Source organism: Streptomyces sp. NPDC006643 (assembly GCF_042870175.1).
In the GTDB taxonomy this organism is placed as follows: domain Bacteria; phylum Actinomycetota; class Actinomycetes; order Streptomycetales; family Streptomycetaceae; genus Streptomyces.
Map to the genome: position 1 here is coordinate 282788 of NZ_JBIAHA010000004.1, position 57671 is coordinate 340458.

Below are 57671 nucleotides of genomic sequence, written 5' to 3' on the forward strand. Positions count from 1 at the left end.
GCGGCGCTGACCAGCACATAGCGGCCCTTGTCGCCGCGCAGCAGCGCCTCGTGGAAGGCGAGGGAGGTGCTCTGGACCGTGCGGATCAGCAGCTTCTCCAGCAGTTCCCAGTCCGCGAGATCGGTGTCGGCGAAGGTCTTACCGCCACGCCAGCCGCCCACCAGGTGGACGAGGCCGTCCACCCGGCCCGCGTCCTGCTCGGCCCTGGCCGCCCACTCACGGGTGGCCGCGAGGTCGAGGAGGTCGACGGTGTCACCGGTGACGGTGGCGCCCGGGTGGGCGTGGCGTGTGGCGTCGACGGCCTCGTCCAGGCTCGCGGCGTCCGCGTCGGCGGCGACGACCGTCGCACCCGCCGAGGCGAGGCGCAGCAGGGTGGCGCGCCCCGCGGGACCGCCCGCTCCGGCGACCGCGACCACGGCCCCGTCCAGTGCGCCGCCCGCTCCGGTGCTTGTGCTCATGGTCGTCTTCTCCGTCATGCCGGTGTCCCCCGTGTCTGCGCTGTCGTACGAGCTCACGCGGCTCGCTGCTCGGTGCTCGTCGCCCGAATGCCCCGGGTCGACGCGATGACGGTCTTGAGCTTCTTGCCCAGGGCCTCGTAGAACATGCTGAGCGGAAACTCGTCCGGAAGCACGTCGTCCACCAGCTTGCGCGGGGGCAGATCCAGGTCGAGGGCGTCCGGGCCCTTGGCCCAGCGCGATCCCGGGTGCGGGGCCAGATAGGTGGAGACGAAGTCGTACGCGGCGAACCAGTGGACCAGTTTCGGGCGGTCGATGCCGGCCCGGTAGAGGCTCTCGATCTCGCCGAGCAGCTGCTGGGTGACCTGCGGGGCCCGGTCCCAGTCGATGCGCAGGGTGTTGTCGGTCCAGCGCACCACGTCGTGCTTGTGGAGGTACGCGAAGAGCAGCTGGCCGCCGAGGCCGTCGTAGTTGCGCTCACGGGCGCCGGTGACGGGGAAGCGGAACATCCGGTCGAAGAGCACCGCGTACTGGACGTCGCGGCCCTGCGTGACACCGTCGGCGTCCAGCCGCACGGCCTCCCGGAAGGCGGTGAGGTCGCAGCGCAGCTCCTCCAGGCCGTACATCCAGAACGGCTGCCGCTGCTTGATCATGAAGGGGTCGAACGGCAGGTCGCCATGGCTGTGGGTGCGGTCGTGGATCATGTCCCAGAGCACGAAGGCCTGCTGGCAGCGGTCCTGGTCGCCGACCATCTCGCGGATGTCGTCGGGGAGTTCGACGCCGAGGATGTCGACGGCGGCCTCGGTGACCCGGCGGAAACGGGCGGCCTCGCGGTCGCAGAAGATACCGCCCCAGCTGAAGCGCTCGGGGGCCTGCCGTACGGCGATCGTCTCGGGGAAGAGGACCGCGGAGTTGGTGTCGTAGCCGGAGGTGAAGTCCTCGAAGGTGATGCCGCAGAAGAGGGGGTTGTCGTAGCGGGTGCGCTCCAGCTCGGCGAGCCATTCGGGCCAGACCATGCGCAGGACGACCGCTTCGAGGTTGCGGTCCGGGTTGCCGTTCTGCGTGTACATGGGGAAGACGACCAGATGCTGGAGCCGGTCTTGGCGGTCGGCGGCGGGCTGGAACGCCAGCAGCGAGTCCAGGAAGTCGGGCACGCCGAAGGCGCCGTCGGCCCACTTGCGGAGGTCGGCGACGAGCGCCGCGTGGTAGGCGGCGTCGTGCGGCAGCAGGGGGGTCAGCTGCTCGACGGCGGCGATCACCCGGTCCAGCGTGACCTCGGCCGAGGCACGCACGGGCGCGCCGTCGGCGTCGAAATCTATGGAGCCGTCCTTGGACTGCCAGGGACGGATCTCCTCGACGGCGTTCTTGAGCTCGGTCCACGCGGGGTGTTCGACCACCCTCCGGTCGTCGGCCACACGCTCTCCGGGTCGGTCCTGCACAAGAATTTCCGTCATGTCACGTCCTCCACGGGAGAAGCAGGCGTCAAAGCACCGTATCGGTCTTCGATTCTCCCGTACAAGGGTGACCAAGACAAATTATCCTGCCTCGCTTTGGGTTTACGGGCGTTTTTCCTGCCGTACACGTCATGGACGACAGGCCCCGGCCTGTACGCGTACGACACGGGTCCAGACCCGGGTGGTGGCCGTTAGGCTGCCGCCGTGCCGCGTGGGGCACCAGCGCCGCGCGGGAGCCGCCGACGACGGAAGCGAGTCAGCCTTGACTTTCCTCACCATCGGTCATCGTGGAGTGATGGGTGTCGAACCCGAGAACACCCTGCGCTCCTTCCTGCACGCCGAGCGGGCCGGTATGGACGCCATCGAGCTCGACCTTCATCTGAGCAAGGACGGCGCCCTCGTCGTCATGCACGACGCCGAGCTGGACCGTACGACGGACGGGACGGGCCCCATCGCCGACCGGACCTTGGCCGAGCTGCGGGAGCTCGACGCGGGGCAGGGCGAGCGGGTGCCGGTCTTCGAGGAGGTCCTGGACGCGGTCGGCGCACCGCTCCAGGCGGAGATCAAGGATGTGGCGGCGGCGCGCGCGCTGGCCGAGGTCATGCACCGGCGGAAGCTGGTGGGACGGGTGGAGGTGTCCTCGTTCCACGACGAGGCGGTCGCGGAGATCTCCGCACTGGTACCCGGCGTACGGACGGTGCTGATCGCCAGCCGCTGGGGCGGCGACATCGTGGACCGGGCGGTCGCGGTCGGCGCCGACTCGCTCGCGCTGAACATCCGGCGGCTCACGCTGGAGGTCGTCGAGCGCGCGCACGCGGCGGGGCTCGGGGTCATCGGGTGGGTGGTGAACACCCCGGACCAGTTGCGGCTGGTCCGGGCTCTCGGCCTGGAGGGCGCGACCACCGACTTCCCGGAGATCCGCCGTACCGGCCGTTTCATCGCCTGAGCCGGCTCGGTCAACGGACCGGTCCCCGTCCCCGCACCGATCCGGACTGATCCGGGGCCGGTGCCGGTGCCGGTGCCGGTGAGAGGCCGCCCTAGCCGAGCGGCTTGACCAGCAGCTCGAACGCCAGGTCGTCGCGCTGTGGAATGCCGAAGCGCTCGTCGCCGTACGGGAAGGGCGTCAGCTTTCCCGTACGGCGGTAGCCACGGCGCTCGTACCAGGCGATCAGGTCCGCACGCTGGACGATCACGGTCATGTGCATCTCGCCGACACCCCAGTCCGCGCGGGCGAGGCGCTCCGCCTCCGCGATGACGCGCTTGCCGAGGCCGCCGCCCTGCGCCTCGGGGTCGACGGCGAACATGCCGAAGTACGCGGCGGGACCGCGGTGCTCCAGCTGGCAGCAGGCGACCAGCACGCCGTCCGTCTCGACCATCAGGAGCCGGCTGCCGTCGGCCTCGATCACATCGAGCACGCCCCGCTCGTCGGTGCGCTGTCCCTCCAGCAGATCGGCCTCGGAGGTCCACGACGCGCGGGCGCTCTCGCCCCGGTAGGCGGACTCTATGAGCGCGACGAGCTGCTTGACGTCGTCTGCGGTGGCGTCCCGGTAGGTGAGCTGACCGGGAGCCGGGCGCGGGGTGGTGTCCATGGTGCGCGTTCTCCGTTTTCTCCGCTGCGGGCGGGCGGCGCGCCCGAGCCTAACCCCATTTCCCGGGGGCGCGGTCCGGCGGGGTGGGCGGAGCCGGGCCCCGCGCGGCCCCCGCCCGGGACCGCGCCACACGTCATCCCCCCGGTCCGTCCGCACCCCCGGTGTCCGAGGCGGCCCGGGTGCCGAGCGCGCTCCCGCTGTGCTTCGGGGCGAAGCCCAGCAGCCGCGCGCAGGCCGAGGTGTCGAACAGCGAGGCGTGGCCGGTCAGTTCGGCGAAGTACGGCACGCCCGGGTGGTGTTCTTCGAGCAGTTGGGCCGTCGGCACGGGCGACGACGTGTCGTCCGCCGTCACGTTGAGAATGTGACAGCCCGTCAGTTCGGCGAGGAGCGCGTACCGGACGGCCCTGGCGGCGTCCCTCGTGTCGAGCCACCCCCACAGGTCCATCCGGTGGCCGCCCGGATCGTCGCGTACGGCGGCCAGTTGCGCCGCCAGCCGCTCACCGGTGCCGGTGAACGGGAACCGCATGCAGACGATGTCGGTGCCGTACCGCCGGTGTGTCGCGCGGGCCGTCTCCTCCAGCACGACCTTGGAGAGGCCGTACGGATCCTGGACGAGGGTGGGATGTTCCTCGTCCAGCGGTACGTAGCGCGGGGACTGCGGCTTCGGCGACCAGGCCAGTCCCACGGCCGCCAGGCTGGAGGCGGCGACGACCCGGCGTACGCCGGTACGGCCCGCCTCGTCCAGGACCCGGTGCGCGGTCAGGCAGTTGGTGGCGAACAGGGCGCTGTCGTCGTCGGAGTTGGGGTGCGGGATGGCGCCCAGATGCACGACGGCCTCCGCGCCCGCCATGGCGTCCCGCACCAGTGCGGGATCGGTCAGATCGCCGGTGTGGACGCGGTCCAGCCGCGGGTCCTCGACGGGGACCAGGTCGGTGGCGACGATCCGGTGGCCGTGGGCCAGCAGATCCTCGATGACATGGCCGCCGATGTGTCCGGCGGCTCCGGTGACCAGGACGCGCATCAGCCCTTCACCGCCCCGACCAGGCCGTTGACGAAGTAGCGCTGGAGACAGACGAAGAGCAGCACGACGGGGATGACCACGATGAGGGCTCCGGCCATCAGATTGTTGTAGTGCGGGACGTTCTCGGCCGCGAGGGTCTGGAGGCCGAGCGGGAGGGTGAAGGTCGACTGGTCGTTGAGTGAGACACGGGTGAGCAGATACTCGTTCCAGGTCGGGATCGCGGTGAGCAACGCGACCGTGATCAGGGCGGGTTGGGCCAGTGGCAGATAGATGTTGAGGAAGATCCGGAACTCGCCCGCGCCGTCGACCCGTGCGGAGTCACGCAGTTCGGCCGGGATCGCGCCGAACGCGCCGGTCATGAGCAGGATCGACAGCGGGGCACCGCCGTTGACGAACGGCAGCACCAGTCCCCAGTGCGTGCCGAGGATGCCCATCTCGTTCTCCAGCAGCACGATCGGCAGCATCACCGTCACACCGGGCACGAAGAGCAGTGCGACGAACAGCCGCGACAGGAAGGTGCGTCCGGGGAAGCGCAGGACTGCGAAGGCGTAGCCGGCCGCCGCGTAGATCACCAGTGTGAGGACCACCGTGTAGAGCGTCACCAGAAGGCTGTTGAGGAAGAAGTCGAAGAAGTGGAGCTTGTTCCAGGTGTCGATCAGGGTGTCGAAGGTGGGGTTCTTCGGGATCAGATGACCGCCGCTGACCACCTCCAGTTGGTCCTTGAACGCGGCGGAGATCATCCAGAGGAACGGATAGACGCTGATGAGTGCGTATCCGGCGAGCAGCAGACCGACGACGGTACGGGCGAGGATCCGGCGGGTGCGGGCCGCGCCGCTCTCGCCGGGCCGGCCGCCCGTGCCGCGTGCCTTGCCGGTTCGGTACGGGCCTTCGGCCGCGCGGGCGCGCGCGGCGGCCGGGTCGGCCGGGTCGGCCAGGGGGATCGACGTCATGTCTTGCTCCGCAGCGCTCGCAGATTGATCAGGGCCAGTACCAGGGCGGCGGCGAACAGCAGCCAGCCGAGCGCGCTCGCGAGGCCGAGGGTGGGCCGCAGCTGTTTGAGGAAGGCGAGGCTGTACGCCTCCAGGCCGAGCACGTTGGTGTGGTCGCCGGGGCCGCCGTTCGTCATCACCAGGAAGGTCTGGAAGCCCTGGAGCGAGTCCCGCAGGTTGAGCAGGACGACGATCGCCGTGATCGGGCGCAGCAGCGGCCAGACGACGGACAGGTTGGTGCGCCACCAGCCGGCGCCGTCGAGTTCGGCGGCCTCCAGCAGGCTGCGGTCGATGGTCTGAAGACCCGTCAGATAGAGCAGCATCGCCACCGGGACATGGCCCCACACGGTCACCACGATCATGGTGGGCAGGGCGGTGTCGGGGTTGCCGAGCCAGCCCTGCGGCTGCTGGAGCGAGCCGAGCCCGAGCTGTTCGAGCAGGAGGTTGATGGCGCCGTCCGGCTGGAGGATGTACTGCCAGGCGAAGAAGACGGCGATACCGCTGGTCACGTACGGCAGGAAGAAGACCGACCGGAGGACGGACTGCATCCGGCGGGCCTGGTTCAGCAGGATGGCCAGGGGAAACGACACCAGGACCGTCAGCAGCGGTACGGAGATCATGACCCAGAGCGTGTTCAGTCCCGCGCTGCGCACCCGGGGCGCGTAGATGGGGCTGCGCCAGAGCAGATCGGCGTAGTTGTCCAGGCCGACCCAGGTCCAGTGCGGCATGAAGCCGTTCCAGGACGCGAAGCTCAGCAGGAAGCCGTACCCGACGGTGTACAGCCCCATGACGGCGAACAGGACCACGGCGGGAGCCACGAAGAGATAGCCGGAGACGGCCTCGGTCCCGATCCCGCGGCGCGGTGGCCGCCCGCCCGACGCGCGGGCGGACTTGGCGGCGCTTCCCCCGGCCGGGGGCGTACGGCTCGCGCCGTCACCCCCGGCCGCCCCCTGTGCGGTGGTTCGAGGTGCTGTGGTCACTGCGTCGCCCAGTAGTTGCTGTTGAGCTTGCTGAGCTTGTCGCCGGTCCCGGTCGGGCTGTCCTTCCCCAGCGGGGTGAGATCGGCGAGGACCTCGCCGGCCCGGTCCTGGTCGTAGCCCGGCGGGCGGAAGTCGTTGAGGCTCGGGTCGTACGTGGTCTCGGGCGCGCCCTGGAAGCTCTCCATCATCGAGGTGAGGGCGGGGCCGAGGACCTTGGCGGAGTCGGCGCCCAGCTCGGTGGCAGGCAGGTCGGCGGACTCCTTGGCGAAGTTGGCCGCGACGTCGGTGCCGGAGAGGAACTCCATCCACTTCTTGGCGTTCTCGGGCTGCTCGCTGGTCGCCGTGAGGCTCAGACCGGTCAGCGCGATCGGGCCGAGCGCGCGGTCGGGGATGGCACCGTCCTTGGGCGCGGGCATCCCGAAGGCGAGGACGTCGTCGGCCTTCATGCCGTTCTGCTGGAGGAAGGCGAGGGTGAAGGTGCCGCCGACGGCGAAGGCCGACTTGCCCTGGGCGAACGCCTGGTCGGCCTCGTCGATGGTGAGGGTCTGGCTGCCCGGCATCCAGTACGGGGTGATCTCGTCGTACATCGAAAGGACCTTGGTGCCGTTGGCCGAGCTGAAGTCGCTCGCCTTGTCCTTGCCCCACAGGTCGCTGTACGCCTCCTTGCCCAACTGCGCGTAGGCCAGGGGCTGGAGGACCCAGGTGAGTCCGGTCGACTTGACCTTGAGGCCGAGGCTGACGCCGCCGGTCTTCGGGTCCTTGTGGTGGGTGGCCTCGAGCGCGGCCAGGAACTCCTCCCAGGTGGCGGGGGCCTTGGTGATTCCGGCGTCGGCCAGCTTCTGCTTGTTGGCGTAGACGATGCCGAAGGTGCCGGCGCTCAGGGGCACGCTGAAGCGCTGGCCCTGCTCGACACCCTTGAAGGTGGAGTCCTTGGCCTGCGATTCCTTGAACTTCTGCGGGGTGACGGTGCCCGAGCCCTTGATCGCCTCCTGGAAGCGCCCGCTCCAGGACTCCGGGATCTGGTCCTGGAGGTCGGCGGTGACTCCGGCCGCGCCGAGGACGAAGTCCTCGCCGTCGGAGTGCACTTCGAGGACGTCGGGCAGATTGCCGGTCTTGGCCGAGCTCTGCACCTTGGTGGTGTAGGCGTCGTCGGGCGTGTACGCCTCGATCGTGACCGTGATGCCGGTCTCCGCCTTGAACTCCTTCGCCGCCGCGCGCAGGGCGCCGACATGGGACTGCTTGAACGTCCACATCTCCAGCGAGTCGGAGTCGCTGCCGGAGTCGGACGATCCGCCGCAGGCGGAGAGGGTGGTCAGTGTGAGCGCGGTGGTCGCGGCCAGAGCCACGAGCCGGACATTCCGCGCGAATGGTATGCGCATGGCCCCTACCTAGGATTCAACCGTTCAGATAACCGAATGGCGTTGGAGTGACTGAACTTATGGTTGCGGTGATATAGCGTCAAGACGCACGTCGAGAATCGTGCTGACCGGTTCGCCGAGGGGCGCCGGTGCTGGGAGCGGAGGTTCCGTGGAATCGGTGGCAGCGGCAGCGCGAGGGCGTAAGCCCGAGGAGGTCAAGTCGGCGGCGCGGGTGCTGGAGGTGCTCGAACTGCTCGGCACCGAGGGCGCCCGGCTGTCGCTCGCCGAGATGGCGACCGCGATGGCGGTGCCGAAAAGCAGCCTGCACGCGATCCTGCGGACGATGGAGGCGCGGCGCTGGGTCGATCTGGACGCCTCGGGCACCCGCTACAGCCTCGGACTCAAGGCGCTGCTGACCGGTACGGCCTATCTGGAGGGCGACGACGTCGCGAGCCTCGCCGGACCGGTCCTGGACGCGCTCGCCGAGGAGACGGGCGAGTCGGTGCACCTGGGCAGGCTGGACGGGACGGACGTCGTCTACCTGGCCAAACGCGAGTCACGGCACGCGCTTCGGATGTACTCGGCGGTGGGCCGCCGGCTGCCGGCGCACGCGACGGCCCTCGGCAAGGCGATGCTGTCGCAGTACGACGCGGCGGAGGTGCAGCGCCGGCTGGACTGGCCGCTGGCCCGGCTCACCCCGGACACCGTGACCGACCCCGACGAGCTGATCCGCCAGCTCGCCGAGGCCCGGCTCCAGGGCTGGGCGATGGACGACGGCGAGAACTCCGTGGACATCCGGTGCGTGGCCGTGGCGCTCGGCACCGGGCACGGCGGCGGCGACGCCATCAGCTGTTCGGCCCCCAAGAGCCGGATGGACGACGCCCGGGTGCGGGAGATCGCCGGAGCCGTCACGGAGGCCGCGCACGCGCTGGGAACCCTCCTCAAACGGCTCGGTCAGCACTGAGGACTGTTCGACCCATATTTGGTAGAGTCATTGACAAATTAAGAGCGCTCTCTCTACGTTCGGATAGCAGTACATCATCCTGCTATCTGTACGCTGGAGTTCGAATGGCTCAGCCTGATGCCCGCTCCGACATCCTCGCCCCCGCTCCGTGGGTCGAGGAACGCGGTGCGAAGATCCGCATCACGGCCGTCTCCACCTTCCTCACCGCCCCGCACGGCTGCCCCCATCTCGTGGTCCGCGTCGAGACCAACGAACCGGGGCTCTACGGCCTCGGCTGCGCCAGCGACCCGCAGCGCACCCTCGCCGTACGGTCCGTGCTGGACGACTATCTCGCCCCGATGCTCGTCGGACGCGACCCCGACGACATCGACGACATCCACCGGCTGCTGCTCAACAGCGCCTACTGGCGGGGCGGTTCGGTCACCGGCAACGCGCTCGGCGGGATCGACGTCGCCCTGTGGGACCTCAAGGCCAAGCGCCTCGGCGCACCGCTCTACTCGCTGTTCGGCGGCCGGGTCCGTACCCACGCCGAGGCGTACACCCATGTCAGCGGCGCCGACGCCGACGAGATCAGCGACAAGGTCGTGGCGGCGCGCGAGCGCGGCTACCGCCATGTCCGTGTCCAGGCGTCCGTGCCGGGCTCCGACACCTACGGCACCGCGGCCACGTCCGCGACCGACGCCCACGCGCTGCGCACCCGCTCGGTGCCGTGGGACTCCGCCGCGTACGTACGCACCGTGCCGCGCGTCCTGACGGCCGTACGCGACCGGGTGGGCGACGAGGTCGAGTTGCTGCACGACGCGCACGAGCGGCTCGACCCCCGGCAGGCGCGGGACTTCCTGCGCCGGGTCGAGGACGCCGGACTGTACTTCGTGGAGGATCTGCTCGCCCCGGAGGACGCGCGCCACTTCGCGGCGCTGCGTGCCTCCTCCCCCGTACCGCTCGCCGTCGGTGAACTCTTCCACGACGTCGGCCAGTTCCTGCCGCTGCTCGACGGCCCCGCCATCGACTTCGCCCGGATCCGGGTCCCGACCCTCGGCGGTCTCACGCCGGCCCGCAAACTCGCCGCCTACTGCGAGTTGCGCGGCGTACGGCTCGCGCCGCACGGTCCCGCCGACGTCAGCCCCGTCGCCCAGGCCGCCACGCTCGCCATGAACATCAGCAGCCACGCCTTCGGTGTGCAGGAGGCCGCCGTCTTCAAGCCCGCCGTGCTCGACGTCTTCCCCGGTACGGTCGTCGCGCACGACGGCGCGCTGTCCCCGCACGAGACCCCCGGCCACGGTGTCGACTTCGACGAGGCCGCGGCGCGCAGACATCCGGTGCCGGAGCCGCTGGAACACGACCGCTGGGCCCTGCTGCGCAACACGGACGGGAGCGTGCAGCGGCCATGACACCACCCACGTCACTGGGCGCGGGCGTGCGGAGCGCGCGCGGGGCGGTGGACGACGGGCTCATCGGCGCCCCGGTCGCCGCCGCCGCGTTCATCACGGCCTCCGGGCTCGAACACCCCTATCCCGCCTCCGAGTTGAATCACCGGCCCGGCGCCGGGTCACTGCTCGACCTAGGCCCTGTCTGCCTCCGCGCGCTCGTCCATCTGCTCGGACCGGTCAGCCGGGTCACCGGAGCCACCTCCGGGCCGCGCGCCGAGCGGACCGCCGACGGCGCGCCGGGGGCCGAGGAGGGTTTCGAGACCGAGCCGGACACCCAGGTCACCGGAGTTCTGGAACACACCGACGGCCCGCTGACCACGCTCGTCATCCGCTCCGGCAGCCGCACGGCGGGGCTGCCGCGCATCGAGGTCCACGGCACCGAGGGCTCGCTCTCCCTGCCCGGCCTTGACGGCGGCGACGGGCCGGTGGCACTGCACCGGGCGGACGGCGAGTGGGAGCCGCTTCCGGAAACCGCGCTCGCTGAGGACCTGGTGGACCGGCCGCATCGGGCGGACCAGCCGCATCGGGCGCCGGACGAGCTCGCCCGCCATGCGCTGGACGTCATGCTGACGCTGTTCGACGCGGCGCGCGACGGTGTCTGGCTGCCGGTGCGCGGCGATCGCGCGAGGCCGGAGGCCGTACGCACGTAACCACGGCGCGGGGCCACGACCGCCCCCACCCCCCATGCGAACGGCAGGAAGGCGGCGGCCTTCCTGCCGTTCTTCACTCACCGATTCGTCAGGGCAATTAATGTCCAGGAGGAGAACTTTCCGGGCGGGAATTCGACTGACAATTCAATCGCAGAGCCCCTACCACCAGGAACTCAGAAGTAATCGGGACAGGCGTTGACTTGATAACACTCTTGGTTTTACATGGCGGTTACCGGCAGGACAGGAAGGGCCGCCCATGCATGACCGAAGGAAGTCCGGAGAGGCGCGAATAGCCCATTTCCTCGATCATCGGCTGCGCCCCGCGCTGTACACCGCGCGGCTCCCGATGGAGGTCGGAGCCTGGCACATTCCGGGCGAGCCGGTGCCCGTCGACGTGGCGCTGCGTGCCGGGTACACACCGTTCGTCGTCGGCGAGACATGGGGTGGCGGCCCCTGGTCGACGAGCTGGTTCCGCCTCACGGCCGATGTGCCCGAGCGCTGGGCCGGCCGCCGGGTTGAGGCGGTCGTCGATCTCGGCGGCGGCCGGGCCGAGGGGCTGGTCCACGACGAACACGGCACCCCGCTCCAGGGTCTGCTCCCGCACGACAAGGCCGTGCCCGTCGCGCCGCACGCGCGGGGCGGTGAGCCCGTACGGCTGCTCGTCGAGGCCGCGGCCAATCCGGCGATCGACGCGGCCACCGGCGCCGGGGCCCACTTCGGCGACCCGGTCACGGCCGGCGACGAACCCCTTCACCAGCTGCTCCGCGCGGATCTCGCCGTACGCGACGAGAACATCTGGCAGCTCATCCATGACATCGATGTCCTGTACAGCTTGATGCGCGCGCTGCCCCTCGAACTGCCGCGCCGCCACGAGATCCTGCGGGCGCTGGACCGGGCCGTCGACGCCGTCGACCCCCGTGACATCCCGGGGACGGCCGCCGGCGCGCGGGGCGTTCTCGCGCCGGTGCTGGCCCGCCGGGCGTATGAGTCCGCGCACACCGTCGCCGCCGTCGGGCACGCGCGCTCCGGATCCGCCCGGCTGCGGCCGATGCGCGAGAGCGTCCGCGCGAGTGCCCGCGCGTTCAGCAGCATGGCCGCGCTCACCGAGGAGTATCCGGAGCTGGTGTTCGCCGCGCCCGAGGCGCAGCGGCACGCCTGGATGAAGGACCAGCACCCGCATGTCTTCGAGCGAATACGCAAGGCGGTCGCGCGGGGCAACTGGGTGCCGGTGGGCGGCATGTGGGTGGAGCCCGACGCGCGGCTGCCCGGCGGGGAGTCGCTGGCACGGCAGTTCACGCTCGGACGGCGTTTCTACCGGGAAGAGCTGGGCGTGGACTCCGACGGCGTCTGGCTGCCCGGCCCCGGCGGTATGAGCGCCGCCCTGCCCCAACTCGCCGTGCTGGCCGGAGCGCGCTGGCTCCTCGGCCATACGCCCACCGCCGACGACGCCAACTCCTCTCCGCACCACACGTTCTGGTGGGAGGGCCCCGACGGCAGCCGGATCTTCACGCACTGCCCGCCCGCCGGTCCGCGCCAAGCGGCGCTCACGGGGCCCGAGTTGGCGGACACGGTCGCGGCGTACGCGGACAAGGGCGGCGGCAGCCGCTCGCTGACGCCGTTCGGCCATGAGCCGCCGGACGCCGCCGGTCCGGACCGGTACGGCGCGGATCACGGCGGCGAGAACGAGGACGGCGCGGACCAGGACGGCGCGGGACCAACCCGCGAGACGCTGGAACGCGCCCGCAGGCTGGCCGACCTGGAGGGTTCGCCCCGGGTCGAGATCCAGCACCCCGCGCACTTCTTCCGGGACGCGCTCGACGAGTACCCGCACGCCCCGGTATGGCGCGGTGAGCTGTACGCGCAGACGCACCACGGCTCGTACACCAGCCAGGCCCGTACGAAGCGCGGCAACCGGCGGAGTGAATCCCTGCTGCGGGAGGCCGAGTTGTGGTCGGCGACGGCGGCCGTACGGGACGGGGTGCCCTACCCGTACGAGGAACTGGACGCCCTGTGGAAGCGCGTCCTGCTGCACCAGAGCCGGGACATCCTGGCGGGCGGCGCCATCGCCTGGGTGCACGAGGAGGCCGAGCAGACGTACCGCGCGATCCACCGCAGGCTGGAGAGCCTGATCCGGCGGGCCGCGGGCGGACCGGACGGGGCGACGGTCCTCAACGCCGGGCCGCGCGCCCGCCGCGAAGTGGTCGTCCTCGACCAGGACCGGCTGACCGGAGCCGACGCGGTGGACGCGGGCCAGCCGCTGTCCGGCGGACGGCTCGCCGTCCTGGCCGAGGCTCCCGCGCTCGGCCGGGGCACGGCCGGACTGCCGCTCGACGGCACGGCGCCGGTGACGGTCGCCGCCGCCGATCCCGCACGCGGCGGCGGATATCTGCTGGACAACGGGCTGCTGCGGATCCACGTCGACTCGGCGGGGCTCGTGCGCTCCGCGCTCGACCTGACGGCGGACCGAGAGGCCATCGCCCCCGGCGGGGCGGGCAATCTGCTCCAACTGCACCGGGACGACCCGGCGTTGTGGAGCGCGACGGGCCTCGACGCGCCGCGCCGCGACACCCACCACGACGCCCACCGTGCCACGCATCGCGATCTCGACGTCGCGTCGTCGGTCGAAGTCACCGACAACGGGCCGCTGTTGGCGCGGATACGGGTGGAGCGCGGCACCGGCAGATCCACCATCACGCAGCGGCTGACACTGACGGCGGGCAGCCGCGCGCTGGGCATCGACACCGACGTCGACTGGCGCGAGCAGGACACGTTCCTCAAGTCGGCCTGGCCGCTCGACGTACACGCCGAGAACAGCCGCGGCGAGATCCAGTACGGCCACGCCGAGCGCCCCACGCACGAGAACACCAGCTGGGACGCGGCCCGTTACGAGCAGTGGGCACACCGCTGGATCCACGTCGGCGAGCACGGCTGGGGCGTGGCGCTCGCCTCGGACGCGACGTACGGCTACGACGTCTCGCGCCACACCCGCGCGGACTCCGGAACCACCACGCTCGTACGTCTCTCACTGCTCCGTGCCGCGCACAGCCCGGATCCGCACGCCGACCGCGGGCCCCAGCACTTCCGGCACACGCTGCGCCCCGGCGCCGATGTCGCCGACGCGATCTCGGAGGGGTACGCCCTGAACCTGCCGCTGCGCGCGGGGCCGGCGGCCGGGCCGGTGGAGCCGCTGGTGGGCGTGGACGGTCCGGACGTGGTCGTCGAGGCGGTGAAGCTCGCCGACGACCGGTCGGGCGATGTGGTGGTACGGCTGTACGAGTCGCGGGGCGGCCGGGCCCGTACGACACTGACCGCCGGCTTTCCCGTCACCGCCGTGCGCGAGACGGACCTTCTGGAGGACACGCTCGCCGTCCACGCGCACACCGGCCGGTCGGTCGCGCTGACGCTGCGGCCCTTCCAGATCCTGACGCTGCGGCTGGTCCGTGGTTCAGGCGCGAAAGGGGTCCCGGGTGTCTGACACCCGGCCGGGCGACGGATCGCTCTCCCCCGAACTCCGCGCCGTGCTGCGCCGCTGGGTCGACGAGGGCGGCGCGCTGGCCACCCGCGCGGGTGTCGTGCTGCTGGCGGCCGACGGGCTGCGGGACGCGGAGATCTCGCGCCGGCTCGGGGTGTCGCGGCAGACCGTGGGCAGTTGGCGGCAGCGCTGGACGAGCGCGGGCATCGGCGGGCTCGAACACCGGCCGCGCACCGGCAGACCGGCGACGGTCGACGAGGCCGAGGTCGTCACGCGCACGCTGCTCGCCCCCGGCGGCAGCGGCGCGTCGCGGGCGGTGGCAAGGGAGTTGGGCCTCTCGCACGCCACGGTCGCCGGTATCCGCCGCCGCTGGCGGCTGGTCCCCGACGAGCCGGTGTCCCCGTCGGTCCCGACCCGCCCGCCGCTGCCGGGGGCCGATGTGTGGGTGATGGGCCTGTACGTGGACGGCCTGCGCGGCGTCCTCCTGGCCGGCACCCGCCTGGTCCCGAGCCCCCCGGCGACGTCCGGCACGGTGATAGGCGCGGACGTCCTGGCGGGCCTCGACCGCTCCCTGGACGCGGCCCTGTCATCGACCCGCCGCCGAGCCCCGGACCCGACCGAGGCCCGGTCCCCCGGGCCGGGCGCGGGCACGGGCCGCCCTCCTGAGTCGGGCCCCCGGCCCGACGCGGGCACCGAGCACGGCGGGGCGGACGACGCGGACGACGCGGCCGGGCCCGTCGGCCCACACCGCAACCCGGCGCACCGGACCGGCACGAACGGCACCTTCGACGCCGCCCCCGGGCAGGAGTCGGCGGCGGATCCGGGCGTCGGAGCCGTATCCCTCGGCCCACACGACAACCCGGCGCACCGGACCGGCACGAACAGCGCCATCGACGCCGACCCCGAGCAGAGGCCGACGGCAGGCTCCGGCGTTGGCGCCGTACCACTCGGCCCACACGACAACCCGGCCCACGGAGCGGGCATAAGCACCACCGCCATCCCCGACGCACAAGCACGCACCGGCACCGGCGCTGACTCGACCGCCGACCCGGCGGGAGCCGCGCCCGGCGGACCCCGCCCGGCCGCCTCCGGCGCCGGCCTCGCGCAGGGCCCGGCAGCCGCCGGCCGCCCCGGTCCGGTGGGCGGCGCCGCCGCCGCAAGGAACCCGGCCGCCGACCCGGGCTCCCCCCGCCGCGCGGATGTCGTCGCGTCCGACCGGGCGTTGGCCGGGTATCTCGCGCAGGCCAGCCGGCGGCATCCCGATCTCGCCCTGCACGCCGTCACGTTGTGGGACGACGCGCCCGGCAGCGCCCCTGCACCGGCCGCCGAGAGCCCCCAACCACCCAGCTCCATCGGCACGGTGACGTGCCATCACATCCCCGCGCGCTCCACCTGGCGCACCTTCCTCCGGGCCATGATCGCCCTCGACAGCACCAGCCATCCGGAGTCGTCACGGCGCGTCTATCTCGATTTGGCCGCCGAGTTGGAGCGGTACGCGGCGGGGCGCCCCGACGACCCGCAGCACACCGTGCGCTGGCTGCGGGAGAACGTCGCGGGCCATCTCGGGGGCGAGAGCGCGAAGGACAGTTCCGGGCGCGGGCACTCCTGGAGCGGCGTCAACCAGATCGACCTGGGGTCGTTCAACGAGTGCGTCGTCATCGAGACCGTCCGGCTCTCCGGCACCATCACACGCGGCGAGATCGCCCATCGCACCGGGCTCACCCAGCAGTCGGTGTCCCGCATCGCCCGGTCGCTGCTCGACCGGGGCATCCTGATCGAGGACGCGCAGCTGCGCGCCACCTCGGGCAAGCCGCGTACGCCGGTACGACTGCGCGGCGCCGCCGCGCACGCGCTGGGGATCCATATCGATCCCGAACTGCTCACGGCCGTCGTGATCGATCTCGACGGCGCGATCGTCTGCACCCGTACGCGGTCCGTCAGCGCGGACACCGACCCGGCGGAGTTCGTGGAGCGGGTGGCCGCGCTGGGGCGCGAGACGCTGGCCGAGGCGGGCGGAGCCGTACGGCCCGAGGGGTTCCTCGGCATTGGCGTCGCGGTGCCGGGGCCGGTGGACATCGCGTCCGGGACCGTGCTGGGACCGCCCCTGATGTCGGCCTGGGGCGACCTTCCGCTGCTGTATCTCCTCAAGGACCACTTCCCGTGCCCGGTCATCATGGAGAAGGACTCCACCGCCGCGGCGGCCGGCGAGCGCTGGATCGGCCGTGACCGGCGGGCCAGGGACTTCGCGTATCTCTATCTCGGTACGGGCGTGGGCACCGGCCTCTATCTGAACGGCGACATCTACCGGGGCGTCAGCGCGAACGCGGGCGAGTTCGGGCAGCTCTGCGCCATCGCGCTGGGGCGGGTCGACAAGGACGGCCGGCCCGAGATCCTGCCCGAGTGCAATCCGCCGGTGTCGGTACCCGACCTTGCCGCGCGCGGCGGTCTGCGCCCGGCGGCCACGACGAGCGGGAGCACCGCCGCGTATCTGGCGGTGGGCCGGGCTGCGGCAGCGGGCGACCGGGCGGCGGCAGCGGCCGTACGCGAGGTGGCCCAGGCGGTCGGGCGGGGCGCGCTGGGGCTGATCGATCTGCTGGACATCGATCTGATCGTCCTCGGCGGGCCGTTCTTCACGGACGACGTCGCGGACTTCTATCTGGCCGAGATCGCCCGTACGGTCAACGAGTTCCCGACCGCCCGGCGGCTGCGCCGGGTCGAGGTGGAGCCGTCCGTGCTGAGCGCGGGGGCCGCCGCCGTCGGGGCCGCTTCCACGATCTTCCACGCGACGTTCACGCCGAGGCTGCGGGGCCGGGAGACACGGGCGCGGCATCTGCCCACCGGCTGATCCGCCCCCGGCCCGCCGTGCGGAACCCGGGCCGACGAACGCGCGGGCCGCCGGGAGATCCCGTACGGCCCGCGCGTCCTTCATGGCGGAACGAGTCACCTCGGCGGCGTCGGCCGCGTCGCGGTCAGCCCGATCTGCTTCTTCAGCATCCGCCCACCGTCACCGGTGAGCCGCAGGTAGTAGTCCGACGAGCAGGCCGTGCCGTCCTCGTCGAGCGCCCAGATGCCGGAGCCGGACGGCACCTGGGAGCCGTTCTCCGCGGTCTTGGCGATCTGGTTGCCCTCGTTGTACTCGTCGAACATGGAGATGTAGATCCCCGCGACGTTGAGCCGGCACATGTTGTAGAACTGCCGCCACATGAAGTCGCCGTGCGCGCGATGCCTGGACTGGAGGTCTCCCGGCATCACACAGGGCTGGTAGTCGATCCCGCTGGCGTCACAGTCCGCCTTGTCGGGGGTGTTGACGTCCCGGTAGAACTGGTCGGCCTGGGCGACGTTGCCCATCCGCCCGACCATCCACGGCGAGATCATGTTGAACGCGTGGTAGACGCCGGAGAAGCCGGGCCTGGAGTCGCTGTTGCCGTTGCGCCAGTGGGTGGGCACCCCGCCGATGACGTAACAGCCCTGGCCCTTGAACCAGTTGATGACGTCCAGGCACTCCGGGGGCGCGAACGGGCGCTTGTCGTCGGCGAAGCCGAAGCCCCAGATGCAGACGACCGGCTTGCCGTTCTGCCTGGCGTACATGCTCGAAGACGTGTACGCCTTCATCTTGTTCGTCCAGTCCGCCTTGATCTCGGACTGCATGGCGCGCCAGTCGGTGACGTCGTACATGATGTAGAACTTCCGGCCGTTGGCCTCGGCCGACCGGCGCACCTTGACCGCCATCGCGTCCCGCATCGGGCCCTCGCCGCCCACGGGGTTGAAGCGCTGGAGCGCGGCGGTGTCGCAGTTGTTCTCGCGCATCCACCGGAAGTGGGTGTCGACGGTCTGCTGGTCGTGCGAGGAGAACAGCGAGGCCGGCTGGCCATTGTTCAGATTCGGATACGCGGTGGGGAATGAACGCGTGTACTCGCGCATATCCGGCCACGACTTGATGGTGTTATTGGTGAGTGACGGCGGCTGGCCGGAGTCCTGGCTCCAGTGCCACCACCGGTCGATCGGGGAGCCGTCGCCCTTGGCGGCGAACCAGCCCTGATACCCGACGCTGATCTTGCCGACCACATCGCCGGGGGGACTCGCGGCCGGTGCCACCCCAGCCCTCGCTCGCGGGGCGGGGGCGGCGCCCGCCTGCTGGCTGCCGAGGACACCACCGGCGGCTGCTGTGCCGGCCAGCGCCGACGCGATCACGGCACGTCTTGAAATACTCACGGAGTATTTCCTCCCACTAGAAATCTGCCTGAAATACGCGGATCCACGGGGGTGGGGGGAATTTCAGGCGGCGGCAGCCCGCCCGCCTCCGTGGCGCACCATCGAAAAGTAACCGCCTCCGGACGGGCACCACAAGGCCCGCGCAGCAGCTTTGTCCAGACCAATCCGGAGAATGTGTCAGCCTATTTTCTTTACGTTTTCCGTTTCCAGCGGAATGCGAAAAGCACGCGGTTTCCACACCCCGTGATCGGGGGCCGCGTCCCCCCGGTGTGCTCCCCCCGTGTCTCCCTGCGCTCGTATGCGCCTCGAACGGCAGGGGCATTTCACCGTTGACACCGTTTGTGTGGACATCGTTGGAGCATGGCGAGGCGGAGGTGTGCGGTGCACGGACCGGCGACTGCCGGCTGGCTGGTCGTGGCGCTCTGCGCGGCGGCCGGGACCTACTGTCTGCTGCGGCTGCGCGGCGCCCCGGGCACGGGACGCGGCACGGCCGGCGGCGAGGCCCTGATGGGATTCGGGATGGCGGCGATGGCCGTGCCCGCCGCGGTGGTCACACCGCCGCGCTGGGTCTGGCTGTTGTACGCGGCGGTGTTCGGGGTCGCGGCGCTGCGCACCCTGGGCCCGGCCCGCAGGTCGTCGCACCATCTGCACCATCTCGTGGGCATGCTCGCCATGGTCTACATGTCGGTGGCGATGGCCCTGCTCCCGGGCGCCGCGCACGGCGCACACGGCACGGGGGACGCGGGCGGGACACCGCTGGCCACGGGTGTGCTGCTGATCTACTACGCGGGGTTCGTGCTCTGGACGGGCGCGCGGCTGCTCCCGTTGCAGACCGTGACGGCGCCGGAGGACGAAGGGGGCCCAGGACTCACGGGCACGGCGATCGTGGGCACGGGCATCCCCGCCGCGGGGGCAGCGGGTGCGGCGGGGACGGTGACGGAGGTGGCGCCGGTGGTGGCGCCGGACGTCGACGCCGGGGAGCCCCGGCCCGAGATGGCCCTGGCCTGCCGGCTTTCGATGGGCATCGCGATGCTGGCGATGCTGCTCACGCTCTGACGCACCGCATATAGGGACATATCCCGACCTACCGGAAACATCCGGCACGTCCGACGACCGTGTCCTGCGTCACTTGGCGCCCGCGGCCCACCCTCCGCACGGCCCGGCCCTCATAAACTGACGACCATGATGGTCTCCCTCGTGCTGCTGACGCTCGCCGCGCTGGCCGCCGTGGCCGCCCCGCGGCTGCTGGCCCGCGCCGAATGGCCCGAGCGCGAGCCCGTGGTGGCGCTCTGGGTGTGGCAGTGCGTGGTGGCCGCCGTACTGCTGTGCTTCGCCCTCGCCATGACGTTCAGCGCGGCGGCGGCCTGGGTGGCCGTCCGAGGACATGTCTTCGCCCCCGCACCGAGCGGGGTCGTCGAGGCGTACGCGCTCGGCGCGCACCGCCCGTGGTCGGCGGTGCTGGCCGTGATCCTGGCGGCCGGCGGTGTGTGGACGGGCGCGATGCTCACCCGTGAGATCCATCGGGCGCACACCCGCCGCAAGCAGCGCCGCCGTGAACTGCTCGTCCGTTCCCCGCTGTTGCCCGGCGAGGAGTCCGGCGGCGGCCCGCTGGTCGTCCTGGAGGGCGAGCGTCCGGGCGCCTGGTGGCTGCCGGGGGCCGCACCGCAACTCGTCATCACCACGGCCGCCCTGCGGCGGCTCAAGGGCCGCCAGCTCGATGCCGTACTGGCCCATGAGCAGGGCCACGCCCGCGCACGGCACGACTGGCTGCTGCACTGCTCGTCGGCGCTGGCCAACGGTTTCCCGCAGGTGCCGGTCTTCGCCGCGTTCCAGGGCGAGATGCACCGCCTGGTCGAGCTGGCCGCCGACGATGTCGCCTCGCGCCGCTTCGGCCGGCTGACGATCGCGCTCGCCCTGGTCGAACTGAACGAGGACCGGGGGGTGTTCGGGCCCTGCCCGACCCCCGACGGAGAGCTGCCGCGCCGGGTCGACCGGCTGCTGACGCCGCTCCCCCGGCTCACGGCCGGCCGCCGGCTGCGGCTGACGGCCGCGGCGGCGCTGGTGCCTGCCGTGCCGCTGGTGGTGGCCTTCATCCCGGCGCTACGTACGCTGGGTTAACTTTGCGGGGCTCTTCGACAGTTGTGGGCCCTTCGACGTTAAGGATCAGCGCATGCAATCCCCCGCGGTCCCCCCGCCGTCACCGCCGGCCACACCGTCGCCGTCGACGCCACCGGGAGCCGTGACACCGGCCCGCGTCGGTGTCGCGCTGGGTGTGGCCTCCCTGGTGCTGCTGGCGCTCGTCGCCGCCAAGTGGGGTCCGCTGCTCTCCTTGGACCGGAGCATCGCCGTCGATCTGCACCGGCAGGCGGTCGCCGACACGGGTCTCACCCACGCGAACCGGATTCTCACCGACTGGGTGTGGGATCCCTGGACGATGCGTCTGCTGACGGCGGTCGCCTTCTTCGTCCTCTGGTTCCGCCGCTCACGCCTCCTCGCCTGCTGGGTCGCCCTGACGAGCCTGGTGGGCGCCCTGATCTCGCAGGGTGTGAAGTCCGCCGTCGGGCGCCAGCGCCCCAGCTGGCCGGACCCGGTCGACTCGGCGCACTACGCGGCCTTCCCCTCGGGCCACGCGATGACCGCGACCGTCACCATCGGCATGCTCCTGTGGGTGCTGCGACGGTACGGGGTGAGCGGTGTGCTGTGGCGGGTCCTGCTGGTGGTGGGGATCGTCTCGGTGATCGGCGTCGGGTTCACCCGCCTCTGGCTGGGGGTGCACTGGAGTTCGGACGTGCTGGCCGGCTGGCTGTTCGGAACGTGTCTTGTGGCCCTGTCGATCGCCACGTACGAAGGACGGGCCTTGTCCCGGTGGCGGTGACCCGGCAAGGATCGGGGCCATGAAGATCAAGGGTGTGCTTTTCGACTTCTCAGGGACTCTGTTCCGTATCGAATCGGCCGGTTCCTGGCTCCGGGCCGTCCTCGACGAGTTGAGTGTGCCGGTGCCGCCCGAGGAGGTCCGGCGGTACGCGGTCCAATTGGCCGTCGCGGGCGCCCTGCCCGGCGGCCCGACGCCGCAGCAGCTCCCGCCGGACCTGGCCGGGCTGTGGGCCACGCGGGACGAGAGCGCGGAGCGGCACAGGGCCGCGTACACCGGCCTCGCCCGGCAGGTCGCGCTCCCCGATCCCCGGCTGTACGACGCGCTCTACGAACGTCATCGCACGCCGGACGCCTGGCGGCCGTACGCCGACACGGCCGAGGTGCTCGGCACTCTGAAGCGCGAGGGCATCGGTGTCGGAGTGATCAGCAACATCGGCTGGGATCTGCGTCCGGTCTTCCGCGCGCACGGCCTGGACGACTTCGTGGACGCCTATGTGCTGTCGTACGAGCACGGCATCCAGAAACCGGATCCACGGCTCTTCCGCGCGGCCTGCGAGGCCGTCGGACAGGATCCGCTCGATGTGCTGATGGTCGGCGACGACCGGACGGCGGACGGCGGCGCGGCCGAACTGGGCTGCGCCGTCCACTTCGTGGACCATCTGCCGGTGGAGGAACGCCCGGCGGGGCTGCGCCCGGTCCTCGCCCTCACCCGCTGAGGGAGCCCCCGCCCGGTCCTCGCGGCTGTGTCCCCCGGCGGATGCTTGCCTCCGGCGGACGTTGACCTCAAGCGAAGTTGACGTTGTTGGCTCGTGGTCGACGCGACAGCGGCCACGGACCAAGGACGGCGGACATGACTGACATCGGCATCTATCTCGGGACCGACGAGATCACGGAGAGCTCGCGCGACGCCGAGCGCCTGGGCTTCGAATCGGTCTGGTTCTGGGACCATCTCGCGGGGCGGTACGCGACACTCGCCCCGGAGGTGGTGCTGGCGACGGCGGCTGCCGTCACGGAGCGGGTGCGCGTCGGGTACGGCGTACTGCTCGCCGCCGTACGCCCGCTCCCGCTGCTCGCGAAGGAGCTGGCCTCGCTCCAGTACGTGTCGCGGGGGCGGCTGCTGGTGGGTGTCGGGGACGGCCGGGGCTCGTGGGAGCGCTGGCACGGCGGGCTGCGTGACGCGCCCGCGTGGGACGCGCTGGGCGTACGGCGCGAGGACGCCGAGGCCCGTACGGAGGAGGCGCTGCGGCTGCTGCCGCGGCTGGTCGGGGGTGAGCCGACCCGGGTCACCCCCGAGGGTGCCGGGATCACGCTCGCACCCGCCACGTCCCCGCCGCCGCTGCTGGTCGCCGGTGGTTCGGACGAAGCGGTGCTGCGACGGGCGGTCGCGTTCGGCGCGGGATGGTTCCCCGCGGTCGTCTCACCGGCCCAGATCGCCGACGGGGTACAGCGGTTGCGGCGGTACGCCGACGAGGCGGGCCGTCCGGTCCCGCCTGTCACCGTGGCCGTACCGATCCAACTCGACGTCCCCGCCGCGAAGGTGGCCGCCGCCCGGGAAGCCCTGGTCCGGATGGTCGTCGAGGGCTACGAGGTCGATCCGGCCCACGCCGCGGATGTCGGGATCGTGGGCACGCCCGAGGAGGCCGCGGAGCGGCTGGCCGCGTACGTCGAGGCCGGCGTCGACCGGATCGTGCTGAGCGGCGGTTCGGCGGCGGACTGGCGTACGGGCCATGAGCTGCTGGCGCGGACGGCCACGCTGCTGAACGGCTGAGCTGTCGGGAGCCGGTATGCCGATGCCGGGGCGAGGGGTGTCTTGTCGATCAGGCCGGATCGTGAGCGCGCGCCGCGCAGCGGCTGATGTCACGTTGGTGCGTGCGATCGCAAGGCGGAGGAGGGAGACAACGCGAAGCGTTGGCGACCGACGACAACGGAGGGGGGCACCTCCCGTGCCCCCCTCGGGCTACGGGGGAGAGTGCGCGTGCCAGGGACCGCGAGCCCGGAAAGATCGACAAGACACCCCCCAGGGCGGGTCCGGGAAGTAGCGTCGTCCGCCCGCGGGGCGGGGCCCGCGGCGGCTGGTGCGGTGCGTCGCAAGGCGGAGGATCGGCCTCGTACCGGGCGTACTCGGCCGACTCCGACACCGGGGGCACCTCCCGTGGCCCCCTGGGGCCCACGGGGGGGAGGTGCCGTGCCAGGCGTCGCGGGCCAGACGCGACTTTGCGGACACGCCCCAGGGCCCCGACCGTGGTGCGGATGGCCGAAGTTGGTCACTTGACCGGGCCATGCCACGCCGCCACGATGTGCGCGAACAACCAGGTCCTGTCCGGTGAACAGGATCTGGCCGCCCACTCACCCTGGCGCGGCTGAACCCCCCACACCGCTCCCCATCCAGGAGACAACATGCGACTTCGCATACGCGAGAACAGATCGAAGGCAGCCGCCCTCGCAGTCATGCTGGCGCTCGCCGTGGCCGTCCCGTTCACGGCGGAGGCCGCGCCCCCGTCCCCGCCACCCACCTCGAAGGCCGCGCCCGCGCCCGGCACCGCCGAGGAGCGGATCCGGCAGTACGAGATCCCCGGCGCGACCGACGCCGGTGCCCGTACCGCCCTCGCCGCCACCGGGGTTTCGGTGGACGAGGCGGACGCGGGCTCGACCGTCGTCAGCGCCACCGACTCCCAGGCGAAGCGGCTGCGCGCGCTCGGCCATCAGCTCGACGTGCTGCCCGGCCCACCGGCGAGGACGAACGGCAAGGCCGTCGAACCGTTCGACTTCCCCTCGGCCGACTCGCGCTATCACAACTACGCCGAGATGAACGCCGAGATCAACCAGCGGATCGCCGCCCACCCGAACCTGATCAGCAAGCGTGTCATCGGCAAGAGCTACGAGGGCCGGGACATCATCGCGGTCAAGATCAGCGACAACGTGGCGACGGACGAGGCCGAACCCGAAGTGCTTTTCACGCACCACCAGCACGCCCGGGAGCACCTGACCGTCGAGATGGCGCTGTATCTGATCCGTGAACTGGGTGACGACTACGGCACCGACTCACGGGTCACCAACGCCGTGAACAGCCGCGAGATCTGGATCGTCCCCGACGTCAACCCGGACGGCGGCGAGTACGACATCGCCACCGGCTCCTACCGCAGCTGGCGGCTGAACCGGCAGCCCAACTCCGGCTCTTCGAGGGTCGGTACGGACCTCAACCGCAACTGGGCCTTCCAGTGGGGCTGCTGCGGCGGCTCCTCCACCACCCCCGGCTCGGAGACGTACCGCGGCCCGCGCGCCGAGTCCGCGCCCGAGGTCAAGGTGGTCGCGGACTTCGCGCGCAGCCGGGTCGTCGGCGGCAAGCAGCAGCTCAAGGCGGCCATCGACTTCCACACGTACAGCGAGCTGGTGCTGTGGCCGTACGGCTACACGAACGCCGACACCGCTCCCGGCATGACGCTGGACGACCGGAACGCCTTCGCCGCCGTCGGCGGGAAGATGGCCGCGAGCAACGGCTACACCGCGGAGCAGGCGAGCGACCTCTACATCACGGACGGTTCGATCGACGACTGGCTGTGGGGCAACCAGAAGGTCTTCGCGTACACCTTCGAGATGTACCCCGGCAGCGCCGGCGGCGGGGGCTTCTACCCGCCCGACGAGGTCATCGAGCGCGAGACGAACCGCAACCGCGACGCGGTCCTCCAACTGCTGGAGAACGCCGACTGCATGTACCGGTCCATCGGCAAGGAGTCGCAGTACTGCGCGGCCTGAGCCGACGATCGCGTGACGAGTGACAGACGGCCGCGGCCCTCGGGTGGGTCGCGGCCGTCGCCGCGCGTGCGGGTGGGTCGCGGACGTCGTCGCCGCGCGTACGGGTCTCAGCCGAACCGGTCGTGATCCGCGAGGACTTCGGCGACCACCCGCCGGTTGACGGCTGCCAGCTCCTCGTCCCTGTCGATGTTCTCGGACAGGACCAGCAGCGACTTCCACAGCGCCCAGCCGCGGGCGCGCGCCCAGGCGCCGTCGTCCTGACCGACGGCCCGCCGGAACGCCGCCCGGCTGTCGCCCGCGAACATCCCCCACGCGATCACCAGATCACAGGCGGGGTCGCCGACCCCCGACGTCCCGAAGTCGATGACGGCGCTGAGCTTCCCGTCCGCGACCAGCAGATTGCCGGAGGCGATGTCGCCGTGGAACCACACCGGCTCCCCTCGCCACTCGGCGGCGAGCGCGGCTTCCCACACGTCGGCGGCCCGGTCGGTGTCCACCCGGCCCTTCAGGGCGGCCAGACAGCGGCGCGTCTCCTCGTCGTAATGAGCGGGCGGCGCCCCACGGTAGAAGCTGTGCTCGCCCGCGGCCGGCCCGTCGGTGGGGTCGCAGCGCTGGAGGGCCAGCAGGAACTCGGCCACGTCGACGGCGAATTGGGTCATGTCCCCGATGCGTTCGGGCCGCGCCGTCCCGCCGTGCAGCCAGCCTCGCACCGACCACGGAAAGGCGTATCCCTCCCCGGGGACCCCCTCACCGAGGACGGCCGGTACGGCGACGGGCAGCGCGGGCGCCAGCCGGGGCAGCCACCGGTTCTCCTTGGCGACGGCGGGCACATAGCCGGCGGCGGTGGGCAGCCGGACCGTCATGCTGTCGCCGAGCCGGTAGGTCCTGTTGTCCCATCCGTCGACCTCCACGGGCGTGACGGACAGCCCGCTCCACCGGGGGAACTGCGCGGCGATCAACCGCTTCACCAACGCGGCGTCGATACCGGCGCGGCCGTCGGGAGGAGTGCCGTCGGGAGGAGTGCCGTCGGAGGGGGTCGCGAGCGTGGGGACCATCCGACGATCATCGGCCTTGGCGACTCGGCCGGGCAACGCGTTTTCCCTGCGGGTCGCACCGACGCGGTCACTCCTCGGCTGCGGCGGCCTCAAGCCGCTCGGTCGGTCCGGCGAAGGCCAGATACAGCGAACGAGAACCGAGAAGCCAACGGCCCTCGACCTTCAGGAACGTGTCCTCGTAGTGGCCGACCTGCGTAGGCGCCCGCGGAGGCACGAAGCCACCGGTATGTCCGTCGACGCGGTACGTCGTGAAGTAACTCGTCGCGGTGGCCGTTGTCCCGGATGTGACGGTGACCAGGATGTTCGCGCATATCCGGCGGGAGAGCCGGTCGGCCGGCCGACCGGCGAAATACGACCGAAGCGCGTCACGGCCCTGCACCCGCCGGTCGCCTTCCGCCCACTCCCAGAACCCGGTGTCGGTGAACAGCTCGGCCACATCGCCCGGGTCGCCGAGGTCGAGCTTGTGCACGAACTCGACGATGAGACGTTCGCACGCCCGCTCGGCGAACAGCCGGTCTGCGGGGTCCAGTTCTTGGGGAGCCAGTCCTTCGGGAGCCATCCCCATGTCGTATCAGGACGATCAAGGCAGGGCGACCGCTTTTGACCCCGTTGGGCGCTCCGGACCGCGCACCTGACCGCGCTGGTCGTCCTGTACCGCGCTGGATACCGCTGATCGACGACCGTGCGGTTCGCCCATGGTCGCCGTCGTCCCCACTGCCATCGGCTCGACGGCTCTGACGCTGATCCGGGCCGACGTCCCCCGGTGGTGGACGTATCAGCCGCTGGTCCTCCGGGGACCGCTGACCGCAGCTGTCGCCCTCCCCCACCACCGTCGCCATCGCGCCGCGCGGCGCCGGGCTTCGACCGCTTCCGGGCCGAAGTTGGCAGACCGGCCGCGGGCCAGCGGATACGGTGCATAGGTGCAGATCAACGGGGAGGCGCAGGACGAGCCGGGGACCGCGCTGCTACTGGTGGCCGCCCCCGCGGGCAAGGGCAGACTCATCGACGCGGGCAGCGTGTTACCCGTGCTCGCCGCCGTGCCGCCGACCGCGCTCGCGGGCACCGCGACCGCCACGCTCATCGAACTGGCCGATCCTCTCGACCCGCAGGCCGTCCTCACCCGGATCCGGGGCGCCGCCGCCGCCGACGGCCCGCTCACCGTGGTGCTCGTCGGCCAGCTTCAGCTCGACCGCCGACAGCACGCCGTGCACCTGGCGCTCGCCCGCACCACGCCCTCGACCCTCCGGTACACCGCTCTCCCGTGGGCCTGGCTCGTCAACGAACTCCAGCAGCGCCGGCCGGACGCCACCACCCTCTACGTGGACCTGGTCGCCGACGCCGAGGTCTGGCAGCTGCTCGGCAGGGAACCGCTCGAACTTCCCAACGGCGCGCGTACGTACGGCGTCATCGGCCCGCCGCCCGGCCGGCGGCGGACCACCCACCCCGCGTACACCCACGCCCTGGCCCAGATCCTGCGCACCGGCCGGCGCTCCGCACCTGATCACCTGCACCACGAGGCGCTCCAACGCGCGGGCACCGTCGGGGACGCGCTGATCCTCGGCCCCGAGCTGCCCCCGGCCGCCGTGAGCACGCAGCTCCCGGCCACGCGTCCGACGCCCCCCGCCCAGGCGCCCCACCCGGCGCCGCAGGACCCGGCGCCTTCCTCGCCCCAGGATCCCCAGGGTCAGCCACCCGCCGCTCCGGCCGCGCCCGTACAGCCCCCTCCACCGCAGCGGCGGGCACAGCGCGACATCCCACCGGTCCATGTGCCCGACGTCGCCGCGCTGCCGGTCGAGGACGACCCGCACGAGCGGATCGCCGCGCTGTCCCAGGCCGGCCGCCACCGGGAGGCCGTCGCGCTGGCGCTCGCGGCCGAACAGCGCGCCGTGCAGAGCTTCGGCGCCGACACGTTCGCCGCCGTCCACTGGGTCGAGGTCCGCGCCCACCTCGCCTCGGTCGCCAACGACCCTGACCAGTCCTGTGCGTTGTGGCTCCATACGGCCCAGATCCGCCTCGACACGCTGCACCAGGCGCCCGACACCCACGATGTCGAGACCGCCGTCGACCGGGCCCACCACCAGTGGGACAGGATCCGCGACGCCGCCCACGCCCGCCGCCTGGCCCCGCAGCTCGTCGCCCAGCGCCGCCGGGTTCCCGGACGTCAACGCGCCGCCCTGGACGCCATTCAGAAGAAGCTGGAGCGGCTGAACAGCCTGCCCCCGAACTGAACCGGCCCCGGGGACGGACGCGTTGACCGCCGCCCCACGACGCGAGGCTCTTCTCCGCTCAGGGCGGGCTCCGCTCGCGCGCCGATCGGTGCCGCCGCCTTGGTCACTGCGGCCTCCGCACCCGCTTGCCGGCAGTGAGCCGTGAACCGGAGACCGCCTTGCGCCACCTCACCACCCACCCCCTGCCGGCCACCGGCCTGCGCTGGGTCGCCGACACCAGCTGGCATCTGCGCGGCGCGTGCCACGTCATGGACCCGGAGGAGGCGGACGAGTTGTTCTTCCCGCTCCCGCGTGACGTCTGCGCCATCGTCGAGGCCAAGTCGTTGTGCGCCCGGTGCGCGGTGCGGCTTGCGGCCGCGTGCGCGGAACGTGGCCGGGTCACGGCAGGCGCAGCGCTCGCAGGATGCTGTCGTGGGTGTGGCGGGTGCCGGCCGGGGCCGGGTTGGTGCGCGGGCGGGTTTCGTCGACCAGCACGCTCCAGGTGGGGCTGAGCAGTGGGGTGATGTCGTCGGGCTGGTAGTAGTCGTCGGGGTCGAAGTCTTCGGTCGGGGTGAGGTCGGCGCGGTCGTGGGTGGTGAAGAGCAGGGTGCCGCCCGGGGCGACTGCGTCGAGCAGGTGGTGGAGCGTTGTGTGGCCGGCCCGGTGGCGCAGCGGGAAGTACTGAAGGGACACCAGGTCGAAGGCGCCTGCCGGCGGCGGAGTCGTGTTCAGGTCTGCCTGTGTCCAGGTGATGCGTTCCTGGGCGTCGGCGGCTGAGCCGGCGGCGCGTTGTAGGGCGGTGGCGGAGATGTCGATCGCGGTGACCTGCCAGCCGCGGCGGGCGAGCCAGAGTGCGTCGGCGCCTTCACCGCATCCGACGTCGAGGGCGCGTCCCGGGGGCAGTTCGGCTACTTCGGAGACGAGTACGGGGTTGGGGTTGCCGCTGGAGACCTGGTCGCTGCTGCGGTACATGTCGTCCCAGTGCTGGGCGTCCATGGCGTGGGTTCCTGTCCGTGCGGGGTCGTGGTCGACGGTCGGGTGCTTCACACCACTGGCGTGCCGGTGGTCTCGGCGCCCGGCGTTTCGGTGTGTCGTCCGGGCCGGATGAGCAGGCCGCAGGTGAGTGCGCCCAGGATCAGGACGGCCACGGTCGCCCAGAAGGCGACGGTGTTGCCGTGCACGGTGGCGTGCGTGGCGGCGTCGGAGATATGGGGATGGGTGGCGAGGTAGCGGGTGGTGGCGCTGACGGCGATGGTGTTGAGGAGGGCGGTGCCGATGGCGGCTCCGATCTGCTGTCCGGCGTTGACCAGGGCGGAGGCGGCTCCGGCGTCGGCGGGGTCGACTCGGTCGGTGGCGAGATTCATGGCCGGCCCGAAGATCAGGCCGAAGCCGGCACCGGTGATGAGCAGGCCGGGAAGGATGCCCGCGGCGTAGGTGCTGTGCACGTCCAGCAGCGTGAACAGGGCGGTACCCGCGGCGGTGAGCAGGAAGCCGCCGACGACCAGCGGGCGCGGGCCGGTGCGGGGCAGCAGGACGGCGCCGGTCGCGATGGCCATCACCACCATGGCGATGACCATGGGCAGGAACGCCGCCCCGGTCATCATCGCGGTGAACCCGAGGACCTGCTGCAGGTGGTAGGCGAGGAAGAGGAAGGCACCGAACATGCCGACGCCGGCGATTGCGACCATCAGGTAAGCGCCGGCGCGGTTACGGTCGCGGACGACTCGCATCGGCAGCAGGGGTTGGGAGACGCGGGTCTGGATGACCACGAACAGGCCCAGCAGCAGGACACCGGTGCCGAGGCTGCCCAGGGTCACCGCGCTGGTCCATCCGTCGCGTTCGGCCGCCGAGCAGCCGTAGACCAGGGCCAGGACGCCGAGCAGCGATGTGATCATGCCGGGCAGGTCCATGCGGGGGCGAGGCGAGACCGCCTCCTGGGCGGGCACCACGGCGACGGCGGTCGCGAGCACCACGAGGCCGACGGCTACGTTGACCAGCAGGCACCAGCGCCAGTTGAGGTATTCGGTGAGAGCTCCGCCGAGCAGCAGTCCGATGGCGCTGCCGCTGCTGGAGACGGCGCCGAAGACTCCGAACGCCTTGCCGCGCACCTTCGCTTCGGTGAATGTAGTGGCCATCAACGAGAGCGTCGCCGGGGCCAGTAGGGCGCCGAAGAGTCCCTGAAGGGCGCGTGCGACCACGAGCGTACCGAAGCCGTCCGCGAGGCCGCCCAGGACGGAGGCGAGGGTGAAGCCGGCCGTGGCGAGCAGGAGCGTGCGCTTGCGGCCGAGCATGTCGCTCAGTCGGCCTCCGGCCAGCAGGGTGCCGCCGAAGACGAGGGCGTAGGCGGTGACCACCCATTGCCGGTCTGTGCTGCTGAAGCCCAGGTCGGCCTGGACGGTGGGCAGGGCGACGTTCATGACGGTGGAGTCGAGCACCAGGAGCAGCTGAGTCAGGCTCAGCACGGTGAGGATCCACCAGGGTCTCGACGGGCCTGAAAGCGCTGGGCGGGTCCGGGGCGCGGGGTCGGCGGAGACGGAAGGGTCGCTCATGTCAGTCCTACCCGGGAAGTTGGCTGTTGTACGGGGATGGCTCGCGGATCACAGGCCGTGGCGCCGGTCGCCCAGGACCTGTTCGCAGACGCGAGCCTCGGAGGCGGGCGAGAAGGGGTCGCGATGGGCCTGGACGGCACGGCGGGTGTCCTCGGCGATGAGGTCGGCGTTGATGGCTCCGGCGGCCAGGGAGCCGGAGGCCGCCGAACCCAGGACGTTGGCGTGCGGGTCGGCGAGATTGCCCGCGACCCATACGCCGGACACCGCAGTTCGCCCAGTGGCATCGGCGGCGATGTGCGCGCCGAGCCCGCTCGGGTGCGCCACGGGCTCCAGTTCGAGCCCGGCCAGGTAGTCAGCGCGCGGCGCCGGCTGCGGAGCGACGGCCACCGCCCGCAACGGCACCAGCTCGCCCGAGTGCAGACGGACCCCGCTCAGCTGGTCGTCGACGGCCTCAAGGCCGGCCACCTCGCCCTCGATCACGGTGATGCCGCGCGCGGCCAGCTGCTCCGCCTCCTGCGCATCGGGGCGGGGCGCGGTGTGCAGCAGCAGGGTCAGCCGGTCGGTCCACTGCCTGAACAGCAGCGCCTGCCGCACCCCCAGCGGGCTGGTCGCCAGGACCCCGATCGGCTGGTCGCGGATCTCCCAGCCGTGGCAGTACGGGCAGTGCACCACATCGCGCCCCCACCGCGAGGCCAGTCCCGGCACGTCGGGCAGCCCGTCCACGACGCCCGCCGTGGCCAGCACCCTGCGTGCCCGCACCGCAAGGCCGCCGTCGATGTCGATGTCGACCGAGAACTCGGCGCCCTCGCGCCGCACGCTCGTCACCCGGCCCGTCCGCACGGTGTTGCCGTAGCTCTCCACCTCGCGCCGCCCCGCCTGCAGCAGGTCACCGGGGGCCATGCCGTCGCGGGACAGGAAGCCGTACACGTGCTGGGCGGGCGCGTTGCGGGGACGGCCCTCGTCGATCACCAGGACCGACCTTCGGGCCCGCCCGAGCATGAGCGCCGCGCTCAGCCCGGCCGGGCCTGCGCCGACCACCACGCCGTCGTACCGGATGCTGCCGTTGAGCTGCGTGTTTGGGGTCATCGCGACCACCTCCGACCGTCACGGTGCACCCGCCTCACCAATCGGGCAAAGCTCTTTGCGGAAAGTGAAAACCACGTGCAGGGTGAGAGACGTGAACGACGACTTCGAGGCGGTACTGGCCGCCGTCGGCCCCCGGCTGCGCGAGCTGCGCCGCCGCCGCGGCGCCACCCTGACTGCCCTGTCGGAGACCACCGGCATCCCCATCAGCATCCTGTCCCGGCTCGAATCCGGGCAGCGCAAACCCGGCCTGGAACTCCTGCTGCCGCTCGCCCGCGCCTACCGGATGCCGGTCGAGGAACTGATCGGCGCCCCCACCGACCTGGACCCCCGGGTCTACCCCCAGCCCTTCACCCGCAACGGCATGACCGTCGTCCCGCTCTCGCGCACTCCCGGCGGGCTGCAGGCGTACAAACACATCCTCCCCGCCGGCCTGACCGACGGCCGCGAACCCGACCCCCGCTCCCACGAGGGCTACCACTGGCTCTACGTCCTACGCGGACATCTACGCGTCGTCCTCGGCGACAAGGACTTCATCCTCACCGACGGGGAGGTCGCCGAATTCGACACCCACCTCCCGCACTGGTTCGGCAACGCCGACGAACATCCCGTGGAGTTCCTCAGCATCCTCGGTCCACAAGGCGAACGCGTCCACATCAAAGCCAGCTACCGCCCCGACGAAACCCGTCCCAGCTGAGAGGCCCACCAGAACGAACAACGGAGCGCAGGACCCCCTCTTCGCCAACATCTCGCGTGCTCGTGTCAACAACGATCGTGACCAACACACCTAAGCCGCATCAAGAGCCGAAAAGTACCCACGCCGTCGGCCGAGACATAGCCCGGTCGTCACGGCCTCCGCCGCGGGGCGACGTACCGCCCACGGGCCGCATGCCACAGCGGCAGCGGCGGTTCGCACGGTCATGACGCAGCGATCACGCATCTCGTTGTTGCGCGTCGGCGAACCGGTCGCTCAACTGCTCCAGGCGTGCTTCTTCGAGGTCGAGAGCGTCCTGGGCGTCTGTGAGTGTGCGCGAACTGTACGTCCCCCGGGTGCGGGCGGCGAGCAAGGCGTCGCGTTCTGCGGCGATGACCGCAAGGCGCAGTCGGAGGTAGTCGGTGCGGGCCGCCACCAGAGTGGCGTGGTCCGGCTCGGTTTCCTGAGGACGAGGGCGCTTCCGCGGCCGGATAAGACTGTCCGCGCGTACCTGGTCGATGACTTCGGGCGCAGCCGTTCCGGTGTTGGCCATGTCGTCCAAGGACAGTGTCGCCGCCTGCGACATCTCGGTGATCAGCTGCCCGTACTCCGTACGCAGCCTCTTCGGGTCGTCGCCGGGAATGCGTACGGTGCGTATCACGGCAGGCAGCGAGAGGCCCTGCAGAAGCAGCGTCGTCACGGCCACGACGAACGCGATCAGGATCAACTGCGGCCGGTGCGGGGTGTCGTCGGGCAGTGTCTGGGCCGCGGCCACGGTGATCGCGCCGCGCATGCCCGACCAGGCCAGCACTACCCCGCCCTGCCAGCCGAGCGTCTCGTTGAGCCGGAATTCGATGTCGGCGCTCGTGCGGGAGACCCGCCGCTCGATCCGAGCCTTCCTGCTCGGAGTGAAGCGGTCGCCGAGATCGAACAGGGCCAGTCGTTCCTGCATGCGCTCCAGCAGAGGCTTGGCCGCGGCTGCCCGGCGCTCGTCCCGGCGCAGCATCGCCACCAGGGGTGCCACGAAGACCATGCGGGCGACAATGACCAGTCCGCTCAGCGCGAGGCCGTAGAGGAGGACTCGCCCCGCGCCGAGCCCGTCCTCGTGCCCGTGCACCTCGTCGACCAGCGTCTTCACGCCCAGCCCCATCAGAAGGAAGATCGCACTCTCCAGCAGGAAGGCGAGGGTGCGCCAGTTCATGGCCTCGCCGATCCGGTCCCGGGCCTTCAACAGCTTCGGGCTCAGATGCCCGGTCACCACTCCGGTTACGACGACCGCCAGCACGCCCGACGCGCCGAGTTCCTCGGCCGGCACGTACGCGACGAACGGCACCACGAAGGAGATCGCCGTGTTCAGCACAGTGTCGTCGAGCAGCGCCCGCACCCGCACGTTCACCAAGCCGACGACGACACCGACCACGACCGCGACCAGCACCGAGAAGGCGAACTTTCCGGCCACACCCCACAGCGACACGGCCCCGGCCGTCGCGGCAACGGCCGAGCGCAGCAGGACGAGCGCGGATGCGTCGTTGACGAGGCCCTCGCCCTCCAGCAACGTCAGCAGGCGCCTGGGCAGGCCGAGCTTGCGGCCCACCGATGTGGCGGCCACCGCGTCCGTGGGGCTGACGATCGCGCCCAGCGCGAACGCGGTCGGCCAGCCGATGTCCGGCAACAGCAGGTGGACGAGCCAGCCCGCTCCCAGCGTGGATACCACGACGAGCAGCACCGCGAGCCCGGTGATGGCCTTGATGTCGCGCCGGAAATCCTGGGCCGGCATGTTGACCGCCGAGGAGTACAGCAGCGGGGGCAGGACCCCGGCCAGCACCCACTCCGGATCGATCTCCACAGCCGGCACGCCCGGCACGAAACTCAGGGCGATACCCATCACGACCAGGCTCAGCGGGGCGGCGAGTCCCAGGCGCTGCGAGAACGCGGCAACCGCCACCATGCCGACCACGCCGACGATGGCGATCAGGGTCAATTCCATGACAGTCTCCCGGCCCCGCGCGCAGTGTTGCGCATGGGGGCATTGTGAACGTCTGTTCCGCGCGTGCTGGAGGAAGCATGTGGCGAGAGGAGGCCGGTTCGTCCGGTCGTGCGGCGTGCACCCGTCGGGTGCACGGGGCGGAACACTGTGCCTCAGAGCCGGGCAAGGCCGCCATCGACGGGAAGGTCGGAGCCGGTGGTGTAGGCCGAATCGGGGCCGGCGAGATACAGGGCGGCGCGAGCGGCTTCTTCGGTCGTGCCCAGGCGGCGCATGGGCACGGTGGCGGTGATGTGGGCATCCATGGCTTGCCGGGCCGCGGGATCGTCGTACATGTTCGATGGGGTGCGCAGAGAGCCGGGGCTGAGTGAGTTCACACGGATGCCGCGGGCCAGCAGCTGAGTGTCGGCGGCGAGGCTGCGGGCGAGACCTGTCAGCGCCGCTCTGGTCAGCACGTGCAGCGGGGCTCCGTGGCCACCGTGCCGGTGGGCGGCTGCGGTCAGGATGACGGATGCGTTGTCGTTGAGCATGTCCCTGGACATGGTCACGGTGAAGAAGGCGCTTCTGAGGTGCCCGTTGATGTACTGGTCGAAGGCGGCGTCGTCCACATCGTACGGATCGGGCGCGCGGGCGGTTCCCGCATCGACCAGCAGGACATCGATGAACCCGAAGCGGTCCTCCACCGCGTCGATCAAGCGATCGACGCCGGTGGACGTGGACAGGTCGCAGGCCACCAGATGCACAGGGCCGCCGAGCAGCTCGGCTGCGGCGTCGAGCGTGGCCTCGTCCTGCGCTGCCAGGACCAGTTGGGCACCGTGCTGGTGAAAGAGGCGGGCCGCGGCGAGTCCGATGCCGCTGCTGCCGATGGTGATGACTGTGACCTTGTTGTCGAGTTTGCGCTGCTCGTTCATCACGAGGTCCTGACGTCTCCGGGTGCGAGTCAAGGCCGGCTCGTGCGGCTGGAAGCCGGCGGAATGTGCGGCGGTCAACGAGAGCGGGCGCAGGTCACGGGAGCGTGGGTTCACCGAGTTCCGCGGTGACCTTGGTGAGCAGCGTGTGCAAAGACGCGCGCTCAGCATCGTCCAGTGGCGCGAGAATGCCTTGCTCCACCTCGGTCATGACCGGTTCGAGGCCGTCGATGAGATCTCTGGCGTGCGACGTCACGAAGACTCGCTTGCTGCGGTCGTCACCCTCTTCCATGCGACGTTCGATCAGGCCGCGTCTTTCCATGCCCTTCAACAGGGACGAGACACTGGCGGCGCTCGTGCGGCTCACTCGTGCGACGTCACGCTGGATCGAGCCGGGGTTCTGGATCAGGTAGCCGAGTACGAAGGCTTGCTCGGAACTGAGGTCGCGCTCCCGGAACCATTCCTCACCCCCCTTGCGCTGCACCCACACGATCCAGCGCATCATCTCGAAGGTGCTGTGCAACGCGCGGTTCGATACACCCTGCGCTTCATCCATAGTACCCATCCTAACAGTTAGGCACCTAACAGTCAAAATCGGTAACCTGGGCGCGTGGTGACCGGGGGCTGGTCAAGCGCGCTCAGCGGTACCCACCGGTTGCCCTCCGGTGGGTACCGCTTCTCGGGCCGTCTTTATGCCGTAGCGGTGAGGAACTGGGTCTGGATCTGCGCCGTGCTGCCGTCCAGGGGGACCTGGAAGTGGTCGACGGCGGTGACGTGGCCGGGGTCAAGAACGGTCCAGCCGGCGTTCCTCAGCAGGGCGAGCCAGGCGTCGCGGCTCAGGATGGTGCGCAGGGGGCTGGTCCCGCCGAACATGACCTGATCCGTTGTCGCGAGCACCTGCGCCGAGTCGAGGCCCTGCGGATGGGCTTCGGCGGTCAGGGCCAGCGTGCTGCCGGGGGCCGCTCGGCGGGCCAGTGACTCGGCAAGACGGTCGACGGCACTGTTCTCCAGGAACAGCACGATGTGCTCCAGCAGGAACAGGGAGCGCTCGCGGCGGTCATGCCCGGCCGCGACCAGCAGGTCAGCCGCATCGTCTGTCGCCAGATCGGCTTCGATGAGCGTGATCCTGCGGGTGTCGAGGCCGCATGCGTCCAGCCGGCGCTTCTTGTCGGCGATGACGTGAGGAAGATCGATCTCGTAGAAGTGCACGTCGGGCGAGCGGAAGCGCAGCGCCCGGTCGTCGTAGCCGGCGCCGACGTTGACGATCTGCCTGACACCGGATTCCAGGGCGCCCTCGACGAGTTGGTCGAAGTAGGGCGCGCGGGGCGCCAGGAGCTGAAGCAGCGGCTCGCTCATCTTGACGGGTTCGCCGTCCGGGCCTGCTGCCGTCATGCCTTCTGTCAACTTCCGCTGGCCGTGGTCGTCGCCCGACGGCGAGCGCGGGCGGCCGAATTCCGCTCGGCCGAGTGCTACGAACTCGCGGATCATGGTCAGAGTGGGGTTTTCCTGCTGCATGCCCTGATGGCCTTTCTCGTTACGTTCCCGATCCGTGGATCTCGGTGACCCTGTCGTGGGCGACGCCGGGCCCGCCGGTGGTCCGGGCCCTCGACCCTGGCCACCGGCGAGGTGACGCACCTTCGGTCACCGCAGTCAACGCCGGCGCCCTCAGCTGGAGGTGACGATGTGGACGGGCACCCGCACGCCCCACTCCTCGACGCCCTCGGCGAGAAGGTCCATGACCCGCTGGTGCCCCGCGTCCAGTTCGGGGTTGGTGTAATGGCGGTTCATCGACTCGTCGTCCCGGTAGAACTCGAAGGCCCACATGATGTCCGGGTCTTCGTCCGAGCGGCTGAGCGCCCAGTCGACGGGACCGTCCGGGTCGCCGTTGAAGTGCATCTCGTGGCACAGCGTGAACAGTTCGTCCCGCTTTCCAGGCCGGGCCTTGAGGCGCATGACCAATCCCGGCTGCTTCGCGTGCATGTCGATCTCCTGATCTCTGGTGTTTCGGATGGTTCGGGCAACTGCCCGTGGCTCAGCCGACGGCCAAGCCGTGACGGCGAGCCAGATGTGCCGCCATGGTGTGCGCCAGGCGATCGGTACCGGCGCCGTTGGGGTGCAGATGGTCACCCGAGTCGTACGCCTCATCGAGCCGCTGGGGGTTTTGCGCGTCCCGGAGTGCCGCGTCGAAGTCGACGCGATGTGGCGCCGCCGCACGGATCCAGTCGTTCACGACACGCCGGGTCCCCTCCCGGCTGTCGTCGTAGCCTTCCGCCCCGACGAACGGTGTGATCGTCGCGATCGCCACGCCGAGTCCCGCCTCCGCGGCCCGGTCGGACAGACCCTGGTACGCGTCGATCAGCTGCCGAGCCGAGGGTAGGTCCGCGAGGGGCGCGTCGGCGCCGGGAAGCCCCAGGTCGTTGGTCCCCAGCGCGATGACGACGTCGCTCACCCCTGTGACGGCGAGGACATCGTGCTCGAAGCGCGACACCCCGGACAGGCCGAACGAGGCGATGGGCGAGCCCGGATCGGCCCGCAGCCGATTCCCGGCGATGCCCGCGTTCAGCATGACCACATCGAGCCGCGGCACGAGCAACTCCTGGGCGCCCTCGGGCCATCCGCCGGCGGTGATCGAGTCACCCAGGCACACGGCCGTCACCGCGACCTCGGGCCCGAACACCTCCAAGCCGCAGACAAAGGGCACCGGCAGGGGAAGACGGCTGCCGTCAGGGGCCCCTACGGTGGGAACCTCGACCACAGGGAAGTCGGGCGAGCCGGCGTGGTCGCCCGGCTCCGAGACCTCCACGGGCATCCGCGAGTAGTTGCCCGTCGCGTGCACCGTCGGTGTCGGGAGGTACAGATCAACCGTCACCTCGCCGCCTCGCTCGACCGTCACCTCGAGCGGGTCGGTCCAGCGCTCCTGCCCAGCCGACACCGTGACATCTGTCCGCCCCGCGAACCGGGCGGATACCACCTGGCCTCCTACCGAGACGGAAAGCGTTCCCACGCACAGGGGCCCATCACCGAAGCGATTGCTCAGTTTCACCCGTGCGCGTCCACCGGCGACCGCCGACACCACACGCACGCGCAGCGTCTCATCCGTGCCGGCCCTGCCGAGGTCGCGAAAGTCCGCGACCGCTTGCATCCAGCCTGTCTGCCACTGACTCACGATGCCTCCTTTCCTGCGATCCGCCGGGCTCGGTGGAGAATCCCCGATCCCCAATAGTTAGAAGTCAAACATATAGATTTCTAACTATCAAGTCGGGACGCTTGTCGGTGCCGTCCAGTCGAAGGGGCGGCGCAGGGATCGTCTTGGTCGATGAACACCGGCAGCGCCCCCAAGCTGCTGCGAAAGTGCGGATTGCCCGCGATCTTGAGAGCCGTTCAAGATCCCGGCACAGGGCGCGTGTGTGTTCCTCGCTCAGTCCTGAGGTCGGCCGGAGAAGCGTGATGGCGCGGCTGCCGCCCATCCAGCCGGGCGGGAAGCGGATCCCGACGAGATAACCGCAGTGGTGTCGCTCGTACGGTCCGCCCAGGGCCGACTCGATCGCGGAGTGCCAGGCGCCGAAGACCTGTTCGGCGGTGCTGCCGGGCCGCAGCGCCGTACGCAGGACGCTCATCGCCGTACGGGAGGCGTCGGCCGCCTCCATCGCCCGTTCGACCAGAACGGGCTCGCCGCCCAGCGGCACCACCAGTCCGGTCACGGCGAAGTGGCCCTGGTGATCCAGACCGCACAAGTAGTGGATGTCCTCCGGCGCGGTGACCAGCAGGACGTCCAGACCGTGCCGCTCCATGACGCCACGGGTGACGGACAACCGCTGCTCGCACTGAGGGCCGGGATACCCGTGGGCTGACCGTATCCGCCATGCCTCCGGTCCTGTGCCGAGGGACGCCGGCGCGGTTTCGATCGCGCGGCGGGCCTTCAGCAGATCAGGCGGACACGCGGTACGGCACCCCCTTCACGCAGACGCGGCGGCCTCTTTCACACAGACGCGACCGCCGATCGGCGCTCAGCCGGCCCTCTCGTCGTCAGTGGCTGGTGACGGCGGGGCCAGCACGCTCTGCACGGCGGGCCCGACAAGGGCGATCAAGGTCTCGCGTTCCGCCTCGGTGAGCGTCGGGACACCGACGACGCCGCGTCCCACGACCAGCCCGACGAGCATCGAGGACACGATGCCCGCCCGGAGCGGCGCGTTGTCGACGGCTCGCGAGGTGACAGCGTCGGCAAGCAGCCGTTGCTGGAGAAACTCGCGCAGTTGCTCGTTCGCCCGATCGTTGGTGATGGCGCCCCGGAGCATCGCCATGAGCGGCTCGGAGCTTCGCGCGTCCTCTTCCCACACATCGAGGAAGGCTCGGACGACACGTTCACCGAGCCCGTGGTCCGCCCCCGCGAATGCCGCGCTGAATCGCTCCAGGGCATCCGCAGGAACGGACATGACGGCGGCGAACAGCTCTTCCTTCGACCGGAAGAACTGCATCACCAGCGACGCGTCGACGCCGGCGTCGGCCGCGACCCTTCGAATCGTCGTCGCGGTGAAGCCGTCGGCTGCGAACCGGGCGCGTGCCGCGGTGAGTATCGCCTGCCGGGTCGTGTTGGTCCCTGGCCGACGTCCGCGGCGCGCGGGGACGGCGGGATTCTTGTGCGCGGTCATGCTCCGAAGTTACCCCCTCCCAACGATCTCAACGCCTGTTGATTTCTGGCGATCTCAGACGTACGCTCGCGTTGTCCGCCGAGACCGTCCGGTGGACGGCGAGATGTGAGGAGCTCACCATGAGTGACGACCAGAAAGTGTTCATGCCCTCTCACCCTCTGGAGCCGGGCGACAGATACGGCATCCTGAGCACCTTCGAGCCGGGTACACGAACGCTGAAGGCGGGCTCCCGGATCGCCGCGCCGTTCAAGCCGCTGCCGGTCGACATCGTGCTCGACAAGGACGTTCCGGTCACTCTGCGCGACGGGACCACGATCCACGTGGACATCTTCCGCCCCGCGGACGCGACGACGGTTCCCGTCATCGTGGCCTGGAGCCCGTACGGCAAGGGCCAGGGAACCTCCGCCAGCGTGATCGGCATCTTCGGCATGGTCGGGCTGGACAACGGGATCGTGTCCGGGCTCGAGAAGTTCGAGGGGCCCGACCCCGCGTACTGGTGCGCACACGGCTACGCCATCTGCAATCCGGACATCCGGGGCGTGGGCCACTCCGAGGGCGACAGCGTCCTGTGGGACCGGCAGGAGGGACGCGACTGCTACGACCTCGTCGAGTGGCTGGGTGTCCAGAACTGGTGCACGGGCAAGGTCGCGATGAGCGGGACGTCCTATCTCGCGGTCGCTCAGTGGTTCACCGCGGCCGAGCAGCCTCCCCACCTGGCGGCGATCAACCCGTGGGAAGGCGTGAGCGACGTCTACCGTGACCTGGTGCTGCGCGGCGGCATGCCTGACACCGGCTTCGCCCGGCAGCTCCAGGACAACTCCTACTGGGGCAATGGCCAGAAGGAGGACATCCTTACCGAGGCCGAGCGGTACCCGCTGGTGAACGACCTGTGGGAGAACAAGATCCCGCAGTTCGACAAGATCACCGTGCCTGCCTACGTCGTGGCCAGCTACTCCAACACACTGCACACCGCGGGCACCTTCCGCGCCTGGCGACGGATGGCCTCCGAGCAGAAGTGGCTGCGCATCCACAACAGCCAGGAGTGGCCCGACTACTACGACGAGACGAACCGGGAGGACCTGCGCCGGTTCTTCGACCGCTTCCTCAAGGAGGAGGACAACGGATGGGAGCGGACCCCACGGGTGCGCTACTCCCTTCTCGACCTTCAAGGCGGCGATCAGGTGGACATCCCCGCCGACCGGTTCCCGCCGGCGGAGGTCACCTCGACGAAGTACTACCTCGACGGCCGTTCGCGGACCCTGACCACGGCAGTGCCACCCGTCGAGGCGACGGCCGGCTACGTCGTGAGGTCCAATCCCGACACGGTGTCGTTCGTGACACGCTTCGACCAGGAGACCGTGCTGGTCGGATATCCGAAGGCACATCTGTGGGTGGAGGCCGACGGTGCGGACGACATGGACCTCTTCCTGCTGGTGCAGAAACTCGACGCCCACGGCACGCCTCTCCAGCAGTTCACCGTGCCCAACCAGGGCGCCCTGGTTCACGACGTCACCGAACGCGGCGCCTCGATCCTGCGCTACAAAGGCACGGACGGACGGCTGCGCGTCTCGATGCGCCACCTGGACGAGGAGCTGTCGACCCAGGATGTCCCCGCTCACAGCTTCGACCGGGCCGAGAAGCTCTCCCCCGGCGAGGTCGTCGACGTCGAGATCGACCTGCTCCCGGTCGGGCTCGCCTTCCACCAGGGCGAACAGCTCCGCCTCGTCATCAGTGGCCGGTCTCTCCTGGGCACGATGATGCCCGGAATCCGGGAGTACACCCCCGCCAACCGCGGACGGCACATCATCCACACCGGCGGCGAGCACGCCTCGTACCTGCAGCTTCCCGTCAAGCCGGCGTAGGGCGCGCCGTCCGCACCCGGCGACTACCGGCCCGGCCGGCGGAAGGGGCTCACCCCTGATGAATGACGGCAGACCGTATGCCCTATCGGACGGCCGCCGATGCCAGTGCTCTGCGGACGCGGACGGGTTCGTAGGTGGGTGAGGACATCGAGAGCACCACGAGGGCTGTACGGCCGAGGTGGGCCGCCAGCAGTTTGGCCGCGCCGCCCGCGTCACCCGCCTGCACGGCCTCGGCAATCGTGTGGTGCTGCTCGCTCGTGTCCGCCTGCCACTCCAGCGGCTTCCACGAGACGAAGGCGAGGCGGTAACGCGTGGCGTGGTCCGACAGCAGGGCCATCTCCCGTTCCATCCGCGGACCGGAGGGGTGGACCAGAGCACGGTGAAACTGCTCGTGCGGGCACCGCCACTTCTCGAAGTCCCCCGTACGTGCCGTGTCGTCCATCTCCTTGAGCAGCCGGCCGATGCGGAGCAGGTGGTCCTCGGTCATTCGCGGTACGGCAATCTCGATCGCCAGCGCTTCCAGGCTGATGCGCATGGCGTACAGCTCGTCGAGATCCTCGTCGCTGAATTCAGCCACCCGTGCCCGGTGCTGGGACTCCTGCCGGATGAAGCCCTCACGCTGGAGAATGCGGAGCGCTTCGCGCAGCGGGCCGCGGCTCACCCCGAGCTGCCGCGCCAGCTCAACCTGCGAGAGCACGTCGCCGGCGCGCAGTTCCCCTCGCATGATCGCGCCTCGCAAGGCGTGATGAGCCCTGCTCATTTCATCGGGATGGGCGACTTTCTCCACCACCTCGGCTGACTCCACTGTCGTCGCACACCGGCCTTCCGCGCGTTTCCCCACCAGCATCCTGGCGGTGCCTCCGTACGCACAGCCCGGACGAGCTGCACGTAACACCGTAGCCGACACCTCTGGCCAGTCTGCCGACACTTTGCGGGGCGGTCGAACTCTGCACGGGCAGCACTCCCGGCCCGAAGCCCGCCACCACCTGCGCTCAGCAGCCGTGCGCAGCAGGAGCCGACATGAAATGTTGACACTCTGCGGGGTCGGATGGACTCGATCATGGGCCGCGGCAGATCTTCCGGCCCGCTTGAGGCGGTGGGAGGGCTCCTCCTCCGCAGCTCCGCGGTCCTGGTGGCATGCCGGTCACGACGCGGCACGACGACGGGGAAGCCACGTACCCGGTTTCCCCGCCGTCGTGCCGCCGATCGGTCGCCCGCAGCGTTGAACACCTGGTTCTCGGCAAGGGCGACCGCTCGATCCTCCGCCGTTACACCCGCTCCTGGTACGTGGCCGCCATGCCGGCGAATCGCTGGTCGTTACTCACAACGGAGTTGCGGACGGCGCCCAGCCTTTCCACCTCGACCTCGACGGTGTCTCCCGGCTGGAGCAGCCGCGGAGGTTTTCTGCCGTAGCCGACGCCGGCCGGAGTGCCGGTCGCGAGGAGGTCGCCGGGGCGCAGGGTCATGGTGTGGGAGATCAGGGACAGCGTCTGGCCTACCGAGTAGATCATCTGGTCGGTGCGTGCGTCCTGGACGGTCTCGCCGTTGACGCGGGTGCGCAGCCGTAGGCCCCGGCTCAGGTCGCCGACCTCCGCGGCCGGCACCAGGGGGCCCAGAGGGCCTGAGCGGTCCCCGTTCTTGCCAAGGGTCCACTGGGAGGTGAGCTTCTGCGCCCTGCGCGAGGTCAGGTCGTTGAAGGCGGAGTAGCCGATCACAGCGGCCAGGGCCTCCTCCGGGGAAGCGTCGACGAGCTGGGAGCCCACCCAGGCGACAACCTCGCCCTCCCAGTCCAGTCCCTCCTCGTTGGAAGGGACGGGGACCTCCGCCCCGTCCACGGTCAGTGACCGCGGCCACCGCGCGAACAGCGTGGGGTGGGCCGGCAGTTCTTGGTCACGGTAACTGCCCTCGGCCACGTGCTGCTGGTAGTTGAGCCCGATGCACAGCACGCGCGCGTCGGGGAGAACCGGGGGGACCTGCTCGACCGCGGCGACGGCGAGCGTCGGTCCGCACGGGGGTCGGGAAAGCCAGCCTGTCGGGTCGGCCCAGAAGGTGGCGAGCGACTCGATGACGGTGACGTGGTCACCCTGTTCGGCCAGGACGGCGACCTCCACGTCAGAACCGGCGTCCGGTCGCCTGATGCCCACTATTCTCACTTGCTTTTCCCTTCCTGGGTTTCGGGGCCCGGGCCCCGAAGCGTGTCCTGATCACCGAACTGCGGGGATCCGCCCACAACGGCCTTGTTTTCAGCCGGTGTTGTCCGCACCGGGCGGAGTGTGGCTGTGCGTGAGGTGGTGTTGCATCAGCAGGTCCGAGGCGAAGTCGTTGGACGGGTCGCGCCACACGCTGTGCACGTGGTTGGCGTCGTCCTCCGCGTTGTCGAACTCGACGAGGGTGGCCGGGCCCTGGATACGGAAGTAGTGCGGCTGGTCGATGCTCGTGCCGCCCGCCCAGGCGAAGTGCAGGTCCTTCACGCCGCCGGCGGCCTCGATGCGGTCCATCTCGTAGCCGACCAGACCCGGCCTCGCCCGCTCCACGAACCGGGCGAGCAGGTCGTCGAAGTGGCGGCGTTGTGCCTCGGAGAGGTCGTCGGCGCGGATGCCGCGCGGGTGAGCACGGAAGTAGGCCAGGGCCCTGCGGTCCTCGTCGGTGATCATCGCGTCGCGGCGACCGACTCCGTGGTAGGCGGGATACTCGACATCACCGACGGTCGCGACCGTGCGCGTGACAAAGTCCGCCGGTGGCCTGGTGTGGATGACCGCCACTCTCCGCTGGGCGGCGGTGAGGCTGTCCAGCAGGGCGAAGGCGGTGTCCTCCTCCTCACCAAGGATCCGGAAGGGCCCGAAGCGGGCGGGCTCTGCGCCGAGCAGAAACGGTGTGGCGCTGACCAGGTCGCCCTCGACAACGGTGATGTTGAGAGACAGATGGTGACCGATCAGCCGCCAGCCCCAGGTGGCGTCCGGCTGCGGCTGTCCGAAGAAGGAGAGGAAGTAGCCCCGGGCATCGCGCAGGGAGGCCGCCACATGGCCGAACACGGGCAGATTCAGCTCGCGGAGCACATGCTCGTTGGCCATGACCTGGACCACGCGGGCATAGGCCGGGATCGACATCGACTCGGCGATCAGCCGGTGCGCCAACACCTCTTGATGGCGTTCGAGTTCGCCGAGCGGCAGGCCGTGCCTGCCGGACTCGGGAAGGAAGTTCCAGTGGGTCCGGCCGGGATCCGTGTGGGGCAGCAGGACTCGCTCACGCTGACCCGCGCTCAGCGCGTCGAACAGCCCCATCGCCGCGAAAGTGACCGCCGTCGCGTCGAAGGAGCCGCCCGGCAGCGCGCGGTGCTCGTGCGGGAGTTCACCGCCGGGATGCGGATGCGGTGTCGCCGTCATGGTCTTCCCTGCCTTTCTGTGTTCGTCGGCCCCGGGATGTCGGCCGAGGCCCTGGCCGTGGGCGCCGGCCCACCCCCGGCGCCGTGGTTCAGCGGTGGGCCGTCTCGTAGCGGTACGGACCGAGGGACAGGAACAGAGTGGCGCAGACCAGGCACAGGACGGCCAAGGTGAGCATCGCCGGGGTGTAGGAGCCGTAGGTGTCGCGGACGACGCCCACCGCGGATGCGGCGATTGCCCCGCCGATCTGGAACACGGAGAACGTGATGCCGTAGACCTTGCCGTAGGACAGCCGTCCGAAGTGCCGCGGGACGAGGTAGCTGAGGACATCGAATTCGGCGCCGATCAGCATCCCGGCCAGCGCTGCAGCGAGGATGCCGGTCAGCACACTCGGTCCCGCCGCGAACAGCAGGAGGGCGACGATGCCACCGGCCAGGTTGACGCCCATGACCAGGGATGCCGCGAAATGGTCGAGCAGCCAGCCGGTGGCGATCCTGGCCACGATGAGCGCCACTCCCAGGGCGACAGGCACCAGATTGGCGACGTTCTCCGGAACGCCGGCGTCGAGCAACAGCGGGATCTGGTAGACCGTCACCGAGGAACCGACCATCCCGAGCAGCAGGAACGCGGCCAGGATCAGCCAGAACGGCCGTCTGGCCGCCGCGACGGTCAGCAAGTCGCCGTCGGTCGTGACACCCGTCTTGCGCGGGGTCGGCTCGGCGAGGAGGAAGTAGGCGACCGGGAAAGCGATGAGCGCGATCGCCCCCAGCCCGACGAACGCCACCCGCCAGCCGAACGCCCCGATCAGACCGGCGGTGAGGACGGGGACGACGACCGTGCCGACACCGATGCCGGAGTTGGCGACCCCCAGTGCGAATCCGAGCCGGTGCTCGAACCAGCCCGCCGTGAGCCGGAGGTACGACACCGGCCACAGACCGAGGCCGCACAGCGGGACGAGCGCCCAGGCCAGATAGAACACCGACAGTCTGTCGGGCAGGAAGTACATCGCCATCAACGAGAGTCCGAAGACGGGGGAACTGCACAGGATCAGGCGGCGGCCACCGTACCGGTCGACCAGGTACCCCTGCACGGGCGAGATGATCACGATGGTGATGCTCAGGAGGGAGGCCGCCATGCCGATGGCGGGGACTCCCCAGCCGAACTCCCGGTCCAGAGGTGTGATGAACGCCCCGAACGCCATGACCGTGAGCACGCTGGGGCCGACGGTGAGCCCCAGCGCGGACGCCACCGCCGTACGCCAGCCCGCCGCCGCTGGGGCGGGGGCGTCCTCGACCGTGTCGGGGAGCAGGTCAAACCTGTCCGTGGTCACGCGGGCTCTCCTCTTCGGAAGGTCGGATGGGGATATGGGCGGTGCCGCGCTTCGGCCGGCGGGCCTGTCACCGGTTGTCGGGGCCCGGCCGCAGCGCCTGGTGCAGGCGGGAGACGAAGCGGGGAATGTCGGTGTGCCGACCGGCCGTGAAGACGTAGAAGTCCGGCCGGGCGAGAAACGCCTCACAGTCGTACTCGCTGAACCAGCGCTCGTAGACGCCGTCGAGGTCCTTGACGGCGCCCCGGCCGGACACGTCGGCGGCCACGCCGCCGATCCGCCGGAACCAGGACCTCTCCGGCTCGCTCAGCGCGTCGGTAGGGTCTCCGCGTCGGCTGATCAGCTGCCACCCGCCGCCGACGATGTCGTCGAACAGGCCCTCCTGACCGGCTGTTCGTACCCGCCCCTGCGGGGCAAGCCGTCCGTCGGCGTCCTGGCGGAAGGCCGTCAGCGACGGCGCGCCCAGCCGGGGGTGGGGAGGCGTGCGGGTGGCGGCCTCGGGATCGCCGGCCCGCCTGCGCATCTCGGCGTCGCGGGCAGCCGCCTTGTCCGTGTCGAGTTCGCAGATGACACGGCCGGCAGCCACGGCCTCGTCGATGATCTCCCGGACGTGTCCGGCGCGTTCGGGACCGTAGGTGTCGAGCAAGGCCGGCGCGGCCAGTGCCCGGTGCACCATGCCGAGGCGCCAGCTGAGCGCCCGAGCGTCACGCAGCCCCGCGCAGAGCCCTTGCCCGAGGAAGGGCGGCATGAGGTGGGCCGCGTCGCCGGCGAGGAAGACGTTGCCCTCGCGCCAACTCCGCGCCCACCGGCCCCGGAAGGTGTAGACGGCGTGCCTCTCCAGCCGGGCGGTCCGCGGTGTCACACCCCAGGGGGCCATGAGCCGCCACGCCGTGCTCTCCCGGCCCAGCTCCTCGGCGGTGATGTCTTCGCGGCGCATGAACTCGAACCGGCGTCGTCCGGGGCCGCTGTTGACGGCGGTGGCGGGCTGCCGCGGATCGCAGTACTGGGTGACGAAGGCGCTCCACTTCTCCTCGACCAGAGGCTGGTAGTCGACCACCAGCCAGTCGGCCTCGAATCCGGAGTCGCCGACATCGATGGCGAGGTGCGCGCGCACGGCGCTGCGGGCGCCGTCCGCGCCGATCAGCCACCGCGAACGGACCTCGACGGCCTCGGACGGCCGTTCGGTGGGGGCCAGGTACGCGGTGACTCCCCCGTCGTCCTGGTCCAGGGAGTGGAAGGTCCACCCGCGGTGCACGCTCACCCCGGGGGTGGCGGCGGCCAGCCGCTCCAGGACGGCCTCCAGGTCGGGCTGGTAGAAGCCGTTGGTATTGGCCCACCCCGACTCGGCGATCCGGTTCCAGTCGATGGCCTGTAGAAGTTCGCCTTCGCCGTTGCGGAACTCATACCCGCCGCGTTCGCCCCGGGAGGGCTCGAACAGGTCGGCGTGGTCGTCCATGAGCCCGGCGGCCTGGAGGATACGCAGGGCCTCGTGGTCGATCGTGCAGGCCCTCGGCAGCGGATAGGGCCGGGGCCGGCGCTCCACGACGGCCACCCGTAGGCCGGAGCGGCCGAGGAAGACGGCGGTGAGCAGGCCGACGGGTCCGCCGCCGACGACAGTGCAGTCGACCGCGGACCGGGGGGCATCGACGGACGCGGGCGGTGCTGGGGTGCTCATGCTTCCGGCTCCTGGGTTCCTACGTGGTCCGTGACCGCCGCCGGGCCGGCGGAGGGCCGGGGGCGACCGGTGTCGGCGGGCAGGATCACGCACTTGACGTGCGGCGAGGTCGCCTGCGTGCGCCAGGCCGACGGAAGGTCCTCAAGGGGGAAAGTCCGCACGTCCACCCTCAGTTCGTCGCGGGACAGGGCGGCCCACAACCAGGCAAGAGCCTCCCGCTTGGCGTGCAGCGGAGTGTGCAGGCCGGCGAACCCGGACAGCGTGAGTTGCTTGCCGCGCAGCAGTCCGGCCGGTATCCGCGCGGTCGCTCCGGCCGGGTTCCCCACGTTGACGACCCGTGCGCGGGGTGCGCACACCCGCAGGGCCGCTTCCAGCGGCGCCCCGTACACAGCGTCGAGGACGACGTCCACCGGGCCCGCGGCGGCCAGCAGCCGCGCCGCCAGCTCTTCGGTGTCCTCGTCGGCGCGCAGGTCTACGACGGCGTCCGCGCCGAGGCCGAGCAGGCGCCGAAGCGCCTGGCGTTCGCGTGCGACGCCGACCACCCGGCCCGCTCCCCAGCGGTGCGCCACCTGCACGGCGAGCTGACCGACCGCACCCGTCGCCCCCAGCACCAGGACGGTCTGCCCGGGGCGCAGGGCGGCGTCCTCGACCAGCGGCATGAACGCCGCCGTGCCGGAATTGCCGACGGCGGCCGCCGACACCGGATCGACGCCCTCGGGCAGCGGCAGCAGATCCTGGTCGGCGACGAGGACCTGGGCGGCGAAGCTGCCGGGGGCGGCCGGCGAGGCGTGACACTGGGCGTAGACCAAGGAGCCGGTCGCGTGGTGGTCGGAGTCGAGCACCACTCCCACACACTCGCTGCCAGGGACGTACGGGGCCTCATGACGGGCCGAGTGAAACGTCCCCGACGCAATGACGAGGTCGAGGGGGTTGAGCGGCGCCGCGACCACGGCCAAGAGAGTGTTCCCGGGTGTGCGCGGCGGCAGTGCGAGCGGGCCCAGCCGCGGTTCGGCGCCGGGGGCGTCGACGATCGCGGCCAGGACCTCGTGGGTCGCATCGGACGGCCGGTGGAGCTCGGGGCCGGGCCGGGTCGGGTGGTGCTGGGGAACGTCGTCCTGGGCGTGCATGGTCACCTCCTTCACGTTGGTTCCGCTACGAGCGTCGTTCGAGGACGCTGGTCGACGCCGGTCCGAGGTCCACGCCGCACAGCGACCGGCCGAGGTTCTCCATCCAGGTGTCGACGTTGTGGGCGGCGTGCAGGCTGCCGGCGCGGCAGTTGCGGGCGATCAGCTGGAGCGGCTGCCGCTTGGCCATCGCCGAGGCACCGCACGCGCGAAAGAGCGTCTCGATCGCCGAGGCGCACGCGTCCCACACGTATGCGACATCGGTGTGCATCTGAACGGTCTGGTCCTCGGACAGGTCCACGCCCTGCCTGTCGTACCGGTCCAGCTCTGCTACGGCGGCGTCGGCCACTCGGCCGGCCGCCCGGATCCGGCTGTGGACGCGTCCGACGGTGAGGTGCGTGATCGGGGCGTCGAGCTGGTTCGTGTACGGCGAGTAGGGGATGCTGCGCTTCCCGAGGCCGCCGAGGAACACCTCCATGGCGTGATCGGCCATCCCGAGGGCGACCCCGGTGCCCGTCACCAGGGAGCGGGGCAGGCCGCCGCGTCGCGGTCCGGTGCCCTGCTCGGTCAGCTCGGCGACCCGCGCGGCCAGCCGCTGGGGCGTGCTGAAGCGCTCGTCGGGGACGAAGAGTTCGCCGTCCGTCGCGACGGTCTGGCTGCCGGTGGCGGCCAGACCCATCGCGTCCCAGTCGTCCCGCTCGACGAGCTGGTCCTTGGGCACCAGGACCATGCCGACCTTCGCGTCGTCGGTCTCGTCGTAGAAGACGGCGAGGAACCCGTGGGAAGCGTGGATGCTGCCGGTGGCGAACGGCCACGCGCCCTTGACCAGCCAGCCGCCGTCGGCGCGGCGTGCGGTTCCGGTCATACGGCGGCTGGTGCCGCCGACGGCGAAGGTGCGGTTGCCGGCCCGTACGGGCTCGTACACCGGACGGACCACGTCGTCGGCGAAGGCGGCACCCCACAGGTTGCCGCCCGCGGCAGCCCACACCATCCAGCCGCTCGCCCCGCAGCCCGCTCCGAGCGCGCGGTAGATGTCATGCAGCTCCCGCGTGGTGAAGTCCGCGCCGCCGAACCTCTTCGGCGTGGTCAGGCTGAAGACACCGGCCTCGTCCAGGCGTTCGATGGTCTCCTGGGGGATGCGGCGCTGCCGTTCCGCCTCGGCCTGGTGCTCGCGCAGCCAGGGACGCAGCTTCTCCAGACGGATGACCATCTCCTCGGGCGCCGACGCCGCTGTGGTGCCCATCGCCGTGCTCCTCATGGCTCTCTCCTCGTGCTCGCGCTCTTCTTTCACGGTCGGAATCTCGCGAGGTTCAACCGCTCTTCCGCGGGGCGGAGGGCGCGAAGCGGTCCAAGGTGGTGATGCCGTCGAACTTGTGCGGTTCGCTTCCGGCCATCAGCCGCCCGTAGTTCTCGGAGAGGGCTTCGAGGTTGAGCGCGCCGTGCAGGGTGATGACGCGCGCGTCGCGCCAGGCCCGCTGAATGGGCTCGCTATCCATGATCGCGGTCGAGCCGGAGTTCCGCTGGAGCAACTCGATCGCCTCTGCGCACCATTTGGCGGCATAGGCTGTTTCGACCAGGACCCGGGCGCTGAACAGCTGCATGCAGTCCGGCTCTGCCGGCGTGCCGACGGCGGCGAGCACGCCAAGCCGGTCGGTCTCCTCGGCGTTGGCCCGCGTCATCAGCTTCGCCGACCGGATCTTGGAGTGGACCTCGGCGAGCATCAGGTGGGTCAGGGGCGCGTCCAACTGATCCTTGTACGTGGTGCCGCGGATGGGGCGGCCGGCGGAGCGCTGGAGAAAACGCTCCAGCGCGCCCTCGGCGATACCGATCGACATCCCGGCCATCAGGCTGAACGCCCAGCCGAGCGACGGCGCCTTCCACAGCGAGCCGTTGAGCCCGTTGTCGATCTCCGCGCCGACGATGCGGCGGAAGTCGACACCGCGGTGGTCCGGCACGAAGAGTTCGTCCTCCACGAGCCGCAGGGAGACACTGCCGGTGGCGCGCATCCCGGCGACCTTCCAGTCGTCGAGGAACCGCAGCTGCTCGCGCGGCACCTGGACGCCCACGAGATACGTCCCGTCGCCGTCGTCGGCGATGCAGCCGAGGTTGGTGTACGGGGCCCAGAGCGCGTCGCTGCCGAAGGTCCAGGGCCCGCCGGAGATGATCCAGCCTCCCTCGCACCGCCTGGCCCGCCCCCGTGAGGCCGGGAAGTGGCTCGAACCGGCCACCCGCGGCCCGACCCACGGACGGCCGTAAACCTCTTCGACGACGCGGGGGCCCGAACCAGCCGGGATCCAGTTCGTCGAGGCGCCGACCCACACGGTCCAGCCGCTTGAGCCGTCCCACTTCGAGACCTCGGAGACCACGTCCAGCTGCTGACGCACGCTCAGTTCGTGACCGCCGAATTCGGCGGGGCTGCCGATGGCGAAGGCGCCGGTGGCGTCCAGGTCGGCAATGGTTTCGTCCGAGTGGCGGCCCGCGCGTTCCGCCTCCAGCGCGCGCTCGCGCAAGGTGGGTCCGAGTTCCCGGACCTTGTGAAGAATCGTCGTCAAGATCGCCGACGTGTCCTGGGTCGCAGCCATTCTGGTCATCTCCTGGTGTCGTGCAGGTGGATCCGCAGCTGCCGTGGCACGGTCGGCGGTCATGGCCGAGGCACGATCGGCAGTTGGATGTAACTCGGGTGTGCGGGGCCGGTGTGGATCCCGTTCGTCGCACCGGCGTGGTAGGTCTCGTCGTAGGCGCGGACGGGCAGGCCGTCGGGGGCGTAGGGCTGCGCGTCGATCCGCAGACGGCAGCCCGCGCGGATCAGCGCGCTGCTGGGGTTGAGGCCGACCTCGATCGGGACCACCGCGCCGCTCACCAGCGGCTGATGGTCCGTCTCGGCGTGCGTGTGGACGGGCCAGTACTCCGTCGACCTCGATGCGTCGAGGGCGCGGTGCGACACCTTCAGCCAGCCGTGCCCCACCGGATGGATGTGGTGCGGGTCGATCGGGTGGACCAGGGACTCGTAGCGGATCTCCCGGTCCTGCTCGTCCAGTACTCGCAAGGACACGAACAGATCCATGTCGCTGCTCGTCGACGACACCCACAGGCCGACCTTCATGTAGCCGACGAGCACCAGGTCTTCGGTCAGCGGGTCGCTGACGAACGAGACACCGGTCGACCAGCGCGGTGTGCCGCCGACCGGCCCGGCCGGCGAGCCGGTGTCACGCCCCAGGTCGAGATGGGCGCTGTAATGAGCGTCGCTCTCCACGGACGGGGCGTCCTCGCTGATACGCAGAAAGTCCTCACGCCGTCCGTCTCCGGCCCAGTCGGAGGGGCGGGCGTCCAGGTACCAGCGCCGGTACTCGGTCCGCGCGGGCGGCCACTGGTGATCCTCCAGGAGATAGTGGGCACCGTCGCCGGTCCTGACCTGGATGCGGACCGGCGCCTCGTCCATGACCCCGTTGTCGGCGCCCTTGAGCCAGTGGTCGAAGAAGCGCACGTGCTCCGCGATCGTGGATTCCTTGTAGCAGTGCGGGAACCACGCGTCGACGAAATCGAAGCGTTTCCCCTTCGCGCCGGTCGAGCGGAGATATGTCTCGCTGCTGCCGAGCTGGTGGATGGTGGCGCCGGTCTGTGGGCCGACGATCCACACCGGTGCCGTCGCCTTCTCGATCTCGGGGACCATGAAGATCGATCCCTGCGGGCCGTAGGCCGCCGGGTCGTTGAATGGCGTGGCCAGCACGCGGGCCATCCAGTCGGTTTCCGGGCGCACGTCACCGCAGAAGTTGTTGCCGGACCAGCTCTTCCACCACCAGTTCCAGAAACCCGCTCCGAAGAGGCCGCCGCCGTACAGGGCCTCGTTGTAGATGTCGGAGTCCGTGCCGAGGGCGATCATCGCCTTGAGATGGGGCGGTCGCAGACTCGCGACGTTGTGCTGCGTCATGGCCAGGTAGGACATGCCCCACAGGCCGACGTTGCCGTTGGACCAGGGCTGGGTTCCGGCCCACTCGATCGCGTCGTGGTAGTCGTACGCCTCCTGAGTGCTCAGGGGCGCCTGCACGCCCGGACTGCTTCCGACACCACGGCCGTCGACCCGGACGCACACATAGCCGTGGGGAACCCAGACCGCCGAGTCCACGCTCTCGTGGTTCTCGTACTGAAGGCCGTCCGGGTTGCCGGAGAAGAACCGGTCCTCCAGTTCTTCCTTCTCCCGTGCGTCCTGCTCGTCGCAGATGCACTCGTGGTGGAACGCCTTGCCGTAGAACCCCTTGTTCATGACGACCGGATGCCGGCCGTCGTCGGCCGGGCGGAAAACGTCGGCGTTGACATAGGACCCGTCGCGCAGCGGGATCCTGACGTCCGTCTCCTTGATGATTCCGCGGATGTCCCGCCGCAAGGTGTTGCGGGCGGCTGCGGCGCCGCGCAACGTGCGGGGACGGTTCGCCGTGAACGCGCCCGGTGTCACGTCGAGTTTCGCCAGGAGGGCGGTGACCTGCGGGTCCTCGGCGAAGCGGTCGATGGCCGAGGGGCCGCCCGCGGGCTGGTCGAAGGAGAGGACCATCGGTTCGATGACGTCGTGCACGACGGGGGCGATCGTGATGCCCGTCCCGACGTCGCCTTCCCGGTCCAGCGACTGCACCAGGCGGGCGAGGTTGGTGACGATCGGGTCGTGCAGCCGCTCGATCTTCCCGTCCACACGGGGAACGAGCTGTGCCAGATTGACGCGTGGCGCGCCGGGGACCGCTCCGAGAACCAGCCCCCCCACCCGGAAGGTGACCGCCTCACCTGGCCTGTACCGGAACTCGCCGCGCCCGTTGGTGACGCCGGACGTCGTGGGTGTCCGGTACACGAGGCCCGCGACCGGGCCGGCGAAGACACCGGTGGCGGCGGCGCCCGTCGGCAGGTCCGTCTCGGGGATACTCATCGAATCTCACTCCCGTACGTCGTCGTCAGGATCTGGGTGGTGACTCGGCCGACCGGTCCGGCCGTTTCCTGGTGCGCCAACGGGCACACCGAGACTGGTGGCGTGCGGCGCGCGGGCGGTCAGACGCCGGCGAGGCGCCGGAAGCGGCTGGCGTGGAAGACGAGCGGTGAGGCGTCCGGAGCGGCACTGAGACCGTGCACGTGCAGCAGCACGATGTCGTGGTCCCCGCAGGTGACTTCCTCGCGGATCGTGCAGTCCAGCCACAGCGTGGCGTTGTGGACGAAGACCGCACCGTCGTCGGAGGCGAACCAGTCCACTCCGGCGAACCTGTCCCCCTCCTTGCTCGCCAGCCGTGCGCAGACCTCTCCCTGCTCCTCGGCAAGGACGCTCAGTCCAAGTCGAGGCATTTCCCGCAGTTTCGGCCAGGTCCGGGAGGTGTGTTGGATGCACACCGACACCAGGGGCGGCTCCATCGACACGGACGTGAAGGAGCTGGCGGCCAGTCCCGTGGGCTCTTCGTCGCCGGCCGCACACACCGCGGTGACTCCGGATGGAAAGCATCCGAAGGCCCGTCGCAGCTGATCCGCGGCCGTCACCGGCTCGATACCTCTCAACGCAACCTCCCTGTCGGTCCCCGCCCGGCATGTCCGGCCGGCGTGGACGAATGCGCCCGGCCAGTCCCGGACGTCGTGCGCGTGACGTTGTTCGATCTCGGTCTGCGAATGGTCAGGACGGCACCTCCACCGGGCCGGCCCGCAGCCAGTCCCGCACCGCCTCGCCGTCGGCGCCGAGCCCTGGGGGCGCGCGGTGATCGACACGGGTCGTCTCCGTCTCGGCCCCCGCGGGGTCGACGGAGAAGGTCCGCAGAGCCGACCCCGGCAGTGTGATCGTCCCCAGTCCCTGGTGCTCGACATCGACCAGGAGGCGCTGCGATCGGGTCTGCTCCCAGGTGTAGACCTCATCCAGGCCCCGGACCCGGCCGGCGGGAATGTGGGCCCCGGCGAGCCGTCGCAGCAGTTCGTCCGGCCCGTGCTGGGCGAAGACGTCTTCGAGCAGCTTGGTGAGAGTGTCCTGGTGAGCCAGTCGGTCGGCGTTCGTCGCGTAGCGCGGATCGTCGGCCGCGAGCCCGAACTCGGCGCACAGCCGGTGCCACATGGCGTCGTTTCCGCAGGCGATCTGCACGCTTCCGCCCGAGCAGCGGAACAGTCCGTAAGGGGCGATGGTCGGATGCTGGTTGCCCTGTGCGGAACCGACTTCTCCGGCGACGGTCCAGCGTGTCCCCTGGAAGGCGTGGGCCGCTACAACCGAGGCGAGCAGCGATGTGCGCACGATCTGCCCCTGACCGGTACGGTCACGTTCGCGCAACGCGGCGAGGATGCCGAAGGCGCCGTTCATGCCGGCCAGCAGGTCGGCGATGGGCACACCGACGCGCTGCGGATGGTCGGGGTCCGGCCCGGTCAGGGACATCAGTCCCGCCTCCCCCTGTGCGATCTGGTCGTACCCCGGGCGGTGGGCCTCAGGTCCGTCGTGGCCGAATCCGCTGATCGACAGGATCACCAGACGCGGGTTGAGGCGCATCAGCTCTTCGGTGCCGAAACCGAGCCTGCGCAGTGAGCCGGGCTTGTAGTTCTCCATCAGAACGTCGGCCCGCCGGACGAGTCCCGCCAGCACCTGCGCGTCGTCGGCACGCTTCAGGTCGAGGGTGATCGACTCCTTGTTCCGGTTGCAGGACAGGAAGTACGTCGACGCCGTCGTGCCGTCGGCGCCCCGGACGAACGGCGGCCCCCAGGACCGGGTGTCGTCCCCGGCCGGGCTCTCGACTTTGATGACTCGGGCCCCGAGGTCACCGAGCATCATCCCCGCCTGTGGTCCCGCGAGAGCGCGGGTGAGGTCGATCACGAGCAGGCCGTGGAGCGCCCCGGTCATGACCGCCCCTCCACCGGGGCCGGCGGCACGGCGGCCGGGTTGGGCCGGATCACCAGCATGGCCGCAGGCAGATTCGTGCGGTTCTCAACGGCACGCGGTGTCCCGGCCGTGATCCGCGCCGAGTCGAGGGCGCCCAGGTCGTGAGAAGTGCCGTCGGCGTCGAGCAGGGTGAGGGTGCCGTTGAGCACGACGTAGACCGTCTCCGCCGGTACGGGCGTCAGGTCCGCGCCCCCACCGGGCAGATAGTGCGACAGGGCTACCGTGACGGCACCGCCGTAGTGCCCGCCACCGAAGAGATGGAGAGGCCCGACCCCGTGGTGGTCCACGGGGTGAAATGGCTGGGCCTGCGAGAGCTTGCTGACTTCTATCGACACGGTCGTGGTACTCGATTCTGGCTGGGCGGCAGGGCGTACGCCCGGACTGGCGGACGGCAGCGGTGGACAACGGACGAAGGCCGAAGGACGGGGCCCGCGGTACCGGTGAAGTCCGGCACAGGACCTCGCGACGGGATGATGACGAGGACGGCCGGAGCGCAGCGGCTTCTGGTACGGCCGCTGACACGGCTCGGCCCCGCCTGCCGTCGATGAGCCGTCCCTGGCCCTACCGGCTGTGGGAGGCCGCGAACCTCACGATACGAGCCTCGCTGAAGATGTCAACATTTTGATCGGCATCTCTTGTGGATGCTGCACCTATTCCCTGGCGATGGACCGTGAATACAGGGCGAACCACCCCGAAAGACATCCAGGCTCTGCACCACCACCGCAAAAGTGTTGACATATTTGATGCGCTTCGTAGGGTGAGGCAACACGCTCGCAACATCGCCCGCGAGGTCACCGGCCGAGTCGCCCGGGGGACCGAGAGCGCAGCCGTGGGCCAAGGCGCCGCGTGCGTCACTTCATCCCTATTCCTTGGACGAGGAGCACAGGCATGGCAGTCGAACATGACAAGGCGGAGATCCTTGAGATCCTCAATCTCTACGGTCTCGCGCTCGACGCGCGCCAGTGGGACCTGTTCGACCGCGTTTTCGCGCAGGACGTGATCGCGGAGTTCGGTCCTGCCGGGGCGGCATGGAAGGGGCTCGACACCTTCAAAAGCTCCTTCGCCGAATTTCACGACCGCCTCGACGGCCATCAGCACA

50 protein-coding genes (2 of these 50 running past the window's edge) are annotated in these 57671 nt (G+C 70.6%); 17 read left to right on the forward strand and 33 right to left on the reverse strand.

Translation table 11 applies throughout. From position 1 onward, the window contains the following. Positions 1 to 458: the 5' portion of an SDR family NAD(P)-dependent oxidoreductase gene (locus ACFYNU_RS08035; protein ID WP_356585133.1), read on the reverse strand. Its footprint begins 304 nt before the window's first position; 458 of the gene's 762 nt are visible here — the first part of the coding sequence; its start codon is at positions 456 to 458; its stop codon lies off the left edge, out of view. 53 nt (positions 459 to 511) lie between these two features. Then, positions 512 to 1909: a DUF6421 family protein gene (locus ACFYNU_RS08040; protein ID WP_356585134.1), complete on the reverse strand. Its 1398-nt coding sequence runs from the start codon at positions 1907 to 1909 to the stop codon at positions 512 to 514. A 262-nt stretch (positions 1910 to 2171) separates the two neighbouring features. Here ACFYNU_RS08040 and ACFYNU_RS08045 point away from each other — a divergent pair, with 262 nt between their 5' ends. Further along, positions 2172 to 2855 (forward strand): glycerophosphodiester phosphodiesterase family protein, encoded by a 684-nt coding sequence (locus ACFYNU_RS08045; protein WP_356585135.1) that lies wholly within the window; start codon positions 2172 to 2174, stop codon positions 2853 to 2855. 91 nt (positions 2856 to 2946) lie between these two features. Here the strand turns inward: ACFYNU_RS08045 and ACFYNU_RS08050 are convergent, their stop codons facing one another. The 5 genes from ACFYNU_RS08050 to ACFYNU_RS08070 all read right to left on the reverse strand — a co-directional run bounded on the left by ACFYNU_RS08050 (position 2947) and on the right by ACFYNU_RS08070 (position 7867). Continuing rightward, complete coding sequence (locus tag ACFYNU_RS08050) at positions 2947 to 3498, reverse strand: GNAT family N-acetyltransferase (RefSeq protein ID WP_356585136.1); 552 nt, start codon at positions 3496 to 3498, stop codon at positions 2947 to 2949. Between the two features lie 133 nt (positions 3499 to 3631). Next, positions 3632 to 4519, reverse strand: a complete 888-nt coding sequence (locus tag ACFYNU_RS08055; protein ID WP_356585137.1) for an NAD(P)-dependent oxidoreductase — start codon at positions 4517 to 4519, stop codon at positions 3632 to 3634. Continuing rightward, complete coding sequence (locus tag ACFYNU_RS08060; protein WP_356585138.1) at positions 4519 to 5469, reverse strand: carbohydrate ABC transporter permease; 951 nt, start codon at positions 5467 to 5469, stop codon at positions 4519 to 4521. The genes ACFYNU_RS08055 and ACFYNU_RS08060 overlap by 1 nt, the downstream gene beginning before the upstream one ends. Next, complete coding sequence (locus ACFYNU_RS08065; protein WP_356585139.1) at positions 5466 to 6488, reverse strand: sugar ABC transporter permease; 1023 nt, start codon at positions 6486 to 6488, stop codon at positions 5466 to 5468. Before ACFYNU_RS08065 ends, ACFYNU_RS08060 begins: the two co-directional genes overlap by 4 nt. Next, complete coding sequence (locus ACFYNU_RS08070) at positions 6485 to 7867, reverse strand: extracellular solute-binding protein (RefSeq protein ID WP_356585140.1); 1383 nt, start codon at positions 7865 to 7867, stop codon at positions 6485 to 6487. Before ACFYNU_RS08070 ends, ACFYNU_RS08065 begins: the two co-directional genes overlap by 4 nt. A 157-nt stretch (positions 7868 to 8024) precedes the next feature. Between ACFYNU_RS08070 and ACFYNU_RS08075 the strand changes: the two genes are divergently transcribed. The 5 genes from ACFYNU_RS08075 (at position 8025) to ACFYNU_RS08095 (ending at position 17207) form a co-directional block, all read left to right on the forward strand. Beyond that, entirely contained in the window at positions 8025 to 8810 is a 786-nt protein-coding gene (locus ACFYNU_RS08075; RefSeq protein ID WP_356585141.1) for an IclR family transcriptional regulator, read from the forward strand. Positions 8811 to 8914: 104 nt separating this feature from the next. Continuing rightward, positions 8915 to 10201 (forward strand): enolase C-terminal domain-like protein, encoded by a 1287-nt coding sequence (locus tag ACFYNU_RS08080; RefSeq protein ID WP_356585142.1) that lies wholly within the window; start codon positions 8915 to 8917, stop codon positions 10199 to 10201. Continuing rightward, positions 10198 to 10890: a Gfo/Idh/MocA family oxidoreductase gene (locus ACFYNU_RS08085; RefSeq protein ID WP_356585143.1), complete on the forward strand. Its 693-nt coding sequence runs from the start codon at positions 10198 to 10200 to the stop codon at positions 10888 to 10890. The genes ACFYNU_RS08080 and ACFYNU_RS08085 overlap by 4 nt, the downstream gene beginning before the upstream one ends. 256 nt (positions 10891 to 11146) lie before the next feature. Next, positions 11147 to 14365, forward strand: coding sequence for a glycoside hydrolase family 38 C-terminal domain-containing protein (locus tag ACFYNU_RS08090; protein ID WP_356585144.1), 3219 nt, complete (start codon positions 11147 to 11149; stop codon positions 14363 to 14365). Beyond that, on the forward strand, positions 14358 to 17207 hold the full coding sequence (locus tag ACFYNU_RS08095; RefSeq protein WP_356585145.1) for an ROK family protein: 2850 nt from the start codon (positions 14358 to 14360) through the stop codon (positions 17205 to 17207). The genes ACFYNU_RS08090 and ACFYNU_RS08095 overlap by 8 nt, the downstream gene beginning before the upstream one ends. A gap of 95 nt (positions 17208 to 17302) precedes the next feature. On the opposite strand, the gene ACFYNU_RS08100 is transcribed toward ACFYNU_RS08095, so the two are convergent. Further along, positions 17303 to 18574, reverse strand: coding sequence for a glycoside hydrolase family 71/99-like protein (locus ACFYNU_RS08100; protein WP_356585146.1), 1272 nt, complete (start codon positions 18572 to 18574; stop codon positions 17303 to 17305). Positions 18575 to 18934: 360 nt separating this feature from the next. On the opposite strand from ACFYNU_RS08100, the gene ACFYNU_RS08105 reads away from it, so the two are divergent. The 6 genes from ACFYNU_RS08105 (at position 18935) to ACFYNU_RS08130 (ending at position 25201) form a co-directional block, all read left to right on the forward strand. Beyond that, on the forward strand, positions 18935 to 19630 hold the full coding sequence (locus ACFYNU_RS08105) for a DUF5134 domain-containing protein (RefSeq protein ID WP_356585147.1): 696 nt from the start codon (positions 18935 to 18937) through the stop codon (positions 19628 to 19630). Positions 19631 to 19756: 126 nt separating this feature from the next. Continuing rightward, on the forward strand, positions 19757 to 20692 hold the full coding sequence (locus ACFYNU_RS08110) for a M56 family metallopeptidase (RefSeq protein ID WP_356585148.1): 936 nt from the start codon (positions 19757 to 19759) through the stop codon (positions 20690 to 20692). Positions 20693 to 20744: 52 nt separating this feature from the next. Then, the gene (locus tag ACFYNU_RS08115) at positions 20745 to 21449 is read left to right on the forward strand and encodes a phosphatase PAP2 family protein (protein WP_356585149.1); all 705 of its coding nucleotides are present in this window, start codon (positions 20745 to 20747) and stop codon (positions 21447 to 21449) included. A gap of 19 nt (positions 21450 to 21468) precedes the next feature. Continuing rightward, the gene (locus tag ACFYNU_RS08120; protein ID WP_356585150.1) at positions 21469 to 22164 is read left to right on the forward strand and encodes an HAD-IA family hydrolase; all 696 of its coding nucleotides are present in this window, start codon (positions 21469 to 21471) and stop codon (positions 22162 to 22164) included. Between the two features lie 134 nt (positions 22165 to 22298). Beyond that, positions 22299 to 23216 carry an LLM class flavin-dependent oxidoreductase gene (locus ACFYNU_RS08125; RefSeq protein WP_356585151.1) on the forward strand — a complete coding sequence of 306 codons (918 nt, stop codon included), beginning with the start codon at positions 22299 to 22301 and terminating at the stop codon, positions 23214 to 23216. A 629-nt stretch (positions 23217 to 23845) separates the two neighbouring features. Then, positions 23846 to 25201: a M14 family metallopeptidase gene (locus ACFYNU_RS08130; RefSeq protein ID WP_356596843.1), complete on the forward strand. Its 1356-nt coding sequence runs from the start codon at positions 23846 to 23848 to the stop codon at positions 25199 to 25201. A 107-nt stretch (positions 25202 to 25308) separates the two neighbouring features. On the opposite strand, the gene ACFYNU_RS08135 is transcribed toward ACFYNU_RS08130, so the two are convergent. Together ACFYNU_RS08135 and ACFYNU_RS08140 are read right to left on the reverse strand one after the other, a co-directional pair. Continuing rightward, on the reverse strand, positions 25309 to 26256 hold the full coding sequence (locus tag ACFYNU_RS08135; RefSeq protein WP_356596845.1) for an aminoglycoside phosphotransferase family protein: 948 nt from the start codon (positions 26254 to 26256) through the stop codon (positions 25309 to 25311). Positions 26257 to 26323: 67 nt separating this feature from the next. Further along, positions 26324 to 26815: a nuclear transport factor 2 family protein gene (locus ACFYNU_RS08140; protein ID WP_356596847.1), complete on the reverse strand. Its 492-nt coding sequence runs from the start codon at positions 26813 to 26815 to the stop codon at positions 26324 to 26326. 361 nt (positions 26816 to 27176) lie between these two features. Here ACFYNU_RS08140 and ACFYNU_RS08145 point away from each other — a divergent pair, with 361 nt between their 5' ends. Both ACFYNU_RS08145 and ACFYNU_RS08150 read left to right on the forward strand, forming a co-directional pair. Further along, positions 27177 to 28484 carry a hypothetical protein gene (locus ACFYNU_RS08145; RefSeq protein WP_356596849.1) on the forward strand — a complete coding sequence of 436 codons (1308 nt, stop codon included), beginning with the start codon at positions 27177 to 27179 and terminating at the stop codon, positions 28482 to 28484. A gap of 134 nt (positions 28485 to 28618) precedes the next feature. Next, positions 28619 to 28975 (forward strand): WhiB family transcriptional regulator, encoded by a 357-nt coding sequence (locus ACFYNU_RS08150; protein WP_356596851.1) that lies wholly within the window; start codon positions 28619 to 28621, stop codon positions 28973 to 28975. On the opposite strand, the gene ACFYNU_RS08155 is transcribed toward ACFYNU_RS08150, so the two are convergent. From ACFYNU_RS08155 to ACFYNU_RS08165, 3 genes are all read right to left on the reverse strand, one after another. Beyond that, a complete protein-coding gene (locus tag ACFYNU_RS08155; protein ID WP_356596906.1) occupies positions 28863 to 29459 on the reverse strand; it encodes a class I SAM-dependent methyltransferase in 597 nt (198 codons plus the stop codon). The genes ACFYNU_RS08150 and ACFYNU_RS08155 overlap by 113 nt on opposite strands. A 47-nt stretch (positions 29460 to 29506) precedes the next feature. Further along, entirely contained in the window at positions 29507 to 30925 is a 1419-nt protein-coding gene (locus ACFYNU_RS08160) for an MFS transporter (protein WP_356596853.1), read from the reverse strand. Between the two features lie 135 nt (positions 30926 to 31060). Beyond that, entirely contained in the window at positions 31061 to 32098 is a 1038-nt protein-coding gene (locus ACFYNU_RS08165; protein ID WP_356596855.1) for an NAD(P)/FAD-dependent oxidoreductase, read from the reverse strand. Positions 32099 to 32189: 91 nt separating this feature from the next. Between ACFYNU_RS08165 and ACFYNU_RS08170 the strand changes: the two genes are divergently transcribed. Then, the gene (locus tag ACFYNU_RS08170; protein WP_356596856.1) at positions 32190 to 32792 is read left to right on the forward strand and encodes an XRE family transcriptional regulator; all 603 of its coding nucleotides are present in this window, start codon (positions 32190 to 32192) and stop codon (positions 32790 to 32792) included. A 235-nt stretch (positions 32793 to 33027) separates the two neighbouring features. Here ACFYNU_RS08170 and ACFYNU_RS08175 read toward each other — a convergent pair whose 3' ends face one another. From ACFYNU_RS08175 to ACFYNU_RS08210, 8 genes are all read right to left on the reverse strand, one after another. Beyond that, entirely contained in the window at positions 33028 to 34776 is a 1749-nt protein-coding gene (locus ACFYNU_RS08175) for a cation:proton antiporter (protein ID WP_356596858.1), read from the reverse strand. A 152-nt stretch (positions 34777 to 34928) separates the two neighbouring features. Next, positions 34929 to 35684, reverse strand: a complete 756-nt coding sequence (locus ACFYNU_RS08180; protein ID WP_356596860.1) for an SDR family oxidoreductase — start codon at positions 35682 to 35684, stop codon at positions 34929 to 34931. A 94-nt stretch (positions 35685 to 35778) separates the two neighbouring features. After that, complete coding sequence (locus ACFYNU_RS08185; protein ID WP_356596862.1) at positions 35779 to 36237, reverse strand: MarR family transcriptional regulator; 459 nt, start codon at positions 36235 to 36237, stop codon at positions 35779 to 35781. A 134-nt stretch (positions 36238 to 36371) separates the two neighbouring features. Beyond that, positions 36372 to 37169, reverse strand: a complete 798-nt coding sequence (locus ACFYNU_RS08190; RefSeq protein ID WP_356596864.1) for an SAM-dependent methyltransferase — start codon at positions 37167 to 37169, stop codon at positions 36372 to 36374. A 177-nt stretch (positions 37170 to 37346) separates the two neighbouring features. Continuing rightward, entirely contained in the window at positions 37347 to 37661 is a 315-nt protein-coding gene (locus ACFYNU_RS08195; protein ID WP_356596866.1) for an antibiotic biosynthesis monooxygenase, read from the reverse strand. Between the two features lie 52 nt (positions 37662 to 37713). Beyond that, complete coding sequence (locus ACFYNU_RS08200; protein ID WP_356596868.1) at positions 37714 to 38847, reverse strand: GDSL-type esterase/lipase family protein; 1134 nt, start codon at positions 38845 to 38847, stop codon at positions 37714 to 37716. Positions 38848 to 38911: 64 nt separating this feature from the next. Next, positions 38912 to 39493 carry an aminopeptidase P family N-terminal domain-containing protein gene (locus ACFYNU_RS08205; protein ID WP_356596870.1) on the reverse strand — a complete coding sequence of 194 codons (582 nt, stop codon included), beginning with the start codon at positions 39491 to 39493 and terminating at the stop codon, positions 38912 to 38914. Positions 39494 to 39688: 195 nt separating this feature from the next. Further along, positions 39689 to 40330: a TetR family transcriptional regulator gene (locus ACFYNU_RS08210; RefSeq protein ID WP_356596872.1), complete on the reverse strand. Its 642-nt coding sequence runs from the start codon at positions 40328 to 40330 to the stop codon at positions 39689 to 39691. Positions 40331 to 40449: 119 nt separating this feature from the next. On the opposite strand from ACFYNU_RS08210, the gene ACFYNU_RS08215 reads away from it, so the two are divergent. After that, positions 40450 to 42192, forward strand: coding sequence for a CocE/NonD family hydrolase (locus ACFYNU_RS08215; RefSeq protein ID WP_356596874.1), 1743 nt, complete (start codon positions 40450 to 40452; stop codon positions 42190 to 42192). Between the two features lie 82 nt (positions 42193 to 42274). On the opposite strand, the gene ACFYNU_RS08220 is transcribed toward ACFYNU_RS08215, so the two are convergent. The 12 genes from ACFYNU_RS08220 to ACFYNU_RS08275 all read right to left on the reverse strand — a co-directional run bounded on the left by ACFYNU_RS08220 (position 42275) and on the right by ACFYNU_RS08275 (position 56907). Continuing rightward, positions 42275 to 43039: a GntR family transcriptional regulator gene (locus tag ACFYNU_RS08220; RefSeq protein ID WP_356596876.1), complete on the reverse strand. Its 765-nt coding sequence runs from the start codon at positions 43037 to 43039 to the stop codon at positions 42275 to 42277. Between the two features lie 421 nt (positions 43040 to 43460). Next, a complete protein-coding gene (locus tag ACFYNU_RS08225) occupies positions 43461 to 44345 on the reverse strand; it encodes a fumarylacetoacetate hydrolase family protein (RefSeq protein WP_356596878.1) in 885 nt (294 codons plus the stop codon). Positions 44346 to 44435: 90 nt separating this feature from the next. Then, the gene (locus tag ACFYNU_RS08230) at positions 44436 to 45575 is read right to left on the reverse strand and encodes a DUF3500 domain-containing protein (protein WP_356596880.1); all 1140 of its coding nucleotides are present in this window, start codon (positions 45573 to 45575) and stop codon (positions 44436 to 44438) included. A gap of 88 nt (positions 45576 to 45663) precedes the next feature. Beyond that, a complete protein-coding gene (locus ACFYNU_RS08235) occupies positions 45664 to 46902 on the reverse strand; it encodes an MFS transporter (protein ID WP_356596882.1) in 1239 nt (412 codons plus the stop codon). A gap of 67 nt (positions 46903 to 46969) precedes the next feature. Then, positions 46970 to 48574 carry a bifunctional 3-(3-hydroxy-phenyl)propionate/3-hydroxycinnamic acid hydroxylase gene (locus ACFYNU_RS08240; protein WP_356596884.1) on the reverse strand — a complete coding sequence of 535 codons (1605 nt, stop codon included), beginning with the start codon at positions 48572 to 48574 and terminating at the stop codon, positions 46970 to 46972. Then, on the reverse strand, positions 48571 to 49701 hold the full coding sequence (locus ACFYNU_RS08245; RefSeq protein WP_356596886.1) for a zinc-binding alcohol dehydrogenase family protein: 1131 nt from the start codon (positions 49699 to 49701) through the stop codon (positions 48571 to 48573). Before ACFYNU_RS08245 ends, ACFYNU_RS08240 begins: the two co-directional genes overlap by 4 nt. Before the next feature lie 25 nt (positions 49702 to 49726). After that, positions 49727 to 50956, reverse strand: a complete 1230-nt coding sequence (locus ACFYNU_RS08250) for an acyl-CoA dehydrogenase family protein (protein WP_388765527.1) — start codon at positions 50954 to 50956, stop codon at positions 49727 to 49729. A 52-nt stretch (positions 50957 to 51008) separates the two neighbouring features. Continuing rightward, complete coding sequence (locus tag ACFYNU_RS08255) at positions 51009 to 52280, reverse strand: acyl-CoA dehydrogenase family protein (protein ID WP_356596890.1); 1272 nt, start codon at positions 52278 to 52280, stop codon at positions 51009 to 51011. 59 nt (positions 52281 to 52339) lie between these two features. Then, the gene (locus ACFYNU_RS08260) at positions 52340 to 54607 is read right to left on the reverse strand and encodes a CocE/NonD family hydrolase (RefSeq protein ID WP_356596892.1); all 2268 of its coding nucleotides are present in this window, start codon (positions 54605 to 54607) and stop codon (positions 52340 to 52342) included. A gap of 119 nt (positions 54608 to 54726) precedes the next feature. Then, positions 54727 to 55425, reverse strand: a complete 699-nt coding sequence (locus ACFYNU_RS08265; RefSeq protein ID WP_356596894.1) for a flavin reductase family protein — start codon at positions 55423 to 55425, stop codon at positions 54727 to 54729. Continuing rightward, complete coding sequence (locus tag ACFYNU_RS08270; protein WP_356596896.1) at positions 55334 to 56533, reverse strand: CoA transferase; 1200 nt, start codon at positions 56531 to 56533, stop codon at positions 55334 to 55336. The genes ACFYNU_RS08265 and ACFYNU_RS08270 overlap by 92 nt, the downstream gene beginning before the upstream one ends. Continuing rightward, a complete protein-coding gene (locus tag ACFYNU_RS08275; protein WP_356596898.1) occupies positions 56530 to 56907 on the reverse strand; it encodes a cupin domain-containing protein in 378 nt (125 codons plus the stop codon). The genes ACFYNU_RS08270 and ACFYNU_RS08275 overlap by 4 nt, the downstream gene beginning before the upstream one ends. A 553-nt stretch (positions 56908 to 57460) precedes the next feature. Between ACFYNU_RS08275 and ACFYNU_RS08280 the strand changes: the two genes are divergently transcribed. Next, positions 57461 to 57671, forward strand: partial view of a nuclear transport factor 2 family protein gene (locus ACFYNU_RS08280; protein ID WP_356596900.1) — the 5' end (the start) only. It continues 314 nt past the right edge of the window; the window shows 211 of its 525 coding nt (coding positions 1-211); its start codon is at positions 57461 to 57463; its stop codon lies off the right edge, out of view.

Coding starts and splice junctions, on each gene's coding strand:
- ACFYNU_RS08090 (WP_356585144.1), top strand. CDS start 11,147: ATGCATGACCGAAGGAAGTCCGGAGAGGCGCGAATAGCCCATTTCCTC.
- ACFYNU_RS08105 (WP_356585147.1), top strand. CDS start 18,935: ATGGCGAGGCGGAGGTGTGCGGTGCACGGACCGGCGACTGCCGGCTGG.
- ACFYNU_RS08210 (WP_356596872.1), bottom strand. CDS start 40,330: ATGACCGCGCACAAGAATCCCGCCGTCCCCGCGCGCCGCGGACGTCGG.
- ACFYNU_RS08080 (WP_356585142.1), top strand. CDS start 8,915: ATGGCTCAGCCTGATGCCCGCTCCGACATCCTCGCCCCCGCTCCGTGG.
- ACFYNU_RS08175 (WP_356596858.1), bottom strand. CDS start 34,776: ATGGAATTGACCCTGATCGCCATCGTCGGCGTGGTCGGCATGGTGGCG.
- ACFYNU_RS08250 (WP_388765527.1), bottom strand. CDS start 50,956: ATGAGGAGCACGGCGATGGGCACCACAGCGGCGTCGGCGCCCGAGGAG.
- ACFYNU_RS08155 (WP_356596906.1), bottom strand. CDS start 29,459: ATGGACGCCCAGCACTGGGACGACATGTACCGCAGCAGCGACCAGGTC.
- ACFYNU_RS08120 (WP_356585150.1), top strand. CDS start 21,469: ATGAAGATCAAGGGTGTGCTTTTCGACTTCTCAGGGACTCTGTTCCGT.
- ACFYNU_RS08055 (WP_356585137.1), bottom strand. CDS start 4,519: ATGCGCGTCCTGGTCACCGGAGCCGCCGGACACATCGGCGGCCATGTC.
- ACFYNU_RS08245 (WP_356596886.1), bottom strand. CDS start 49,701: ATGCACGCCCAGGACGACGTTCCCCAGCACCACCCGACCCGGCCCGGC.
- ACFYNU_RS08165 (WP_356596855.1), bottom strand. CDS start 32,098: ATGACCCCAAACACGCAGCTCAACGGCAGCATCCGGTACGACGGCGTG.
- ACFYNU_RS08185 (WP_356596862.1), bottom strand. CDS start 36,237: ATGGATGAAGCGCAGGGTGTATCGAACCGCGCGTTGCACAGCACCTTC.
- ACFYNU_RS08135 (WP_356596845.1), bottom strand. CDS start 26,256: ATGGTCCCCACGCTCGCGACCCCCTCCGACGGCACTCCTCCCGACGGC.
- ACFYNU_RS08085 (WP_356585143.1), top strand. CDS start 10,198: ATGACACCACCCACGTCACTGGGCGCGGGCGTGCGGAGCGCGCGCGGG.
- ACFYNU_RS08140 (WP_356596847.1), bottom strand. CDS start 26,815: ATGGCTCCCGAAGGACTGGCTCCCCAAGAACTGGACCCCGCAGACCGG.
- ACFYNU_RS08255 (WP_356596890.1), bottom strand. CDS start 52,280: ATGGCTGCGACCCAGGACACGTCGGCGATCTTGACGACGATTCTTCAC.
- ACFYNU_RS08115 (WP_356585149.1), top strand. CDS start 20,745: ATGCAATCCCCCGCGGTCCCCCCGCCGTCACCGCCGGCCACACCGTCG.
- ACFYNU_RS08240 (WP_356596884.1), bottom strand. CDS start 48,574: ATGAGCACCCCAGCACCGCCCGCGTCCGTCGATGCCCCCCGGTCCGCG.
- ACFYNU_RS08220 (WP_356596876.1), bottom strand. CDS start 43,039: ATGCTGGTGGGGAAACGCGCGGAAGGCCGGTGTGCGACGACAGTGGAG.
- ACFYNU_RS08180 (WP_356596860.1), bottom strand. CDS start 35,684: ATGAACGAGCAGCGCAAACTCGACAACAAGGTCACAGTCATCACCATC.
- ACFYNU_RS08040 (WP_356585134.1), bottom strand. CDS start 1,909: ATGACGGAAATTCTTGTGCAGGACCGACCCGGAGAGCGTGTGGCCGAC.
- ACFYNU_RS08190 (WP_356596864.1), bottom strand. CDS start 37,169: ATGATCCGCGAGTTCGTAGCACTCGGCCGAGCGGAATTCGGCCGCCCG.
- ACFYNU_RS08125 (WP_356585151.1), top strand. CDS start 22,299: ATGACTGACATCGGCATCTATCTCGGGACCGACGAGATCACGGAGAGC.
- ACFYNU_RS08215 (WP_356596874.1), top strand. CDS start 40,450: ATGAGTGACGACCAGAAAGTGTTCATGCCCTCTCACCCTCTGGAGCCG.
- ACFYNU_RS08060 (WP_356585138.1), bottom strand. CDS start 5,469: ATGACGTCGATCCCCCTGGCCGACCCGGCCGACCCGGCCGCCGCGCGC.
- ACFYNU_RS08050 (WP_356585136.1), bottom strand. CDS start 3,498: ATGGACACCACCCCGCGCCCGGCTCCCGGTCAGCTCACCTACCGGGAC.
- ACFYNU_RS08070 (WP_356585140.1), bottom strand. CDS start 7,867: ATGCGCATACCATTCGCGCGGAATGTCCGGCTCGTGGCTCTGGCCGCG.
- ACFYNU_RS08270 (WP_356596896.1), bottom strand. CDS start 56,533: ATGACCGGGGCGCTCCACGGCCTGCTCGTGATCGACCTCACCCGCGCT.
- ACFYNU_RS08110 (WP_356585148.1), top strand. CDS start 19,757: ATGATGGTCTCCCTCGTGCTGCTGACGCTCGCCGCGCTGGCCGCCGTG.
- ACFYNU_RS08130 (WP_356596843.1), top strand. CDS start 23,846: ATGCGACTTCGCATACGCGAGAACAGATCGAAGGCAGCCGCCCTCGCA.
- ACFYNU_RS08260 (WP_356596892.1), bottom strand. CDS start 54,607: ATGAGTATCCCCGAGACGGACCTGCCGACGGGCGCCGCCGCCACCGGT.
- ACFYNU_RS08230 (WP_356596880.1), bottom strand. CDS start 45,575: ATGACGGCGACACCGCATCCGCATCCCGGCGGTGAACTCCCGCACGAG.
- ACFYNU_RS08195 (WP_356596866.1), bottom strand. CDS start 37,661: ATGCACGCGAAGCAGCCGGGATTGGTCATGCGCCTCAAGGCCCGGCCT.